Below are 57,671 nucleotides of genomic sequence, written 5' to 3'. Positions count from 1 at the left end.
CAGAACTTTCTGCCCTTCCCACAGGTTCTTTCTGTCTTCCTGCAGCGGGAAAAAGGAGCGTTTTGTTCGCACACCCAGCCTGCCCTGATCCCTGGCAACAGTACCTTCGAGAATATTCATGGGAGGATTGCCAATAAACTGAGCGACAAAAACATTGGCGGGCTTTTCATAGACTTCAACAGGTGTGCCCACCTGCTGGATAAGACCATCCTTGAGAATGACGATGCGGTCAGCCAGAGTCATGGCCTCAATCTGATCGTGAGTCACATAGATAGTGGTGGTGCTGAACTTCATATGGAGTTTTTTCAGCTCCATACGCATCTGGGTACGCAGCTGGGCATCCAGATTGGAAAGAGGTTCATCGAACAGGAAGACATCCGGCTGCCGTACTATGGCACGCCCCATGGCAACACGCTGGCGCTGCCCTCCGGAAAGTGCTTCCGGCTTGCGATCAAGATAGGGTTCCAGTTCGAGCATGGAAGCGGCCTTGCGCACCTTCTCGTTAATTTCTTTCTGGGGGCGCTTGGCCATATCCAGGCTAAAACCCATATTGTCATGCACAGTCATATGGGGATACAGCGCATAGTTCTGGAACACCATGGCAACATTGCGGCTTTTGGGATCAACTTCATTCACACAGCGATCACCAATATAAATCTCACCATCACTGATAGATTCAAGACCGGCAACCATGCGAAGGATTGTTGATTTGCCACAGCCGGAAGGGCCAACCAGCACAATAAATTCGTTGTCTGCTATTTCCAGATCAATACCGTGTACAACCCGAACATCACCAAAGCGTTTGACAACACTCTTTAATTCGACTTTCGCCATTGTGCTGGCACTACCTGTAACTTAACCGTCAACCAGTTGGGAGAGATAGAATGAAACTGGTTTGCTGATTTTTTTATAACGAAGAAAGTGCGAACGGCTTCACAATACCGTGAGTGCTCATATCAAGACATATCAAACACGATCAAACATTGTCTTGAGAGCATCATTAATTCTCTTTACCCCCAAAGAGAAAGCACCTGTCTGTTACAAGGCAGTGAGTGTGAATCGTACAGCACTACAATTATTCTTTACTTCACCGTCGTGAAGTTGATCTACTAGTACCATAAAACCCGAAAGCGCTCATTGCGATTATTGGAAAGAACACTGTTTTTTTAATTCAATGCCTAGATTTTTACCGGAAAATTACTCATTCCCAGTAAAGGCTCAATAAGACAAAAACAAACAGGTAATAAAAAGATTCAAACAAAGAGATACTCCAGCCACACAATTAAAATGAATTAGGAGTTCATATTTATTATGTGGCTGAAGAAATCAAAAAAAAACTTATCAGGAAGATAATTAAGCCGGTGCATCTTCCAGACTATGGAACTGGGATAAAACTTCATGCATAAGTTTAATTTTTATTAGTATCTGTTGAATTTTTGGGACCTGATTTTCGGATTCCATAATTGGCAGACTCTGCACCTCATCAGACAGTTCAACCAGATAAGGCAGGAAACGGTTTGCCCGTGCATTAAAGCCTGAGTCCTGTTGAAAGATGGCAGTGAAATTTCCTTTCTTGTCCTTCTGCAGGCTTTCCAGAATTTCGTCCGCTTTCTGGGACTTGGTATAAAGATCTTTCAGACTGGCAGTTAATTTGGTCTGAATATCCTGAATATTGATCTCTTGAGACATTGGGAACACTTATAGCTTGAAAACGATGCAATTATAGCCAGCTCAGCGGTGCCGCCACCAGCAGCATGTTTTACTATGTTAACGAAACCTGCGTAGGTGAATATTGTCAGCCTAATCCTGACTGCTATCACCAACATCTGGCGTTGAACTATTTCTGGTTAACGGTTTTTGAGCCTTTATAGTTTCTCCAGCGGCAATGGCCTGGCCGAAAACAAACCTTTGAAAAGGCTCGCCCACACATCCCCCGACCATAAAGAGGCCTCTTATACTATCTTCATAACCTTCATGAGTTGAGCAATTTATAACCTCGAGACCGAGCAGCTGCTTGTCAGTGAACTTTGTTTTTAACCATGAGAGATCAGGACGGCTGCCAATAAGAATGGCGACATGATGAAAACGAAAAGTCTCATTCTTTTTCTCTGGAGTTAACAGCTCACACTTCCCTTCGCTCATGGCCTGCAGCTGCCAGTCTTTCAGCTGGGTGTATTTGTTCTCATGTCCTGCAGGTTCCTCAATCACATTAACCAGCCCCTGATGCTCGGGACACTCCTTAAGCTCTTTAAGGGCAAAGAGCACTTTTGATGAACTGAGGGGAGAGTTTTTTGAAATATGTTTTTTACCATCCTCGATAGTTTTCCCATCCACGATATGCGTGACATGGCATTGCTGTTTCCAGGCATGAATAATCACATCGGCTGCAGATAAACCACTCCCTAGCACCAGAATCTTTTGGCCAGGCTTTATTTTTTCAAAGGCTTCACGGGTTGTATGACTGACGTGAGCAGCATCTTCACCGGGTACTCCCTTCCGGTTAATATGAGTGCTACCCACCGCACAGACCAGATTGCGACACTTCAGAATCTGCTCAGAGCCAGATTGATTTTGTAGACTCACCTTCACATTCCAGAGACCACCTTCCTTCCAGGCATCAATAACTCGATAGCCAGTATGCATTCGAGACTGATCAAGGGAAGAGGCATATGTCTCAAAATAAGGGCATAACTGGCTATTAATAATTTTCTTTCTACCCGGGCGGGTATCATCCCATTCATGAGGATTTCCCTTAGCGAACCAGGTATCCAGCGGATAGTCCGGAAATTCCATATAGGTATAAGGGCTGATGGTCATCTGATCACTGCGGTAGGTCTGCCAGCTTCCTCCCGGCGGCAGTTCACTGAAAAGATGCCAGTCTACGGCCTTGTCCGGATCATCACGCCATTTCAGGCAATGAACCTGCTCATCAGTGCCATTAAGAAAGCGAAAACTGTCAAACCAGTTGCCAGCCGGGGTTTTCCCTCGGCTGGTACTCAGCGATTCAGGAAACTCATCCCAATAGACGCGCCCCTCGAACTCCTGACAAGCCAGATGCTGCATATCCCCGCACTCTTTCTGACCATGGAAAAATTCCCGGCCGCTTAGAATTCTGGCAACCATCAGTGCAGTCGGACCACTTCCAACAATAATTGTGTTAATCGTTCGACCATTGAGAGAGGCTGATGGATGATCTTCATCGCACCCTTGCTGGGAATGTGTTTGCCGACCAGAGGCAGATACTGGAGTCAAAGGCTTGGCTCTCTTATAGGGAGGTATCGGGTAATGATTTCGATCAACAGAAAAACTTGTGGTTCATAACGGGTAACAGCCTGGTTATGCGTTTATTGAAAGAATGATGGAGGAAGGGAAAGATAGAGGGAGAAGCATCAGCTGATACTCCTCCACTTGCGACAAATTAGCCAAACAGATCAGGTTTGACCTTCAAACAACCCTGCAGGTAGAGATGGATATCGGTTTCAATAGCCTCTTTGGATGCTTCAGCATTTTTACCCCGTTCAATCATTCCCAGCAGGGACATCTCCTTATCCCGTAACTCAATCACCTCCCGACTTCCTGACGTAGCCGGATTCACTTTATAGAGAACCGGAGCCTGTTTCTTCGATACGTTGAGAGTGACTTTTGTCCATTTAATACCACTCATTGCTGTCTCCTGCCCCCCACCTGTCACTGAAATCATTACCCATAAAAACTGGTACGAAAGAACTACAGAAAGATTATAGGCATAAAAAACCTCGCCGAGGCGAGGTTTTCAGACAGCGCAACCTATCAGTCACGACCACTCAGGGCCGTCAGTAGGTTCAGCAGATGGATAAACAGCATATAGATATCCAGGTACAGGCTCACAGTTGCCATGATGTAGTTGGTTTCACCACCGTGAATAATCCGACTGGTATCAAACAGGATCAGGGCTGACGCCAGCAGTACCGCACCAGCGGAAATTGCCAGGCTTAAACCGGACATATCGACAAACAGACTCACCAGTGATGCGCCAACAAGAACCAGAAGCCCGACGAAGACAAAGCCACGCAGGAAACTGAAGTCCTTCTTGGAAACCATCACGTAGGCAGACAGGCCAAAGAAGATAAAGGCCGTGGAGCCCAGAGCCGTCATCAGGATTTCGCTGAGGGCCGGATTAGCCAGATAAACTGACAGCAGCGGTCCAAAGTTAAATCCAAAGAAGCCGGTGAAAGCGAACACCAGAGGCAGCGCCCAGATGCTGTTACGGGCCGCCTGTACGGCAAACAACAGACCAAGGCTGATTACCAGTGACAGAATGGGGCTCATAAAGCCCGCTCCGATAGACATAGACACCCAGGCCATGGCTGCACTGAACAGCAAGGTCATACCCAGAAGCATATATGTATTCTTGATAACCTTGTTTACGTTTATGCCCAAACCGCCTTGTACGGCCTGTTCACGGACATATGGTGAGGGTGATTGAGCCATAATGTACTCCCTGCAGGTAGTTTCCGAAGAATTAGTCTATGCCATAAGCATACTGCGCAAAATTCGCAAATCAAGCTATATGGCATTGACTACAAAGATTATTTCAGTATTATTCACCTCGTCTTCGGCGCACGGCACTGACGTTCAACGAAGATTTCGGAGGGATGACTGAGTGGTTGAAAGTACCGGTCTTGAAAACCGGCGTAGGTTAATAGCCTACCCAGGGTTCGAATCCCTGTCCCTCCGCCATTTTACGAAAGGCTCGAGACCGCAAGGTTTCGGGCCTTTTTCGTTTACGACAGATAACCCCTGCAATAATTCCATCTGACTTTGTAACCATGATCACCTCTTTGCTTTGATACGCAGAGAGACAGCTTTCAGTTTCACAATGATTCCTGTGATCAGCTCATGCTAGAATCCACGCCATCGCAATCCATGTCACAGTTATGAACTACACACTGGTTATTCATGGCGCTCCGGCTTCCAGCCAGTCATGCCAGACAGCCCTGAGTTTTGCCCGCGCGGCCCTGAACAGAGGTCATAAAATTGCGCGCGCCTTCTTTTTCCGGGATGCCGTCCATATCGGTTCCGGGTTGACTGTTGCCCCACAGGGGGAAGCTGACCTCCATAAAGCGTGGAAAGAGCTGGCTGAAGAGCATGAAATTGATCTGGTGATCTGTATATCAGCCGCTCTTAAGAGAGGGCTGGTCGATGAGCGGGAAGCCCGACGTTATGACAAGGTGTCACATAATATTGATGCTCCCTTCAATTTTTCCGGGCTTGGCCAGCTGATAGACGGTGCGGCAACGTCTGATCACGTCATAACTTTTGGGGATTAACCGGACCATGAAATTCTGCTTTATCAGCTCTCATGCGCCCTATGGCAGCACTCTGGCCCGTGATGGTATTGAAAGCCTGCTGGTCGCAGCCTCTTATGATATGAATGCCACTGTGCTGTTCATGGGAGATGGCGTCCTGCAGCTGGTTGCGGAGCAGGAACCCGGTGAACTTCCTCAGAAGAATACCGGAGCCATGCTTCAGGCCTTGGAGATGTACGGAATTGAGAATATTCTGGTCTGCCGTGAAGATATGCTGGTTTTTGGTCTTCAAGCTGAACAGCTGCTTCTTAAGGCAAAACAGGTTTCGCGTTCTGATATTCCTGGCATTATCCGTGAACAGGACCGGGTGTTAAATTTCTAACCTCCTCGATTTTCAAACAGCATGAGCAGAATACTTCACACAGTTAACAAATCCGCCAGCGCTCCGGCCCTTGATCTGGCAAAGTGTGCGCTGGCAGAAAATGATGCCCTTCTGTTTATCGAAAATGGTGTTAACGCCATTATTGAAAACAGCCTTAGCGCCAAAGCCCTGGAACCCCTGTCGCAAAACCACAGCCTGTATTGCCTGAAAGCTGATATCCAGGCCAGGGGGCTTAGCAGAATGGTACCGGAATGGGTACAGGTTATAGACTACGACGGTTTTGTACAGCTGACAGAACAACATACCAAGACACTAAGCTGGTTCTGATGAAAGACCTGATTGTGAACAACTCTTCCATCCCTCTGGATAACGATGGTTATCTGGTTAATCTGGGAGACTGGAACCAAGATGTGGCCAATGCCCTTGCTTTGGATGAGCAGATAGAACTCCGTAAAAATCACTGGGAAATCATCACACTTATCCGCAGGTTTTACGAAACCTTCGAGCTTGCTCCAAGTCAAAGACCCCTTGTAAAGTTTGTAAAAGAGCAATTAGGCGAAGAGAAAGGCCGCAGCATCTATCTGATGAAACTGTTTCCCGGCAGCCCGGCTAAAGTGATTGCCCGTATCGCAGGTCTGCCGCGCCCTACAAACTGCTTCTGACATTCCCGTAAAACGGACTCTTTTTACGAGAAAAAGACAGATTTCTCACCATTCGCCGGCATTAAAACATTGCAAGCGTTTCATCTACTTATTGCCGGTGAAGCGGCTGAACTCTATAGTTCGCGCCTCACCGAATCGACGACACCCGGCAGGAAAAAAGAATCATTTCATGAGCCCCGTCACATTTATTTATGGCCCGATGAAATCCGGCAAAACTGCGCGCCTGATTGGCGATTACTACGCGCTGTCAGAGGATCACTCTGTCCTTGTCGTTCGTCCGGCTATTGATACCCGCTCTCCGGACAACAAGGTAAAAAGCCGCAACGGTCGCGAGCTACCCTGCTTTGTTTTCGACTCGACTGAGACTCTGACCCAGATCGTTGAAAACGAGCAACCGGAACACCTGCTGGTCGATGAGGCCCAGTTTCTTCCCGAAGAAACTATCAACACCCTCATCCGGATGTCATTGAATGGCCTGAAAGTTCGTTTCTACGGCCTGCTGACAGATTATCGCGGTGAAACATTTGCCGCATCCGAAGCCATTACCCGCTTCGCCCAGAAACTGGATCCTGTATTTGCCGACTGCACCTGTGGCAAACCCGCCCAGTTCACAAAATTTACCGGCCAGACCAATGGACGCACCATTATTGTCGGCCACGATGAACACTATTTCCCTGTATGCACCGAGTGTTTCCTGGAGACCTGCGAATGATCAAAGACCAGACCAACCACTTTGTCGCTGTTGAAGCTAACATCGCCGCAGGTAAGTCCACCTTGCTTCCCCGCCTGGCCAAAGAAATGGGCTGGGAGCCTCTGAAAGAGCCGGTTGATGATGCCCGCTTTACCGAACTGCTGGAAGACTTCACCAAGCACCCTCACGATGCCAACCGTCGTATTCGCTTCCAGAAGTACATTACCGAGCGCCGTGCCGAGTTAGTGAAAGGTCTGGACTCCAGCAAGAACTACCTGATCGAGCGCTCCCTGTACTCTGACCTGATTTTTTCTCAGGCCAATTTCCTGTCCATGGAACGCCCTGACGCCATGTACATGGATTACTACTACGACATCAAGCGTCGTCTGACTGACTACCCACGTATCAGTACAGTCGTATACCTGCGCACCACACCTCAGGTTGCCTACGACCGCCTGATCAACCGCGCACGCGCTGCTGAAGATGGTACTCCACTGGAATACCTGAAGGATCTGCACAACTTCCACGAAGCCTGTCTGCCTCAAATCTGCCGTGAGATGGAGACTCCTTTGCTGACTCTGGAGTGGGATAACTTCGGCTGCGAGAAAGAAGTGGCTCGCCAGATTCTGAATATCATTGGTGAAGATACAAAAGAAGCGGCTTAACCGCTTCTTTTTAACGCCATGTTTCTGGTTCCGGCTCCGGCTGGAACCACCCAAGACTCCCTCTCAACTCAACGACCCCGCCAATAATAATCAGAGTCGGTGGCTTTACTTTCTCCTGCTGAATAATTCCTGGCATTGTTTCCAGAGTTCCTGTCCATACCCTTTGCTTTTGCGTTGTTCCCTGCTGAACCAGAGCAACCGGTGTCGTTTCTCCACGACCGTGACTGATCAGCTGCCGGCAAATCTCTTCCAGACCCATCAAACCCATATAGAAAACCAGAGTCTGCCGATCATCCTGCATCTCATGCCAGGGCAGATCAATCGAACCATCCTTAAGATGACCAGTGACAAACCGGACGGACTGAGCAAAGTTCCTGTGAGTCAGAGGAATTCCGGAATAACTCGCGCAGCCTGAAGCAGCTGTAATCCCGGGAACAACCTGGAAAGGAATACCTTCCGCAGCCAGGGTTTCAATCTCCTCTCCGCCTCGCCCGAAGATAAAGGGGTCTCCTCCTTTCAGACGCAAAACCCGCCGCCCTTCACGCGCAAAACATGCCAGCAGCTGGTTGATTTCTTCCTGTGGAAGGGCGTGTTTATCCCGTTTCTTGCCAACGTAAAGCCGATCTGCGTCACGGCGACAAAGCGCCAGCACTTCCGGCGAAACCAACCGGTCATAAAGAACCACATCAGCCTGCTGCATAAGGCGCAACGCCTTAAGGGTCAGCAGGTCAGGGTCACCAGGCCCACCACCAACAAGATAAACCTCACCCATCGACTGTTCGGAATGATCGGCCAGCTCGGCAGCCATCAAGGCCTGAGCCTTTTCCTGGTCACCGGCCATAGCCGCTTCAGCAGCAGCACCTGTCAAAGCCTTTTCCCAGAAGTAACGCCGATCATTAATGGAACTGAATTTTGTCTTGACCTGTTCCCGGAACAGACCAGCCAGCTGGGCCAGACGCCCATATCCCTGGGGAATCAAACCCTCAAGACGGGTGCGAAGGAGGCGTGCCAGAACCGGAGCTTTGCCGCCACTGGAAAGCGCGATAACAAAAGGAGAGCGATCAATAATGGCCGGCATAATGGCACTTCCCAGATCCGCGCCATCTACCACATTGGTGAAAAGGTTTAGTTTTTCCGTGTCACTCGCTACCTGTTTATTGATCTGGTCTGAGTCAGTAGCAGCTATAACCAACCGTGCCCCACCACAATCTTCGGCACGATATTCACGCCGAACAAGCTGGTGTTCCTCACTCTTCAGCATGTCACAGAGTTCAGATTTAATCTCCGGAGCAACCAGTCGGATATGAGCTCCGGCAGCCAGAAGAAGGGTCACTTTACGCTGGGCGACATCGTCCCCTCCAACAACAAGAACCCGTTGTTGCTTGAGATTTAAAAATAGAGGCAGGTAATCCATACAGAACCACTTATAGACCAGCGGGAAATCTTACCCGCTACAGAGTGGTCAATACTGTACTCGCCTCAATACACCAAGACCAGACTTGAAGAAACCATTTGATAACTTCAAAGCCTTTTTACGAAGAACTCATTGGTTCATTTTAAGCTGCTGACGGTTTAAATACTCCAGCCGCTGCTGTCGAATCACCTGAATATCGGGTATTGAATCAACACCCCCATCGACAACTCTTCCACCACTTATTTGAGTGGCATTATTGAACGCCTCATACTGTTGTTCTTCGTTTCTTTGCTTCTCCCTTTCTTCCTTGAAGCGGTTAAACTCATGCCCTTGGTGAAGATGAACAGGTGCATACTCATGACTGGTTGATGAATCTCTAACCATCACTGTCTGACCATTCTTGGTATTCACACTGGCTCTGGCCTTCATATCATTCAGGTCTATTGGGGAAGAGTCAGTATCTTCTTTCTTTTTGGGAGCGTTATAAGTGATACGACCACCCAAGGACTCCCCTCTGCCGGTAAATGGCTCCTGACTACCGGTAAGCAAAAGCTCTTGCTCGGTAGGCCAGTCTTTAGGGTGATCAAACTGCACGTCCATATCGACATTGAGTGATGACACAACCTTCTCGGGTGTCAGCTTGGTGACTTTCATCTTCCATTCATCATAACCATCAGAAACATAAATATTTTCGTTCTCGCTCAGGACCGTATATTTTCTTGGGAGCTCTTTATCCAATACTTCAGAAAGTTCACCATCGGAACGGTAAGGGCCACTCAATATTTTCAGATCAACCTTATTACCCGCTTTCAGCTCTACTGGCTGGATTGAAACCTGATCACCGGGTTTCAGATCCAGGGCCCGCAGCAAGTGGTTGGACATCATTATCTGATCTGCGGGGGCTGCTTCTTCCAGCATTGTTCCCCAGGCTTTTTTGCCTCCCGCTCCCGAAAACTCCAACTGGTAGGGAAGATTCACTCCATGTGCAGCCAGCTCACGAATACTCCCCTCCCCCAGGATCACCTTATCAGTATCTTTGATCCTCTCCCGATGATTGGCGACATCATCGGTCTCGGTAATTGTATAAGTCAGGCGCGGGCCTTTTCTGGTGATGCCCGCAGTAAAACCACCGGCAGCCACTCCTGCCTTGCCAGCCTGCAGCAAGTGATAACGTGAACTGGTCATCTGCTCATCACCGCCACTGCCAATTTCTGGCACCGGTCGCGGATCAATCATCAGGCTTCCGATATTAATCGCCATTTCTGCCAGCGCCGACCAATATCTGGGTACTTGGTAGATTGAGTGATGATTTCCGGTTAGATCTGCACCAGCAGAAACAAGTTTGAGCTTTCTGATATTGCCATTCTTGCTGTCAGCACCTTCCAGAATGACCGGATAAGAAGAAACAGGGTCAAGAATCACTGACCAGTGATCAGCTCCAGAACGCTCAACCGGCAAAACAGGCAATGGCGCAAGTGGTGTAACACCAGCAACCCGACCATTTCGTATGACCTTTAGAACATGATCGAGAAACCTGGGATGCAGCAAAGAAATGATTTTCTCAGGATGACGGGACAAGGTCAGCCAGCCTGTTTCAGCATCGCTTTCAGATAACTGCTCACCAAGCGTCATATGCACCCATTTACCACTGTCACCCCGCCAGCTGATCTTGGCACCATTACCCGACTTTCCCACGAAGGGAATCAGCTCAAGCCTACTGATATAATGTGCGGCCATTTCCTTGTGAAGCCCAAGAAGAGCCCTTGTCACACCATCGACACCTGAAACAATAGGTACAGGCTCAACAAGGGGATTACGAAGAATCACCAGGGCTGATCCACTGGTATTGATCTGGTGAAATAAAACCAGCCGCTGAGAGACATCCGGAAGTTTCAAATCAACAACAACTCTTTTGTCTTGGCCGGGAATCAGTTCCAGACTGTCCATAACCGAGGCAAAGGACCATCCTGTTCCAATAATGCCTGCGGCTATGCTGGCCCGATACAGCCATAGGCCTGCATTGGCTGTAAACCAGCCAGGAAGATTTTGATAAGCGGAGTTATCAAAAGAGCTTAGATATTTTGTACCAACCAGCACTGCAAGATTCGCGGCAAAGGAGTAAGGCGAAAAACCCTGAAGGAAAACTGTCTGATTGCCACTACCGAGCCACACCCCTTCAGAAGTTGACGAGAACACCTGAGCCCTGACTGAGGTCACAGTAAAAATCATCACCATTAGCAGTGCCAATGGAAGACCTGTTTTCACAGCTGGTTTCGCTATCATTTTGTTGTTCTGACTAATGCCTTGTTCCCCTTATCCATGTCCACTCCTTGTCGGAGGTGCAAGTTTAGACAAAACGTGCCAGAAAACCCGCCCGCAACCCAAACAACCTCTTCGAAAGTCGTCAGTTATCTGCCATTTCCATGCAAGCAACGCGCTAACAGCACCCCCAACTCTCTATTCCTTTGGGAATAATGACACCAAAACGGCCAAGCAGTAGGGCGGACACTACAGTTATGGGGTGGAGCCACAGGATTAAAGTCAGGAGAGATTATGGGGACGGTAAACGGCTCAGGGCCTATCCAGGTTGATACAGCTCTTAAACAACTAGAGGGCCTCAACAAGGATGATGAAGTTCGTATTGTTAAGGGCAAGAACGGCGAATTCCAGATAAAGACAGGTCAAGCCAAGGGACGCTTTAAGTTATTATCGATTCTGCCCGGGATTGCCAAGGTTATTACCCTGCGCCAGCAGACCAGGCTTGTTGATCAACTTCAAGTACTCAATCCCCAGACGAAAACCGCACTTAGCCAAAGGAAGGCCGCGACTGTTGAAGTTGCTCGTAACTTGTTACTTCAAGTCCAGCAGTCAACTCCAAATCAAACTGAGCCCACATCTCAAGCCTCAACACCTGCCACATCCGCCTCACCAAAGAGCGAACTCGATAAACTGTATTTATTAGCTAAAGGAGGAGACACTTCTGCCCGTTTACAAGATGCCCTGAGCCAGACTGAAGATCTACAGTTTGTCAAAACACTCGAAGAAGAACTTAATAAGATCAAATATCAAATTACAGCAGATCCAAAAAGCCAGAGTTCAAAAAATTATTCAGCTGTAAAAATCCGAGCTGCCCAGCTAACCGGCCTTGAACTGGCAAAGCAGGCCCGGAATAAACGAACAGCCAACACAGAAAAGACAATTGCGAAACAAATATCCCAGACAACCTTTTCCGCCAGAAAAGATTTAAACGGCCAGTTAAAGAATAAAGCATTATCTCAGGCACAGCTTTATCTCAAAGAGCATCCACTGGAGTTAAGCGCCGATGAATCAACAGTAGCCGATTTCCACCTGAAGAAATTTGAAGGCAAAGTTGAAAATCAGGATGAGTTCCGGGCTCGGTTCATTGAAGCACTCCGGGGGGGGCTGGGATATACAGATGACATATTTCATGCAGATGCTGCTGAAATAAGAGAAACTGGTGACCTCGACAAGTACGATCGGGGTATGCCTCACCTAATCAACCAGGTTCAAATTGGAGCCGATATTTCACGCACAGCTTTTTCCACGAATGCCAAACACTTTTCAGAGCTAAAAACCAAAGCAGAAGCCCTGAATATCAAGCATGTTGATATCCCCAAAAAGCTATCCCGATTTGGAAATATTGAATCACCCGCTGATACAAATGTTCCGATAACCCTTCAGGCCAGTGATGGTAATTATTATGATTATCCAGGCAAAATCCATGCGAACCGCGTAACAGTTGCTGGAAAGAAACGAGCAATAGCAACCCAATATCCGAAAAACAACAACAAATTAGATAAAAAAACCGACGATACAAGAGCCAATAGTCATGCCATGGGTGTTTTATGGCGTATGACTCTGCAACAGGGAACACAAGTTATTATTGATCTAACCCAGAAGATAGATGGCCACAAAGCTTACTACCCAACAGAGCCAGGGGATACTAAACACTACGATGGTATGGAAATCACACTGATCAATCAGGATGGCGCTCACTCAACCTATCAGGTTACAGATAGCCGAACAGGAGAAACAGGGGAAATTTCAAGGTATCACTACCAGGACTGGAAAGATAAAACCCCTCTTACACCGGATAAACTTTATCAACTTGCCAACTATATCAGCGACGATTCCATACAAAACCTGGCTATGCACTGTACTGCCGGAGTTGGCCGAACTGGAACAGCATTCGTGGCAGCAAACCTTCTTGACTTGATTCGCCGGGGTCAGGTGACTGAGGAAAACCTGGATGAAACGATTGACTCGCTGATTATGCAAATGCGGGAAGAAAGAGGCGAAAACGCAGTACAAACAGGTCCGCAGAGGAAATCTCTGCATGAGATGTTCCACTACATCAAAGAAAACAACCTTCCATAAGCCCACACCCACACCCAGATACTGATTACGAAAAAGCCTTGCTGCCATAAACAGCAAGGCTTTTAAATGCGAGCAGAAAATTATTCGATAATTTCCAGACCACCCATATAAGGCTTCAGAGCTTCAGGGATATGAATACGGCCCTGCTCATCCTGATAGTTCTCAATAACAGCAACCATCGCACGGCCAACAGCCAGACCGGAACCGTTCAGGGTGTGAACCAGTTCAGGCTTGCCGGTTTCCGGATTACGGAAACGGGCCTGCATACGGCGGGCCTGGAAATCCAGACAGTTGGAGACAGAAGAAATCTCACGATACTTCTGCTGCCCTGGCAGCCACACTTCCAGATCGTAGGTCTTGGTGGCACCAAAGCCCAGATCACCGCCACACAGCGTGACAACACGGTAAGGCAGTTCCAGCTTCTGCAGGACAGTTTCAGCATTGCCCACCATTTCATCCAGAGCGTCGAAAGAAGTATCCGGGTGAACGATACGCACCATTTCCACTTTCTCGAACTGGTGCTGACGGATCATACCGCGGGTATCACGACCATAGCTGCCCGCTTCACTGCGGAAGCATGGCGTCTGGCCGGTGAGTTTCAGAGGCAGCTCATCAGCTTCCAGAATGGAATCTGCCACCAGGTTGGTCAGAGTCACTTCAGACGTTGGAATCAGGTAATGAGGCTGTTCCTGTTCGGCAGCAGTGGTCTTGAACAGGTCTTCTTCAAACTTGGGCAGCTGACCGGTACCGAATAACGCCTTACCGTGTACCAGGTAAGGGGTGTAGCACTCTTCGTAGCCATGCTCCTGAGTCTGCAGGTCTAGCATAAACTGAGCCAGAGCACGGTGCAGACGGGCAATCTTGTTGCGCATCACTACGAAGCGGGCTCCAGACAGTTTGGCACCAGCTTCAAAGTCCAGACCCAGGTTCTCACCCAGCTCAACATGATCCTTGGCTTCAAAGCCAAACTCTTTTGGAGTGCCCCAGCGACGCAGCTCAACATTCTCTTCGTCACTGTCACCTTCAGGCACAGATTCGTGAGGGAGGTTGGGAATGCCGAACATCATGGCATCCAGATCACCCAGAATTGACTTTTCTTTGGCTTCGAATTCAGTCAGTTGTGCGTCAATAGCAGTCAGCTGCTCAGCAACCTGGGCCTTGGCATCGTCCACGGACATGCCCTGACCGATCAGCTGACCGACCTGCTTGGAAGCCCTTTTCTTCTCGGCACGCAGATCCTGAGCCTTGGCCTGTACCGACTTGCGCTCGGACTCCAGGGACTTGATCTGATCAACATCGAGAATGAATTTTTTCTTGCTCAGAAGTTCGGCAACCACTTCCGGGTTTTCGCGAACATATCTAGGGTCCAGCATGGATTGATACAACCTTGTAACAGTTAACTAAAAAGCCGGTTGGCGAGAACATAACCACCTGCAGTGGCCAGCAGACAACCGACAACACTGGTCAGCATATAGACTAACGCCTGAGCTACTTCTCCTTCCTGTATCAGCCGGAATCCGTCCAGTGAAAAGGTTGAGAACGTAGTCAGGGCTCCAAGTAAGCCAACAACAAGAAACTGGCGCCAGATCGAAGGCAACAGCGCATGTTCGACCAGCGCATAGTAAGAAATGCCAATAATAAAAGAACCAGCGATATTGGCAACCAGAGTTGGTACGTGAAATAGCCTCGGATTGCCTATTTCAGCGAAACCAAGATAAATAAAAGAACGTAACAGCGCACCAATTGCGCCACCTGCGGCAATAGCCAGCCACTGCATGGGAAAACCTGTGGGAAATAGTGACATTCAGAAAGATGACACCATCTTACCACATAAAACTTGACTCTCTTAGGCAGGCTCCATCATCTCAGCCAGTTCCACCTGCTCAATGGTCACTCCATTTTCCCTGCAGAACTGCGACAACTCTTCCTGAGGGTTGCGATCATACTGAATGCCATAAACGATTCGTTTGATACCCGCCGCCAGCAGATTCTTGGTGCACTGGTCACAGGGACTATGGGTCACATAGGCTGTTGCACCTTCAATGGCAGTGCCACAGCGAGCAGCCCATATCACAGCATTCAGCTCGGCATGAATTTCGTGGCGCAGTGACCAGTCATGATGCTCTTCATAATCTGCATCACAGCAGTTGGTATAACCCGATGGCGTTCCATTCACACCGGTTGAAAGAACCCGACCATCCTTAACCAGCAGACAACCTACCTGCAGACGCACACACTTGGAGAGTTTTGACAGCGAATGCGCCATCTCCATGTAAACGGTATCGCTCATAACGGAATTATTTATCTAGTTAGGTGATGATCAGTAATGTATCGCTTTGAACAGTTAGCCTGCAACCTGTACACCAGAAAAGAAAATTTAATCTTTTCTTCTCTGGTTAGATGAAGCTTTATCAAGAGAATCAAGCCATTGCAGCTTTTCTTTAATCTTTCTTTCTAAACCTCTGTCTGACGGATCGTAATATTTCTTTGGCTCCATAGTTGGCGGGAAGTAACACTCACCAGCGGCATAGGCATTGTCTTCATCATGGGCATAACGATAGCCTTCGTTGTACCCCAGATTCTTCATCAGCTTGGTAGGCGCATTGCGCAAATGTAGCGGCACTTCGTGAGACGGGTTATTGCGAACGTCCTCAAAGGCAGCGGCCATGGCCCGGTACACCGCGTTACTCTTCGGTGCGCTTGCGCAGTAAACCGTAGCATGTGCGATAGCCAGATAACCTTCCGGTGCCCCCAAACGCTCAAAGGCCTGCCAGGCATTCAGTGCCATTTCCAGCGCGCGGGGGTCAGCATTACCGATATCCTCACTGGCAATCGCCACCAGCCTGCGTACGATATAAAGTGGATCAGCACCACCATCAATAATGCGCGCCATCCAGTACAATGCACCATCTGGGCTGGAGCCACGAACCGATTTATGAAACGCAGAGATCTGGTCATACCAGGCTTCACCGTGATTATCGAAACGGCGCAGGTTTTCCACCAGCACACCTTCCATAATCTCGCGGGTAATCTCACCTTCTGAGGCCAGATCGGAAGCCACTTCAAGCAGGTTCAAAACACTGCGGGCATCGCCATCAGCGGCCTGAACAATTATATCCCGAACATCTTCTGAGACAGTAAATTTCTGCTCTCCCAGCCCACGCTCCTGATCAGAAAGCGCCGCATCAAGAACATTGCGTAATGCCTTGTTATCCAAAGATTTCAGGACATAGACCCGGGCACGGGACAACAATGCATTATTCAGTTCAAAACTGGGGTTCTCGGTTGTTGCCCCGATAAAGATGACCGTGCCATCTTCAATATGAGGCAGAAAAGCATCCTGCTGGGATTTATTGAACCGGTGTACCTCATCAACAAACAGAATGGTTCGACGCCCGGACTGGGCACGATCCATCTTGGCCCGCTCAACTGCAGCCCGAATATCTTTTACACCGGAAAGAACCGCAGACAGACTCTCAAAGCGGGCGTCGCAGACATTGGCGACAATACGCGCCAACGTGGTCTTGCCGACACCGGGAGGCCCCCAAAGAATCATGGAATGTGGCATACCCTGCTCAAGAGCTACGCGCAGAGGCTTCCCCTGGCCAAGAATATGCTCCTGACCAAGATAGTCATCCAGCGTTCTGGGGCGCATCCGGGCTGCCAGAGGTTCATAGGCAACGCCCGGCTGGGCAAACAGTGATTGTGTGGTCATGGTTTGGAGGTATTCGTGCCAGAGTTACCTTTCAGAGCTACCGAGGTCTGATCAATCACATCAACACCGGGTGGTACATACAGCTCAAACATTTTCTCTTTAACCGGCTCATTAACCTTCGGATTCAGGAAAGAGATACGTGTCCGGGAACCCAGAGTGTCCGTAAGCATCATCTCTCTCAGCGTCTTGTCATGAAAAGAGAGCTGCAGCTCTTCGAAGGAGTTATCCTGCCCTTTGGGTAACAGCGTAAAGAAGCGCTCTTTGCCACTCTGGGACAGTGTCACAGTAAAACCTTCCAGCATTTTTGCAGCATCACCACTCAGCAAAACAGCTGGAGTGGCACTGGTACGGGTATCAATATCCTGCAGGGTCAGCTGATCAAGATCTTTGTCGTAATAGCTGACGCGGGAACCATCAGACACCACTTCCTGGGGAAAAGGTGAAGTCACATTCCAGCGAAACAGGTTGGGGCGTTTCAGCACCATATCGCCTTTGCTTTCCTGCAGACGACGACCGCTGTCATCCAGCGTCTGCTGTTCAAAGCTGGCACTCAGGGTAGTGATACCGGACAGCAGCCCGGCCAACTCGCTGGCAGCTTCACGCTCCTTAAGCCCGGTCACCTGAACCTTGGCGGTACTGGTCTTAACAGGAGTCTTGGTTTCAGCATAAATGGAGCCACTGGATAGAGTCACCACACAGGCAACAGCACCAGCCAGCAATTTGAATTTTCTGTTATTCATAATGACCTGAATTCTTTTACACTTTTCATCACCGAGGAGCAGGGGGCGCTATAACTTCACGGTTACCGTTGGTTCCTGCTGGGCTTATAACTCCAGCTTTTTCCATCGCCTCAATGATATTGGCAGATCGGTTATATCCAATTTTCAGTTTGCGCTGAACCGAAGAGATCGATGCCCTGCGGGATTCGGTGACAAAGGCCACCGCCTCATCATAAAGTGGGTCTTGTTCATGATCCGTATCCGCAGAAAACTCACCGCCCTCATCCGAAGCACCACTTAAAACCTCTTCGATATAATTAGGCTCTCCCCGCTTCTTCCAGTCCGCAACCACGCGATGCACTTCATCATCACTGACAAAGGCACCATGCACACGGATGGGAAGACTGGTTCCCGGCGGCAGATAAAGCATATCGCCATGACCAAGAAGTTGCTCTGCCCCGCCCTGATCAAGAATGGTACGGGAGTCAATTTTGGAAGAGACCTGGAAGCTTATACGGGTTGGCACGTTGGCCTTGATCAGGCCAGTAATCACATCCACAGAGGGTCGCTGGGTAGCCAGAATCATATGAATGCCGGCGGCCCGCGCCTTTTGGGCAATACGGGCAATCAATTCTTCAACCTTTTTCCCGACAATCATCATCATGTCGGCAAATTCATCAATCACCACTACGATGAATGGCAGCATCTGCAGCTCCGGTGCTTCATCTTCTGCTGAGACCGGCTGGTACAGGGGATCACGCAGTGGCTGACCAGCTTTGACTGCATCGTTGACCTTACGGTTAAAGCCAGCGATATTCCTGACGCCCATAGCAGCCATCAGTTTATAGCGACGCTCCATCTCGGCCACACACCAGCGCAGGCCATTTGCTGCTTCCTTCATATCGGTCACAACCGGGCATAGCAGGTGGGGAATACCATCGTAAACCGACAGTTCCAGCATCTTGGGGTCTACCATAATCAGCCGGACTTCATCAGGTGAAGCCTTGTACAGCATGCTGAGAATCATGGCATTCACACCTACCGATTTACCGGAACCCGTAGTACCGGCCACCAGCAGGTGTGGCATCTTAGCCAGATTGGCAACGACCGGCTGCCCGCCAATATCGTGCCCCAGGGCGAGAGTCAGGGCCGCATCAGCACTGTCGAAAATCTTTGAGGAGATCAGCTCACTGAAATAGACAATTTCCCGATCCTCATTGGGTATCTCAATACCGACAACCGACTTACCTGGAATCACTTCAACAACCCGAACACTGATCACTGCCAGTGAGCGGGCCAGGTCTTTGGCCAGATTAGTAATCTTGCTGACCTTAACACCGGCAGCAGGCTGAATTTCAAAACGGGTAATCACCGGTCCGGGATGAACCGCAACAACCTCAGCATCGACAGAGAAATCTTTCAGCTTCAACTCCAGAAGGCGGGACATGCCCTCTAGGGACTCGGAAGAGTAACCCTTCTTCTGGCTGTGATCCGGTGTATCAAGCAGACCCAGCGGCGGCATTTCGCCACTGGGTAAATCATTAAGAAATAGATTCTGCTGTTTTTCCTTAACGACTTTTGGGCTGGGCTCGGGAGGTTTAGGCAGAGGTTCAATACGCGGCGGTTCACGACGCTGCTGCTTGACTTTCTCCTGGATAAGAACCTGCTCACGTTCTTTCCGTGCCTGTTCCACTGCCCTTTTCTCTTTCAGGGATTTCACCCAGAAGACCAAAGACTTGCAGCCATGAACAAACAGATCCCAACCCTTCAGAACCCAGGCTCCAATAGCATCCATCAGCGCGAACCATGACAGATCCGTCAGTAGAGTGATACCAAACAGCAGTAAAGCGCAGAAAACCAGGGTGGAGCCATGGAAGCTGAGCAGTGGCTCAACCACCTGCACAGTCTGCAGCCCAATGATGCCTCCACCGGAAGATGGCAGAAGGCCGGTATAACCAACATGCAGACTGACCAGCGCATCACCACAGATCAGGAACAACACCAGCCCGATCACACGCAGGGTAAAAATGGCACCATTCCAGGGCTCGGGTTCATGACGGTCACGAAACACCTGCCAGCCTTTGCCTAGCAGAAGAAAGGGAAACACAAAGGAAAGATAACCAAACAGGTTCAACAAAACATCAGAAAACCAGGCTCCGGCCCGTCCACCAAGGTTGCTGACTGAACCGGCTGTCCCGATATGGGTCCAGCCAGGATCTGTAGGACTGTAGCTGACAAGAGCCATCGCCAGAAAAATACCTAGCACAGTCAGCGCCAGCATCAGCCCTTCCCTGAGACGAAGATATACCTGCCTTTTCAGCACCTCCCCTGCACTCTGACTTTTGCCTTTCTTCACACTGCCTTCCGCGTCCGTGACTCTAAATAGTTATATTGTATGGTTTTTTGCAGGGAAAATGCAGTCATCCGTATTTCAAAAGTCAGATATAAGTATCCGGGCAGATCAGTTCAGGGTTGATACTTTCCTTTCGAGACTCCTGGCAAGAGCAACGAAATGCTTGCCATCCTTTAAATCTTCAATGAAACCGGCAGGAATCCCGGAAAGACCGTTAGCTGCTCCCGCCATGGCGCCGGTCAAGGCAGCACGGGCCATATTATTCCCACCACCATTGCTGGCAGCCAAAGTAGCATCTTCAAAGCTGTCAGGAAAACGATAAAACAGGTAATAGGCGGCAGGCACAATATGCATCAACTCGCAATCCATCCCGTAGACATGGCTGATATATTTGGGCTGTTCAATACGGACAAGGTCCTGCCGCTGTGCCACTTCGCCATACCCCGGAGTCAGGAACCGGTCATAACTACCGACCAGCTGATAGATCTCTTTGTTTCTGGCCAGTCCCTTGAGATAGATATTCAGATCCTGAACAGCGACTCCATTGATAAGCCCCTGAACCACCAGCGCATAAACAATCTGATTGCCCCGGGTTGAGTGGTCGTTATACATCACTTTCAGTAAACGATCGGCCTCTCTGGCCAGCTCAAGTGGTTCCCTATAGCTCGCGGCCAGCAGCACAGAAAACTGGGCTCCGTCGGAAACATCCTGACCGGTTGCCATTCCCGGGCTGTCCCATGCCAGGCCATCCCTGCGCTTTTTAATCAGGAGCTTTATCAGGCTTTCGGTATAACGGCCGGAATAAGATTCACCCGAAAGGTCTTTGAAAAACTTATCAAGCCGGGGCCAGAAATCTTCAGGATTGAATCGCCCCTGTTCAGCAAGGCTGGCTAGCAGAAGAGTATAAATCTGTCCGGTCTGGGATATATCCCCTGCCCTCAGGCCCTGCTCATAACGAAACTTGCTGACTTCAGCAAATTTATGATCGCTATCAGGCTTGGGATCAACATAGTGATCAATCCAGCTGCCATGATCTTTCTCCAAGGCAGCCATATCGTAGTACCAGTGAGTTCCAAGTCCGAGCGCATCACCAACCAGAAGCCCCATAATGGCTCCGGTTGCACGATCTTCGTGAGATAAAACAGATGTGTTTGTCATACCGCCGTCCAACGTACCTTTCTGTGCCTGCTGTGCCTGCTGCGTTTGCTGCACCTGCCACGTTTGCAGCGACTGCTGAGCCTGGCAGCCAGTGGCAAGCCCCCAGAAAACAAACAGAAACATGCTGCGTGCCAAAGCCTGCTGATTCATTACCATCATCTCCCATTCTTACACTCGGAATAAGAGACACCAGCCTAGTCGCTATTTCCCAGAGACTCTCAGCTTCAGCTATTCAGCCTGACGGGTATAAATAGCCTGCTTTAAAAGACCACCCTGGTCAAAAGCCACCCTGAGACTCAGTCTCAGGTTCAGACCAATAGCACAGATCATTGAGAGGAAAATAGCCATCATTATCGCGATCTGGTACTTGGCAGCGGTGAGTGGAAGCGCCCCACCCAGAATCTGGCCGGTCATCATACCAGGCAATGACACGATACCCAGGGTAGCCATTGAGCCAAGAATAGGCGTCAGGGATGAGCGAACAGCCTTGCGGAAGTAAGGTTGAGTGGCTTCTGCCACTGTTGCCCCTAGCAGAAGGTCGGAAAGATAGCGGGGTTCATTGGCACGGACCTGACTGTAAAACGTTTCCAGTGCACGGATATTTCCCTGCAGAACATTACCCAGTAGCATCCCTCCGACAGGAATAAGATAGCGGGCATCCATAAAGGGAACCGGCTTAACCAGAATCAACAGGAACAGCAGACAGACAGATATAATGGAAAGCATCAAACTGAACTGTGTCACCCAGAACAGCCGCATCACAGCCAGTCCCGAACCACGAAGAATACTGAAGTTGGCGACTGTCACCATAACCAACAGCCATGCCAGATTCAGCCAGAGATTATTCAGTTCAAACAGATACTTCAGGTAAAGACCAACCAGCAATAACTGCACAGTCATCCTGATAACACTGCCAATCGCGTTGTAACCAAGATCCAGCAGGTTCCACGAGTAAAGAACGATAACAGGTATAACGAGTAATACACTGAAGAAAAAGAGATTTATAAGATCAATATCAACCGTACCGGACATCTCTTTCCTCCTTCATAATCTGACCGTTATCCATAAAAATCACACGATCACAATGAGACAACCATACGGGATCATGGGATGTGGAAATAACTGTACGTCCGGTTGCCAATATCTCCTGAATAACAGCATCACGAGTCTCGGCATCAAGAGCCGAGGTTGGCTCATCAGCAATAATCATATCCGGCTTAAGAAGCAAGACCCGGATAATGGCCACCCGCTGTTGCTGCCCTCCAGAAAGCGAAGATGGTTTTCGCTCAAGAAGCTCTTCAGATAACGAGAACATCTGCATTAAACGTTGCATCTCATTCTCAGGAAATAGACGGGAGCGATGCGCGGCAAACTGGAAAGGCTGCTTAATAGCATCCAAAACTGAGACTCCCCCCAGCGCATTTTCCTGACCGATATACCCCGAACGTTTTCTGATCTTCTGGATTGTGGCGGCTGTGACCTTGTCACCTTCGAAGAGAAACTCGCCCTCCTTCCAGTGACAACCTCCCAGCAAGGTCTTCAGCAATGTACTTTTCCCGCAGCCGGAAGGACCACAGAGAGCAATCGATTCTCCCAGGGCAATATCCAGACTGATATTGTTCAGTACCGGAGTCCCCTCCCTCAAGACAGACAGTTTTCTCAGGCTAATCATTCGTGTAGCAACCTTGACGTTGAATGTGCCTATTCATAAGATTAACACCAATATCATATATCGATATCGGTTTACGATAATGCCATCCGAGAAAAAACACAAGATCATTAACAAGCTGCTCTCCGGGTTTGTGCAGATACATATCCTGCGACACGCCAGTCGGGGAGAGCTCTATGGTTCCTGGCTGATTGAACATCTGAAAACCCATGGCTACAACCTGAGCCCAGGGACTTTATACCCGATGCTAAAACGCATGGTGAATGACGATCTGCTAACCGCCAGCGAGCACAATATAGAGGGGCATATCCGCAAGATTTACCGGACTACCAGCCTTGGAGATGAAGCATTAAAAGAAGCGAACGATAAAATCAGGGAGTTGACCACACACCACCTGGACTAGGATTTTTTGCCCTGAAATATCACCACAACGAACTCCTTACCAGATTTCTCTTAAAAAACCGCGTAAAGATGCCCTTTACCAACCTTACATAATCCATACCCTGACAATTAATGCATAGGGCAGTCACCTATGCATTGATCATTGAGATAATTCAATAATCAATAATAGTAGGCACCATTTCAGCCTGGACAGCGGGCACATAAAATTTCTCTCCTTGTGTGCCAGGGTGGCTACCGTTGTCTGATTAATGCTGTGAAAACCGAGAAGTATTCATAGCCACTCCAGATAATTGGAGGGTAGTATGAAGTTGTTCAGCAAAATCTTTCTGACTGTTCTTGCCAGCCATTTCCTGCTCACACCAGCCCTTTCTGCTCCTGATACACAGGTTTGTGAACAGTGTCATGGCAAAAATGGCGTAAGCCATAACCCCGATGCCCCGACATTAGCAGGGCTACCGGCCATCAATATTGAAGATGCATTGTACGCCTTTGCCAATGGCCTGAGGCCGGAGTCCCAGTCACCAGATAATCAAGATGCTGGCCACAAACTCTCACAAGACAGCGCCGTTTTGCTGGCCAGCTACTTTGCGAAGCAGAAGTTTATACCGACACAACAGACTTTTAACCCCTCAAAGGTTTCACTGGGCAAAAGGATTTTTGATTTGAAATGTGAATCCTGCCATACCGACGCTGGCTCTATGGCGGATGATGAAACGTCCCTGCTTGCGGGTCAGCACACACCTTATCTTCGCAAACAGATTAATCACTTTATCAGCGGCGCCAGGAAGAACTCTTCTGGAACAAGAAAAGATACGTTAGATGGGCTCAAGGAAAAGCATATCAATGCCCTGCTTGATTACCTGGCCAGTCATCAGTAATGCAGTTGACCGAGACTAAGATGAAAGAGAAGTGGTCGCAATTTAAACAGATTCTCAGGAAAAGATGGTTAATCGGAATTTCTTTAGAAATGCTTTTGATCTTCTCTGTCGGAATTCTGGTAGTGCCGGCATTTCAATTCTCAATGGACGTTACAGGCAGCAACCAGTTTTGCTCTTCCTGCCATCTAAAAATGGATACTGTTGTTCAGGAGTATCAGGAGTCCATCCACTTCAGTAACAGAACCGGTATCAAGGCAACCTGTAGCGACTGCCATATCCCCAACGAATTTCTACCGGCAATGAAAGTGAAGTTCAGTGGCCTTATAGATACCTATCACTACCTGACCCAGGACTTCCCCAGGGAAGAGTTTGAGTCACGCCGGTGGGATCTGTTTGAAAAGTCCTTAGATTCATTTCGGGAACACAACTCTTCAACATGCAAAAACTGTCACAATATCAACAATATGAGCACACAAGCTCAGACAAAGCTGGCAGCACACAAGCACAACGATAAACAGCATTTAACTAAGACCTGTGTTGATTGCCATACCGGTTCAGCCCATAAATTACCCGAGCTGGATTTTCTTGACCTTGAGTAGAGGGGTAACTCCAAAAGCCTGAAAAATACTGTACAAAAACCATGAAACTGCGGAGATCCAAACAACCAGATTTCATGGTCAAAGCTGCGAAATAAAAACAATAAACAGGAAGTACAACCAATGAAAAGAGCCACAAATCTTAGAGCTATGGCTCACTCCGACAGCGCAGCCGGACACCTTTCAGCCAGAGTTATCCTGTCAGTTGCCTGGTGCACTATTCTTATCGCCGGAATGCCTGCTCTGGCGGCACCTCAGAAAGCCATCGAGCCAGAGCCCTTAAGCGAAGAAATCTTTATCAACTCTTTGCTGGAGGAAAAGTTCCGGTCTGCCAATTTCTCCAAACAAGGCGCTGACAAGTGCCTGACCTGCCATACCAAAGGAACACCTCTGGATGGTTCGGGCATTTTTAAAGGGGCACATGGTCGCCTTGATCTTGCTGACGGACCATTTCAGCAACTCGAATGCGAAAGCTGCCATGGCCCCATGGGCCGCCACCCTCGTCTGCTTCCCGATGACAAAGGGATAGAGCCGATGGTGCAGTTCGACCCGGACTCCCCTGTTACGGCTGAAAACCAGAACAGCATCTGCCTGAATTGCCACAGCAAGGATCACCAGCGCAGTGACTGGTTTGGCAGCGCCCATGAAAGCATGGGAGTGGGCTGTACATCGTGCCATACCCTGCACAAAGACAGTGACCTTGTTCTCAACGAACAGTCCCAGGATAAAGTCTGCACATCCTGTCACCAGGAGCGGCAGATGGATGCCCATAAGCGTTCCAACCATCCCCTGGGCGAAGGCCAGCTGGCCTGCAGCAGTTGCCATAATCCACATGGATCCCTTAACACTGCCATGCTGGCACAGGCAACGGTCAACGACACCTGCACGGAATGTCATACCGAAAAACGTGGACCTTTCCTGCTGGAGCATGCTCCTGTTGTTGAAAACTGTACGAACTGCCACCAGCCCCACAGTTCCAATGAGAAATTCCTGCTGACCCAGAGGCCACCCGTCCTGTGCCAAAACTGCCATGCCATGCACAGGGACATTGACTTTGATGATGGCCAGCCAATGGAGTTCAGATACCTGGCCGGGAAGTCCTGCCTGAATTGTCACGCCAAAGTTCACGGCAGCAACCGACTGGATAATTACGGATTCAGGCGTTAATCCGGTACTCCCGCAAGCCAGATATACAAAACGACAGATACTGGTTTGGAGAGCTTATTGCCATGGAAATACCTTTTCCATCACCTCAGGGTGACGAAAAAGGCACTTCCTGCTCATGGCTGCTTGTGGAGGGATAACAATGACAAGTTATGACAATAAAAAGACCTTACCTCTCACACTGCTTTCTGCCGCTATAGCCATCGCTGCCTCACAAGCCAATGCAGCCTTTGATCTAAGCCGCATGAACAGAGATCACATTGATACTGAAAAACGGCAGTGCAGCTCATGCCCGGATCCTCAGAAGCCTCAGACTTCCGTTTATGCCAGCATGGGTTATCTCACCAGGAATAATGCATCCCAGATTATTGCCGGCCAGGGAGACAAACAGGGCCTGCAGGGTAATGCCGGTTTTGATTACCGGGATTTCACCGGGACTTCAGATCTCATCATCACTGCATTGGGAGGAACAGGCAGAGAATATGCGAATGTTCAGATAAGGCAGGAGAATAATTACCAGGCAGAGCTCACCCACAATTCCCAAAATTATGTCAAAAACCACGAAATCACCATCATTCCACCAACCGGCTCGGGGGGTCAGCTTGGAGACTATGGCCGATTTGATGAAGAGGTTGTAAAGAGTATTACCGCACTGAAAGGTGAGAAAAAACTTACAAATAACCTGATTGGGTTCGCTGATTTCATCCAGAGAAAAAACAGCGGTAACGGAGTGGAGTCCGATCACTTTGCCGGTTTCACCCTACTGGGAGCTATTCCGAAAGAGATCGATAACACCACCCATGAACTGAGAACCGGGCTTCGCCATGCAACGGATACCAGTCACCTGCAGGCCTATTACAAGATTTCCCGTTTCGATAATGATGCCAATATCGGCCGGGAAGTTGCGGTTGGTCAGGGCAATGGCGTAGGAGGTGGCAATGGCAATGATCAGGGTCAGGCCACAAGAATGCCTGAACCGGACAGCACCCTGCATCAGGCAGTCACTTCAGGCAGCTACCGAATCAGTTCCAATGATATAGTCCAGGGCAGCCTGTCATATGGACTACTGGGACAGGATGGTAATCTGGTTGGAGGACAAATTGCCAATAACGGCGATACCCGGCTGGAAGGTTATATCCATACCGCAAGAAGCCGTCTCCGCTGGCTGCATCGAATCAGTCCAAAATGGCGTTTCAAGGCCGCGTTTAATTACGATAACCGCAAGAATGCCACCGACCCGTTGCAGAAGACCGGGGACAACAACGCTGTCTACTCTACCCGTCTCTTTTCTTACCGTATCCAGGATTTCCAGGCAGGTGTTAATGGTCAGCTTGGCCAACTTCGTATTGAAGCCGGGGCCGGCAATAAGGTGAAATGGCGCTCCGATCAGAATCGGAAGAAAACTGAGGAAAAATCAGCCTGGATCAAAAGCCGTCAGCGCATTTCAAACAGCTTACTGGCAACGATGTCATATAAACACCTGGATCGAGGTGGTTCAGACTTTGAGAATAAGAACATTGCCATAGAACCCTATCTGGCTGATATGAAGCAGGATAAAGTCACCTTCGGGTTATCCTACGGCGGTTTTGAAAGAGCAGGTCTGGGAGGCCAGGTATACACATCCAGAGACAATTACAATAAAGGCCAGTCTGGTCTTGATCGATTGGAAAGAAGTGGGATGACTTTAAATGGCAACTACCGTTTAGATGATAATCAAACCCTCTATGTCGCTACAACCTTGGAACGCAATGAATTTGAGCAATCAATTAAGTTCAATACCAATACAACCCAGATTATTGACCAGAAAGTCGATATGTTGGGTATTACGCTCGGATTCGAATGGGAGAGAATTCTGGATAGTAAATTTGACCTGGATTTAAGCTACAACTGGCTTAAAAGCATTGATAATTACCATCAGAAGAATGCTACCAACCCAATTCCTGATATACGTTATCGCTCAGATAATTTCGAGGTGAACGGAAAATACAAGTACAGTGATCAGCTGACAGTTCTTGGATTAATTGGATATCAGCATATTAATGAAGATGACTGGCAGCTTGATAATACTCTTTGGACTGGTAATAAAACTCTAGGGGATGATGGCTACCGTATAGCTGTGGGATTCTCTTATAAATTCTTATAACCTTATCAATTAAGCTCAAAACTGGAATCGTTTGATTCAAAAATCTTTGTAATAAGCTGAATCAAACGATTCATAGAAATTAATAACCATGCATTTTTAAAAACTACAAAACCAATAAGATTCTCACCAAAAATCATTCAACAAATTATGAATCCAATGATAGAACTACCGCAAAATTAATATTTCTTGCAAAACAAGCGCCTACAAATCATACATACAATACAATTACATTCTGCACAGTTTTCGCTTAACTTTTCTTTACTTTTCTGCTCTTTATTACCGGCCCAGCAAATTTGAATATTGCAATATGGGAATCAGGGTTCGACTCAATTCCCATAGATAATAATAAAGAAGTGGATAGCCACATGAGAAATAGAAACCGGGATCTGTTCGATTTTAAAAAGTGCAGGTACTTCCTGGTACCTGGAATAATAATACTCTCAGGAGCGCTTCTTAACTCAGGATGTCGTAACTCCGGGGGCGGAGGTGGTGACAACACCCAGGAATCAACACCAAACCCAGTCGACGATTTTGATTACTCTGTAAAACACACATTCAGTACCAAGGATATAACCGGGGGCTTTAACGGCATTACCTTTGAAGCTGACCCCAGTATTTTATGTGATATGGCAGGATCTGATACAACATGTACAGATATAAAGCCAATCACATTGGGAAAAAACCAGGACACACTGTATCCCATTGATAGTGAGTTTGGTTTTCTTGTTTCTGATTTTGTGGGAGCCGCACAGAAATCTAGGGGATCAGATGTAACAGCCGATTATGCTGAAGGATGGGCTGCAGATATTGTCAGTGCCGAGTTTGGACCTGGTCTGATGGTAGCGAACGCCAAAACTGATGTTTTCCAGGCACCAAAACTGACCGGAACCTGGTGTGCAGGTATGGGCGGCAAGCTGGTGAAATGCTCTACCGAACACTATGTCACCATGGAGCAGATTCTTGCCTGCCATCAGACAGTTCCCTACTCCCAGGATATTATCGATTCAGGTGAGCAGAAAAACCTTGTTGATCCGGCTAATGGCCAGATCCTGAGAAATTGCTCACTGGATCGTCTGGATGATGTCCTGAAAATCAGGGAAAACGGTCAGGACACAGAAACGATTCTAACCAGCGTAGAACCTGGCGATCAAATGGAGGCCAATGAATCCAGTGTTCGCAAGGATATTGCTGTCAGTAAATCCTACAGCATCACACTGAAAGATGATGGCAAACCTCTTTATCGCTGGGGTAATGCTGTTAAACGGCCTAATGATATTCGTCTTTATGTCCGCATGGCTCTGCCGGATGAATGGAAAGAGCCTGGTGCTGAATTCAAAGTAACAAAGGCTTATCTGGCTATCCAGCACCAGATTACCAACAACCCCAATGACCAGTTACGCCCGGAAGATATGGAGAACGAAGGAGCAACCGGACGCCTGCCCACCTATAGCGCTGCAGGCAGCACCTGGACTTCATCCAGAGATTGCTACAAGGGTGATGGTGAATTTATTCCTGCAGGAACAATGTTCAAAAATGGCAACGCCACAAATGCCACAAATGCCACAAATGCCAACGGATTCTCGGAAGACCTTAAGGAAGGCTACACAGTGGCATGGTATACATCAATCAACAGAGACCCATTCGATAAAGTCGTGGATGACAGTGGCAACCAGATTATGGGACCACGCTGGCGGCTTAAATCCAACAAGTTCGGGCAAGACCTTCCCTCTTTCGAAGTTCCCAAAGAGGAATGTTCCAAACCTCCCTACCAGAACAACGACAAAAAATATGAAGTCGGTGTTGATACCGTCACAGTTATAGACCTTCTTAACTGGGAAAATGGAGAACCCTCTCCACTTACAAGCAGTCTTGCCTGGGTTGATGCCACTAAGAATACCGTTAATGAAATTTCTCCTGATCATCCAGGCGTTTCAATCAATGGTCTGCCTTTGACCAATGATTTTGACCTGGCCGTTTACGTTAAGGGTGATGCCAAAGGTACCCGCCTGTACCACGCGACACTCGTCCTCGACTACGACAAAATGTAACGGAGAAACCCCATGAGAACCAAGATTTCAAAACTTATAACAGCTTGCGGCTGCGCGATACTGGGGATTTCTGCCACAGCGGCGACCGCTGCTCTTATTCCTTTCCAAACAATCCACACCTTCAGCATTGATGATATCCAGGGTGGTGATAATACCGGCAACACCTATGGAGGTTATGTTGGTGCGGATGGCGAAGTTGCAGGCGATAAATCAATACTCTGCGGCCTGGAGAGCAGCCCTGCATGCCCCGATGATGGATCACAGCCTCAGGTAGAAAAGGATGGCTCCACCCTGTATCCCATTGACGCAGCATTTGGTTATGTTGTCTCAGACTTTGTTGGTGCAGAAGTTCGGCAGAAAGGTGTAACAGCTGAGATTCCCGGCCTCACTATTTCACCTCAATACAGCGAGGGTTTTGCCGGCAACATAAATGATGAAAATGGCGCAGGACTAGCAGTCAGCAATACAGCAACTTCCCTGTTCAAGGTACATGATCCATACGGCACCTGGTGCAGGGGTGTAGCCGGCAGCCCTGTGAAATGCTCATCAGAGCATTATGTGGTGATGGAACATGTTCTCTCTTGTTACCAGTCAAACCCCTATATCGGTATTGATGATGGGATTGACCAGAGAGATTTGACCGACCCAGAGACAGGAGAAGTTATTGATAGCTGTTCCAATCACTCTTTGGATAACACTCTGAAGATCGTTGAGAATTTTGTTGTATCTGAACTACCACTGACATCCGTTGAACCGGGTGATCAGATGGAAGCCAATGAATCCACGGTCAGAGACGATATAGCTGTTGGCAGAGATTACTCGATAACCCTGAAGGACGATGGCAAACCTCTATATCGTTGGGGTAACGCCGTCAAACGCCCAACAGATATCCGCATCTATGCGCAAATGGATCTGCCACCAGAATGGACTGATGAAGCAGCGCCTGAAGAAGGATATACCGTCACCAGTGCCAAGCTGACTGTCAAACACACCATCACTAACAACCCGAACGACCAGATCCGTCCGGAAGATATGGAAAATGAGGGAGCCACCGGTCGTCTACCTGCTTACGATATTGTTGGGGAAAGGTGGATTTCCAAAACAAACTGCTACACCGGAAACGGGGAGGATATTCAGGCAGGAACACTGTTTAAGGATTCCGCTTATGCAGGAAAAACCCACTTCCCTGTCGATCTGAATGCTTTTTCGGAGGATCTAAAGGAAGGATTTACCAATGCCTGGTACACCACCATTCATAGAGATCCGTTTGAAGAAATGTATGGAAAGGATTCAGAAGGCAACCAGATTAAGTTATCTGGCCCACGCTGGCGTCTGAAAGCCAATAAGTTTGGTCAGGATCTGCCTTCTCTGGAAATCCCGTCGGCAGAGAACGAGTGCACACAACCTCCTTATAAAAAAGGTGGCAAAAAATATGAAGTTGGAGACTTTGCAATAACCACTATCGACCTGCTGGATTTCGATGCAGCAGCAGAAGGAGTATCCCCACTGAGAAACAGCCGTGGCTGGATTGACGCTGTCTATAACGAAGTTAATGAGTTCCCTGCAGGTGTAACTCCTACACCTGTTGGAATATCAATTAATAATCTTCCGCTGACACCGAAATTTGACCTTGCTATCTATGTCAAGGGCGATAAGAGGGCTGTCAAGATATACAACGCCACCCTCGACATCGAATGGGATAAACCCAGTGATGAAGAATAAATATTTCAGGATGAGCACAAGCATTTGCTGTGGCCTTTTGGCCGCAGCAATTGCTGTCGGTTTCTCTGTTGGCACAGCCTCATCCAGCAACACTGTTACGCCACAGGGGCACGGTGGGCATAAACCCAAAGAGCAACGCAACAGGGGCTTGCAAAACCTTCCTGTAGAGACGCGGTTTATACATGCTGCCGTCATCGGGGATATCAAGGCCCTGGAAAGCTATCTGATCGAAGGAGTCGATAAAAACTTTCGCGACCCCTGGTCACGAACAGCCCTCTATATGGCAGTTGATGCCAAGCAGACCAGCACAACTGAAGTACTTCTTAAACATAAGGTGAATGTCCATCTCGCTGATGATGGTGGCCAGACACCTCTGCATCTGGCCGTTAAGCATGGCGACCTGATTCTGGTACAAATGTTGATTGATGCCGGTGCCAATGTTGATGCACAGGATGAAAACGGGCTGACACCGCTCGTATCAGCAATGAACCACGGTCGAACCGATATTGCCAGGGAGCTGATCAAAGCAGGGACAGATATTCATCAGATCGATAAATATGGGCGCGACCTGCTCCAGGTTGCCGCTTTCAATGGTGAAAATGAACTGCTTGCACCTCTGTCTCAACGGGGTGTTAAAGTCGAGGCAAGGGATAAAACCGGCAAAACCGCACTTCATATGGCAGCCATGCAAAATAACCTGAACACGGTGCAATGGCTGATTCAACAGGGACTGGAAATTGACGCAAGAGATAACCAGAAATTTACACCACTGATGTATGCTATACAGGGCAAATATAACCATACCGCTAAATACCTGATAAACCAGGGTGCTGCAGTCAATACCCGTAATATTGGTCTGGTTACCCCTCTTATGATGGCTTCAGGAAATGGTAACCTTGCGATTGTCGACCTCCTGCTGACACAAAAAGCGGATCCAACCATGGCGAACAAGCCAGGCTGGAATGCTCTCTTTTATGCTGTATCAAATAATCATGAGGCTGTTGTAAATCGACTTACTGAGACTGGTATCAATCTGGACTGGCAGGACAGCTATGGCGCAACCGCCCTGCTCCTTGCTTCTGGAAACCAGAAAACGACCATGGCACAGACTCTTATCAGAAAAGGAGCAAAAATAACACTAGCCGATAAAAACGACTTTACCCCACTAATGGCCAGTGCCCTCTCTGGTGATCTGGTACTGATTGATGAATTCATATCAAAACAACCTGACCTGATTCATGCAAGGGATCATCTGGGTCGTACTGCACTCCACTGGGCCGTAAAAGGCAAGAAGCTGGATAGTGTTGGGATGCTTTTAGAACTGGGAGCCAACATCAATGCGGTTGACTCCAATCAGCACAGTGCCCTGATGCTGGCAGCTGTTCTAAATCAAGCTGAAATATTAGACTTTCTGCTAAAGAATGGAGCTGACACCAATCTGCAAGACAAAGAGGGCAAAACTGTAAGTGACTGAGCCAAAGAAAAGGGCTTCAGTAAAATCGTCAGTCTGCTTCTTCAATAGGAAAAGGGTGCAGCAACAATTAATGCTGCCCCCATTAAACGGGACGCACTACCCCGCCTGCTGCCTACCTGCGTAGCAGCTACTGCTTCACTCATTGGAAATTCCCCGGATCAGGAGGCGCTGTCGAAAAGCCTGTTCAGAAGCGCCCTATCTTCATCATTAAGATTTTTTAAGTTGTTAGAACCGCGGGTAATGGTGGCAATGCTGACCCCCAGCCGAGCAGCCATTTCTCTCTGGGACTCTTCTCCGGCAAGGAGGCTGGCAATAATCTCCACCCTGCCAGCCATGGCAGAGCGTTCATCATGCGTCATAAGAATTTCCAGCAGACGCGATCGTTCTTCGGAATTTCCAACCTGCTCAATAAGATCAAGAAAGAACTGCCAGCCTGAAGAAGTCATTGATTACACCATTACATTGTAATAGCTGGACAGTACATGAAAAATCCCAATCTGTAACATTCGTAAAAATGCGTAGTGGTAGTTTTTGTTCAGATTTTAATCGGTACTGATGCGTGCTGATGCCTGATTCTCCAGTCACCATCACATCTCTTTAAAATGAATGTTGACCGCAAAGGCCGCATGGTAAAATTTTTAGCTGAATTTCTGGCTGATGCTGTCATCTCACCATGAGCTGACAGGCATACTAAATCACCACAGGCGAACGCAATTGGATCATAATATGACAAGAAAATTGAATATTTTTCAAAAACTTTTCCATACCATGTCTGCAAATCATTTTGAGAGTTGATTTCCTCACCCTTGCAAATGCCCCACACGATAAAATCACCTTCCGGGGCAAACTGTTCGATCAAGCCTGTCACATCCCCCTTGTTCATATAGCTTGAGCGCAGGTTCAACCATTTCACCAGTGAATCAAACTCAGCATCAACAAGCCTCTCATGGGCATTCCCCTGTTCTGCTGCCTGATAGGGAAATTCCAACGGTCCATCCGTATCACCTAACGGAATACTCCAGTGACCGTGACGAATTTTCCAGCTCTCCTGAATCCACTCCAAAAACCAGGATGCCCGCCCTGCATATTTGCGGGTCGTTCCATCAAAGTGGTGTTCGGTAAAATCAACTTTGGTCAGCAGGCAGACACCTGGCTTCTCTCCGATGATCTTAACCGGGTGCTGACGGCTTTCAGCACGTTTAATACGTTTATTTCGTTCATGAACATGGTGTTCGAGAACCTTTCTGGATGGATAGGTATCCCTGACTTCCACACCCCACCCACTGATCTCACCCGGGGCATTCAGGGCAAGAATACGATTTACATCACGATCCCGACAGAACTGGTCAAACTCAGCGATAAAGGTCTCAAGCGATGACATACAGAAATCCATCACAGAATAAAAACTGGGACAGAGATTAGTACAATTGCGCTAAACAGGAGGTTTCAGTCAGGCTCTTAATCAGTAACCCAACCAATAGTAACGGCCATAGTCAGCAAGGAGTTCATCGCCTTTGCGAACAGGCCTTTGGGTAACAACAAAAACATAGGGCCATCCCTGATAAACAACCATCAGGAAAAACGCATTATCTTGATAGGCAGGATCATCAGGCCGATAGGTGGTGTTGGCATTTATGCAAACAGTGATATTGCCATAGCCATATCCACACAGATCCAGCCTCATTGTCTCCATGGAACAGTCAACCGTATAACGCCCGACATTGACTCCGTGCAGCCCGTGCTCTTCCTGAAGATCCCGTCCATAACAGTACTTGCCAACATAAGGCCCGACAACAGTAAAGGCATCCAGGTTTCGTGCTGCTACCGCCCCTCTCTGTCCATGCAATCCCTTTCTCGGATCATCGTTGGTAATGATCACCTGCTTCAGGTTTCTATCAAGTGCCTTTGCCCGTTCTGTTGCCGACATGGCCAGCCAGCTCTCGACAATCCCTGACCAGTTAGCTGATGACTTCAGGGATTTTTGCTTTCCCGTCAACACAATATCAGGTGGAAACTGGACAACAGTGTCAGCCTGCCCCTTATGTAACCTCTGGAACAGCCATTCAGCCTCCTTGCCCAGCTGCCTTAACTCAGCTCGATTATCCCAGTATCGCGTCAAAACCTGCACAACAGAGGCTTTCCGCCTGTGTTTCTTTTCTTGGTTCTTTTCCGGGGTATGGAGGATGCTGTAATCAGGTGGCATCGATATGGGTACGACCGGTATGCCATGAAGAGCAATTCGACGATTCCAGTCAGACTCATCGGTATCAATGATCTGACGACCGACTTTTTCTATCGCTCTGGGGCCATCTTCCTGCTCGGGTACCGGATCGATATGGGGAATAACCGGTCTATCACCCGATATTCCCTCTGATGGAAGTCGTGGTGTGCCTGCCATGGCGCGCCTCTCTAACATTCCCTTACATAATCATATTAACTGTATATCGAAACAGCTGTGCTGTTTCTCTATACTGTTGTGATTCGGATTTATCTGTAACAACTGCAAAAAGGAAGGCCAGATGTCTTTTCTAAAGGGAAAACGTGTTCTTATTGTTGGTGTAGCCAGCAAGCTGTCAATCGCAGCCGGCATTGCCGAAGCCATGCACCGCGAAGGTGCCGAACTCGCCTTTACCTATCAGAATGAAAAGCTCAAGGGCCGGGTAGAAAAGTTTGCCGAAGGCTGGGGCTCATCCGCTGAAATGTGCTTCCCCTGTGATGTTGCTGACGATGCACAGGTAGAAGCTGTCTTTACAGAGCTGGGCAAGAAGTGGGATGGTCTGGACTGTATCGTGCACTCTGTGGGCTTTGCTCCCGGTGACCAGCTGTCCGGTGACTTCACCGATGCCACCACCCGTGACGGTTTCCGTATCGCTCACGATATCAGCTCCTACAGCTTTATTGCCCTGGCCAAGGCTGGCCGTGAAATGATGAAAGGCCGTAACGGTTCTCTGCTGACCCTGTCTTACCTGGGTGCAGAACGCACCATGCCTAACTACAACGTAATGGGTCTGGCCAAGGCCAGCCTGGAAGCCAGCGTACGCTACCTGGCCAACAGCCTGGGTCAAGATGGCATTCGTGTAAACGGTATCTCTGCCGGTCCAATCAAAACTCTGGCAGCCAGCGGTATCGGCAACTTCCGCAAGATGCTGGCCTACAATGCCAATCGTGCTCCTCTGGGCCGTAACATTACCCAGCTGGAAGTAGGTAATGTCGCCGCCTTTATGTGTTCTGATCTGGCAAGCGGCATGACAGGCGAGATTACCTATGTTGATGGTGGCTTTAACATCACCGCCATGGGTTCTCTGGAAGAAGCAAACGCCTGATCGCTGTCTTTTTCAGAGCTAAAAAAACCGCTCATTGAGTAATGCCACTCGCTTAAGGGCGAGTGGCTCTTTTCTTAGCGGGATATTTCACTATTTTTCTCATAACCACCCTTGGATATGTTCTCTTGCGTCTCAGGCAATATCAATCGCTTTCCCTGCGACCTCAAATTGGCAAGTTTTTTGCTTATCGTTCCAGGTGATCGCCCAGAACGCCATAGGAACTCATCCAGTATCAGGGTAAAAGCGCCCAGAAAACTCTTGCCATACCAAAACATCTTGCTCAGCAGGAAAGCGGCGAGTACAAACACTTGGCTCGATCTGTTTGCGTGACAGCCTCTTTTATCCACTCGTGCGGGATGTTTCGATAAAAGGCATCAAAGGATTCTGGGAGGGGAAACTCTGCTGCTACTTGCAGCTCTTTGGCGAATTCAGACACAAAAAAACGGACTTGAAAGAGACTTCAAGTCCGATTGTCTTTGTCTTTGACTCTAACCGCAAGCCCTTAAGCGAATGGCATTAGACTGTGAAGACCAGTTTTGAGGGCAATCCAGCGCGGATCTCATCGTGGAGCGGGATGCGAGAGCTTTCCACAGAAGACTCCGAACACATTAGCGCAAACCAACCCCGTTATCGAAATAATCATTGCAACAACGGGGCGGACCATACATTTTTTATGGAAGGCTTACAAACCGGGGTTATTCCCCGGTATTGATTGTGTTTTCTTCCTTCTTCTCAGCGGCAGCTGGCTGAACTGCTTCCTGCTCTGAAACGGCCTTTTCTTCCACTTTGGGTTCTGCAACCTTGGCAACCGGAGCTGCTTCCACAACTGGAGCAGGCTCAGAAGCTACTGGTGCGGATTGAGCAGCTGCGGGTGCGGCCTTTTCCTGCTGACGGCGACGAATCTCGCGAGGGTCGTTGGCAGCACGGGTGCGACGGCGGCGGCGCGGTGCTGGTGCTTCCTTCTCTGCGGGCTTCTCGGCAGGTTGGGCCTGTTGAGTCTTCTCTGCTTCAGCTTTCACTGGCTCAACTGGTTTAGCTTCAACTTTTTCCTCAACCTTTTTAGGTGTTGGTTCCGCCTTGGCTTCCTGCTGAGCGGCGGGAGTGGGCTCCTGCTTGATTTCAGGCTTGGTTTCTACTTCGACTTTAACCTGGGCTTTCTCAGCCTGAACCTTCTCGGACAGATTAATGGCTGAAGCAGTTTCTGTAGTCACGGCATGAGGAGCAACAGCTTCTACAAGAGATTTCTGTTCTTGCTGTGGTTGCTGTGGTTGCTGAGGTGCTACAACAGCAACAGGCTCAGGGGCGACAGCTGGCTGGACTGCTGGGGCTTCAACAGCTACAGGTTTGTCAGCTTTTTCAGCCTTTGGCTTACGCTGAGGTCTTTCCTGTTTAACAGGCTTCTCAACTGGCTGCTGCGCCTGAGGTGCTTCGGCAGGAGCTTGTGGCTGCTGTTGAGCTTCAGTCTGTTGAACCTGTTCCTGTGCAACCCGGTCACGCTGTGAAGGGCGGTTGTTACGACGGCGGCCCTGCATATTGCGCGGACGACGGCGCTTCTCTTCCTGGACTTCTGTTTCCTGGGTCTTTTGCGGACGGTTCAGGGCCTCGCTGGAAGCGGCTTCCTTAACCGGCTGCTCATCATTACGACGACGGCGGGTATCAGTGCGTTCACGGCGTTGTTCCGGCTGCTGACGCTCCACACGCTGCTCATTACGACGCTGGCGGCGGTCATTGCGCGCCTGGCGCTCGTCCTGCTGCTTTTCGCTGCGCTCGCGACGCTGATCACGGCTGCCGCGATCATCTTTACGGCGATCATTGCGGCGGCGGTTATCCTTCCGCTCACCACTCTGACGCTCACGCTGCTGCTTGCTGACTTTTGCCGGAGCGGCAGTTTCTTCTTCTGGGGCAGAGAACAGGCTGCCGAAGGTACGTGCGATAGCTTTCAGCAGGCCGCCTGACTCGCTGGTATTGGCAGCGGCCTTAGCCTGTGGCTTGCTCGCCGGGGCTGGCTTGCTTGGGCTGATATGGCGAACGGCTGCTTCAGTCGGCTTCTGTACAGCCTTGTCCTGCAGGTATTCCTGCTGAGGTGCGCTGTCAGCAGTCTCGGTAGAGATCTCAATGCTACTGGCAGGGCTTTCGCCAACATGGTCATCACGCAGACGCTGCACTTCGAAGTGAGGGGTGTCCAGGTGTGGGTTGGGAATCACCAGAACACGGACATTGCTGCGCTTCTCGATACGGGCAACAACTTCACGCTTCTCATTCAGCAGGAAGGTGCCGACGGCAACAGGAACCTGGGCGCGGATTTCAGAAGTGCGCTCTTTCAAGGCTTCTTCTTCTACCAGTCGCAGAATGGACAGAGACAGAGAGTGAATATCACGAATTGTGCCCTGACCGTTACAGCGTGGGCAAACAATACCACTGGTCTCTTCCAGGGATGGACGCAGGCGCTGACGAGACATTTCCAACAGGCCAAAGCGGGAGATGCGACCCAGCTGGACACGGGCACGGTCCATCTGCAGGGCTTCGCGCATCTTGTTTTCGACATCACGCTGGTTCTTGTTGGAACTCATATCGATAAAGTCGATAACAATCAGGCCGCCGATATCACGCAGACGCAGCTGGCGGGCAATCTCTTCAGCTGCTTCCAGGTTGGTGTTACGTGCGGTTTCCTCGATATCGCCTCCGCGGGTTGCACGAGCGGAGTTGATATCGATGGAAACCAGGGCTTCAGTCGGATCGATAACAATAGATCCGCCGGAAGGCAGTTTGACTTCTCGCTGGAAGGCTGTCTCGATCTGGCTTTCAATCTGGAAGCGGTTGAACAGAGGAACGGTATCAGTGTATTGCTTGATACGGTTTGAGTACTGGGGCATGACCTGATTGATAAACTCCAAAGCTTCTTTGTGAACCTTGGGGTTGTCGATCAGAACTTCACCGATATCCTGGCGCAGGTAATCGCGGATGGCCCGAATGGTGACGTTGCTTTCCTGGTATATCAGGAAAGGAGCAGAGCGGTTTTCTGCCGCATCCTTGATGGAACTCCAGACCTTGAGCAGGTAGTCCAGATCCCACTGCAGCTCTTCTGCACTACGGCCCAGACCGGCAGTACGGACGATAACACCCATTTCAGTAGGGATGTCCAGCTGTGCCAGAGCTTCACGCAGCTGGGTACGCTCTTCGCCTTCAATGCGACGGGAAATGCCGCCGGCACGTGGGTTGTTGGGCATCAGAACCAGATAGCGTCCGGCGAGGCTGACCAGAGTGGTCAGAGCTGCCCCTTTGTTGCCACGTTCTTCCTTATCGACCTGAATGATAACTTCCTGCCCTTCACGGATAACATCCTTGATGCTGGGACGACCACCACCAGAGTTACCGGTAAAGTATTCGCGGGAGATTTCTTTCAGGGGAAGGAAACCGTGACGTTCGGAACCGAAGTCTACAAAAGCGGCTTCGAGACTGGGCTCGACGCGGGTAATTTTGCCTTTGTAGATATTTGCCTTCTTCTGTTCCCTGGCTCCTGACTCGATATCGAGGTCATAGAGACGCTGGCCATCGACCAGAGCAACACGCAGTTCTTCCTGCTGTGTTGCGTTGATGAGCATTCTTTTCATGCAAATCCGATATATGTCTTAGGCCGTCCTCTCCACGTTTGGCTGTCTCCTATTATTCATTCTTGTTATCAGCCTGCATCCAGCAGGGTGTTGCACCAGTCATAGCCCTTTGTTCTGTCTCAGAGCTATGCCAGGGCATAATCTCGCCACATGGCGAACCAGGTTCAGGTCTTACCTGTTGCCGAGAATACTGCTCCCTTATATTGATCTTCAGGGAAATTGCTCAGCAGGAATCGAGTGCCTGAATCCTTGACTATCGAACACTAATAGGAGCGCCCAACTGTAAAGGTCGGCGCTGGTTAACTCGAAGCGCTTGGCGGGCATAATGTGGCCCTTGCGCACTCATAATATGCCTTACGGGGAAAATAACCCTTGCAGGCCTGCCGTTAAGGGCACGTGGGTTGGACAGCCGTTTCGGCGATTTTCTCCCTAACCACACTGCCACGTTACGGGTTTACTATCACTTTTTACTTTAACTGCTTGAATTTAATGAATTCCAAGACAGTACCGGAAATATATCAGCAATCTTGTGGAGCAGCAAACCGGCTTGTCTCTAGACCGTTTATCAGAAAGGCAATGAAACCCCGGATACGTAGAAATCCATACCCTCGTTTGCGGAGTGAAGGTTGGTATTTGAGTAGTGAAACAGACCAAAGGTGATTTCGAAAGACTGAGATGTGTTGACCCGGGTACCGACGATCGCCCGGATTTCAAACTGGTTATGACCACCTATATTAATAGCTGTCGACTTTTTCTTCTGGATATCCTTCTCTGACTGGTAACTAATCCCCACTCCCAGATCCAGAGAGGACGAGAAAGTTGCTTCGGGCTTGTACTGCAATCTAAGAACTGGAGAAAAAGAAGCCGCCCAGGCAGCAATTCCCGCCGAATACACGCCTTAAGCCGTATAATGCATGCTAAAGGCACTCATATCTCTTCCGTTCAAGCCTTCGCTGACCAAGGTCAACTACTATGCCGTCTGCTGACTTCTGTATGACGATCAGGTCACCTTACGATGACCTCAGTCTGAAATATCAGACACCACACAGACCTCCCGGGGTAAGTTACACCGCCTTCACTGCACAACTGCCGGATCTACTGCCTGAGTGCCCGGATGAGTAAAGGACTTTGTCATCATTGGCTGACTCGTCCCCACGCAGGCAGCCTCATATCCGGTTTCTGTTCGTCAGCTCACAGTTTTGCCACACTGCCTTCAGCCTACGCCTCACGATACAAACCTTGTGCTTCGCCCTCATCTGGCTGGACAGAGGACTTTCACCCCCAAGCTGTGCAACATGCCCGGCACACCAAAAGAGCCACTCGCTCTTAAGCGAGTGGCATTAAGTTGGAGTAACTGGCTTTTTCTGACTTCAGATTCTGTTATTAAACCCGTTCAATAACAGTCGCAATACCCTGACCAAGACCAATACACATGGTAGCAAGACCAAAATTGGCATCCTGCTGTTCCATGGTATTCAGCAGAGTTCCGGTAATACGGGCACCGGAGCAACCCAATGGATGCCCAAGAGCGATGGCACCACCATTCAGGTTGACCTTGTCTTCCATGCGATCAAGGATCTTCAGCTCTTTCATCACTGCAAGAGACTGGGCAGCAAACGCTTCGTTAAGCTCAAAAACATCAATATCATCAATGCTTAAACCGGCACGCTTAAGAACCTTCTGCGTCGCAGGAACAGGACCACGTCCCATAACAGCAGCTTCGCAACCGGCTACAGCCATACTGTGCACACGGGCGCGGATATTCAGGCCAAGTGCCTGGGCTCGCTCGGCAGACATCACCAGCATCGCTGCCGCACCATCTGACAGCGCGGAAGACGTTCCAGCAGTCACAGTACCATTCTTGGGATCAAACACCGGACGAAGACCCTGCAAGCCTTCAAGGGATGTTTCCGGACGAATCACTTCATCAATCTTGCACATCACCTTGAAACCATTGGCGTCATGGCCTTCGATGGGAACAATTTCATTGTTCCAGCGGCCCTGCTGGGTAGCTTCCCAGGCTTTCTGGTGAGAACGCACACCAAACTCATCCTGCATCTGACGGTTGATACCGTTCAGTTGTCCGAGCATTTCGGCAGTCAGGCCCATCATATTAGAAGCCTTGGCGTAATGCTTGGACCCCTCCGGGTTCAGGTCAATGCCATGGTCCATTTTCACATGGCCCATATGCTCAACACCGCCCACTACAAACACATCACCGTTGCCAGTCTGGATACCCATCGCCGCTGTATGCAGCGCCTGCATGGAGGAACCACACAGACGGTTGACAGTCTGCGCTGCCACATCTCGAGGCAGGTCGGTCATCATGGCGATATTACGGGCGATATTCATGCCCTGCTCTTTGGTCTGGTTGACGCAGCCCCAGATTACGTCCTCGGTTTCCCGGATATTCCAGTTGGGGTTCCGGGCCATCAAGGCATTGATCAGTTCGGAAGAGAGCTTCTCCGCACGAACGTTGCGGTACATGCCGTTTTTGGAACGTCCCATCGGGGTACGTACTGCATCGACAATCACCGCGTCTCTTGGATTCAGACTCATTTCTTAGCTCCTGAATTCTTTATCCGTTAATTCCTAATGGCTTCTTATTAGCTAAAGGCTTCTTATCTGCCTCAAGACTTAGTAAAAGGTCTTGCCTTCAGCGGCCATCTTGCGCAGGTTTTCAGTCGGTGCGTACAGCGGACCAAGGTCAGCATACTTGTCGCACAGATCCACAAAGTTCTGCAGTCCCATCTCTTCGATATAACGGATCGCACCACCCCGGAATGGAGGGAAGCCCACACCAAAGATCAGGCCCATATCGGCATCTGCCGGGGTCTCGACAATCTTGTCTTCCAGGCAGCGCACCACTTCCAGGCACATCGGAATCATCATCCGGGCAATAATATCGTCAGCTTCAAATTCCTTTTTCTCGCCACAAACAGGCGCGATCAGTTCATAAGTGCCTTCATCAACAACTTTCTTGGGCTTGCCACGCTTATCGGTTTCGTACTTGTAGAAGCCAATATTGTTCTTCTGGCCATAACGCTCGTTTTCGAACATCACATCCAGGGCACTCTTGAAGTCACGCTTCATACGGTCAGGGAAACCTTCAGCCATAACACCTTCTGCATGCACGCCGGTATCTATACCAACAACATCCATCAGGTAAGCCGGGCCCATTGGCCAGCCAAACCGTTCCATAACCTTATCGACCTGCTGGAAGTCAGCACCATCACGCAGCAGTGCCGCAAAGCCGCCGAAGTATGGGAACAGCACGCGGTTTACCAGGAATCCAGGGCAGTCATTGACAACCACCGGAGTCTTGCCCATCTGCTTGGCGTATTTCACGGTCGTAGCGATGGCCTTTTCACTGGACTTTTCACCACGGATCACTTCCACCAGCGGCATCATATGTACCGGGTTAAAGAAGTGCATACCGCAGAAATCTTCCGGACGCTCAAGAGCTTCTGCCAGTGTGGTGATGGAAATAGTAGAGGTGTTGGAAGTCAAAACAGTTCCAGGCTTCACCTGCTTCTCAACTTCTGCCAGCACCGCATGCTTGACCTTGACGTTCTCAACGACCGCTTCAACCACCACATCAACGGTTTCAAAATCACCGTAGGACAGGGTTGGCTTCACAGCGTTAAGTACATCACCCATCTTGGCGGCGTCCATACGCTTGCGATCGACCCGCTTGGTCAGCAGTTTCTTGGCTTCATTCAGGCCCAGGTCGATACCGGCCTGATTAATATCTTTCATAATAATGGGCGTGCCTTTCAGGGCTGACTGGTAGGCAATACCACCACCCATAATACCGGCACCCAGTACCGCCGCCTGCTCGACCTTGCCAGCTTTCTTCTCAAAGCCCTTGGCAGTCTTCTTAAGCGCCTGGTCATTAAGGAACAGACCAACCAGATTCTGGGCCACACTGGTTTTGGCCATCTTGGCAAAACCCTTGGCTTCGATACGGATCGCATCATCACGCTTCTTGCCAGCATGCTTCTGAATGGTCTTGATCGCAGTGACAGGTGCGGGATAGTGAGGCCCGGCCTTACCGGCGACAAAGCCGATAGCCGAGTTAAAGGCCATCATCTGTTCCATCATATTGAGCTTGATGGGGTTCAGTTTCTCGGCGCGCTTGGTCTTATAATCCAGCTCACCGCCTCCGGCACGCTTAATGACATCAATCGCCGCTTCAAACAGTTTCTCAGGTTCAACCACCGCGTCAACAGCACCTACTTTCAGCGCTGCATCTGGACGGTTCTCAGAACCCATACAGATCCATTCGATGGCATTATCACAGCCAACCACACGGCTTAAACGAACAGTACCGCCAAAACCGGGGAAGATACCCAGTTTTACCTCAGGCAGACCAACCTTGGCCTTGGTCGACATAATCCGGTAGTCAGCAGCCAGACACATCTCGAAACCACCACCCAGGGCAATTCCGTTAATAGCGACTGCAGTTGGAACATCAAGATCTTCGAATGCGCTGAAGATAGCATTGGTGGCAACAGTGCCTTCCACCAGCTCTTCTTCAGGCAAAGCAAACATCTCGGTAAATTCGGTAATATCAGCACCAACGATAAACACATCCTTGGAACTGGTGACCACTACTCCCTTCACAGCACTGTTGCCCTGCAGGGCTTCAGTGGCCTGTTTCAGCTCTTGAAGAGTGGCTCGGTTGAACTTGTTGACAGACTCCCCCTGCAGGTTGAAGTCGAGCTGAGCGATACCATCGTCCAAAGCCTTGACGGTGATGGCCTGGCCTTCATAGATCATCAACTTTCTCCACGCTATTTGGATACTGGGCCCGTTTATAAAACTCTGCCGTTGCAACCCTATGCTTTGGTTGCAGCGACAGATAACATTCTTGTTGTTCACCAGCATCAGCTCTTTTCAAAGCTGTAATCCCTGGATTTTTATTCTCTTATACCTGATCCAACTTATTTCATACGTTTGTTTGAATCAGGCAGCGACACCATCGGGCAAAAGCGCAACAAAGTCAAGCTAAATACGTACACAAGAACTGGGCGCGAAGGTATTTACACCTAACAAAAGCAATGGAAAGTATGATGCTTACTGTATGACTTCTTTTAATCACATCACCAGCAGAGACCAGTACCGAATCTTTCGAGGAACAGATCTCGTACTCCCTGTATATAGTTATTGAATGGTTAACAGGAGTGAGTATGCGCACCAAAGTCCAATTTGAAAGTCATGGCCACAACCTTGCGGGCTTGCTGGAAACACCTGACTCACAAGTTCGCAGTTATGCCCTGTTTGCCCACTGCTTTACCTGTGGCAAGGATATGGCTGCGGCTTCACGTATTGCCCGCGCCCTGACTCAACATGGTATTGCCGTTCTGAGATTTGACTTTACCGGTCTGGGCAACAGTGATGGCGATTTTGCCAACACCAACTTCTCATCGAATATACAAGACTTGCTGGCAGCGGCCGAATATCTACGCAGTAAATACCAGGCTCCCACTTTACTGATAGGTCATAGCCTTGGTGGCGCTGCCGTTCTTGGAGTGGCAGAGAAAGTTCCAGAAGCCAGAGCTGTTGTCACCATTGGTGCTCCACATCATGCTGAACATGTAGCCCATAACTTTACCACCTCCAGAAATGAGATTGAGCAGAAAGGTGAAGCGCAGGTTGACCTGGCTGGCAGAAAGTTTGTGATCAAGAAGCAATTTCTGGAGGATATTGAAAACCAGCAGCGAGATATTCGTAATATGAAGAAAGCACTTCTGGTCATGCACTCTCCAATTGATACCACTGTAGAAATTTCTGAAGCAGAAAAGATATATAAGGAAGCCCGGCACCCCAAGAGCTTTATCTGCCTGGACAGTGCTGATCACCTGCTGACCCGAAAGGAGGATGCCGAGTATGCGGCATCCCTGATTGCCAGCTGGGCCGAAAGATATATCAGCTAGCGGTAAAGCTGCTCCAACTCAGGCGTCAGAACATATTCACCATTGCTCGCCCTTTCAATAACAACCTTCCAGAGACCGCAGTACAGTTGATTTCCCCATATACATGGGGGAACGACTCACCTCTTTTCTTTATCAATCATGTAGGGATCAGCCCTGAAGGACGAAGAACTCGCGCAGCTTCAGATTCCAGATCCGCCAGCTCAACAAAACAAGAAAAATTATGTGCTAGGTCATACACTCTATAGCATTTTGTTTTAGACTGTCCCTGAGTTCACTCAAGTTGCACGGTGGAGGGAGCCGAGCAACCAGGTGGACTAACGGGAAAAAATAGTAACTAGCCCTAAGGAAACCAAAATGAGCCTCTACAAGCATATCCTTGTGGCCGTAGATCTGACCGACGAAGCAGATGTTGTGCTCGATAAGGCGCGTGAGATCGCCGAGGCCAATAGTGCAAAACTCACTCTTGTTCATGTTGTTGAACCCCTTAGCGTTGCCTATGGCAGCGATATTCCCCTTGACCTGACCACCCTGCAGGATGAAATCACCCAGCAGGCCCGTGATCGTATTCACCGCCTGGCTGAAAAGATCCATGTTGATAATGGTGAGCAGCATGTTGTGTATGGTCGCCCAGAGCGTGAAGTGCACAGGATTGTTGAAGAATCGGATGTCGATCTTGTTATTGTTGGAAGTCACGGTCGGCATGGCCTTGCACTGATTCTAGGATCAACCTCAACCAGCATTCTTCACGGTGCCACCTGTGATGTTCTTGCTGTCAGGGTTGGCAAACACAGCTAAAACTGACCAGGGCTAGCGGGCATGCTTAACAGGCGCAGGGCATGCCCATTCACCATTCTGGTTTACCTATTACATCCAGTACCTGAAGCTCATCGAATAATTATCTCAATCTCACTGTTCAGTCAGACTTGAACTGGCTTTTCCTTTTGCGCACGCCTTATTGAAAGAAACTGTTTAAAGGGTACCCATTCATATCCATTGGCAATTTCATTTCTACCGTAATTTGTAGAATAATCGCCGCTTTTTCAGAGCTGATGGCTGATTTCCGCACCCACTTCACAACTGCCTGTACTGTCAGCGGCATTTTTGCAACAACTGCTCTGTATACCGGAGAGATCACCCTAATCGACACAGTTCTGATCTGGGGAACTGGAACGTTTGGAGGACTGCTTCCGGATATTGATTCAGATAACTCAATCACTCTGACCATAACATCAACGTTGCTGGCCGCAATTATCGCCATTGGTCTCGGAGGCTATCTGGCCAGCAGGGTGCCTCTTGCGCACAACCTGGCTTTGATTACAGCTGTTTTATGGTTTTTCAGAGGCGCTGTTATTCCGTTCTTCGCCCGCATAACCGTACACAGGGGAAACTGGCACTCCCTGTCTGCAGCATTTCTGTTTGCATTCTGTATAACCAACTGCAGTTATCACTTCTTTGAAAAAACAGCCTCTTTCTCTTTCCTTCTTGGTCTGAATGGTGGGATCGGATTCATAACCCATTTATTTCTTGATGAAATATTTGCCATTAATCTTGCCAGCCTCAAATTGAAGAGATCATTTGGCACCGCTCTAAAGCTCTGGGATTTTTCAAGTCCCTGTCTATCAACACTTCTGCTGGCACTCTGTGCTGTTCAAATCTACTACCTGCCTGGTTTTCAGCCACTTGAATCGATTATCAGTAAGCTTCTCGAAACGACAAAAATGGGGCTTGGTTAGGGATCCAAAAATTCCCCAGGTTGATTGATATATTGACAGAAAGACTGAACTGGTCCTTTTTTAATAAAAACAACAGGAGAATAAATATGAAACCGGATCAGGAGAAATACCCTGCCTTATTACGACTGATACACTGGATTATGGCTGTGTGTATTATTGGCATGATTGCATCAGGCTGGTATATGGCTGGCCTGGACTCAGATGCTCCCGGCAAGTACGATCTCTACCCTTGGCATAAATCCTTTGGGGTTCTTTTACTGGGCTTAATTGTTATCCGAATTATCAGCCGCCTGCTCAGTGCTCTGCCAACCATGCAGGAAAGCATCCCCCTGCATGAACGTCGCCTGGCAAAGCTGGCCCATATCAGTCTCTATATTTTTATGGTTATGGTTCCATTAAGCGGTTTCATTATGTCTGATGCAGGAGGACACGATATTCTGTTCTTCAGTATTTTGCTGCCTGACCTTTTGGAAACAGATAAAGCTTTGAGCGGACTGGCCCACGATATTCATTACTATGCAGGCTATATTCTTCTGGCAGTAGTTGTACTCCACGTTCTGGGAGCACTTAAGCACCGTTTTATGGATAAGCCGGAAAATGATGTGCTCAATAAAATGCTGTGATTCAGTGTATTCATGGGTTTGATGTGATGTTGAAAAAGATTTTCCTGAATCAACATCACATCATTTTCATGAATCCTTACAGCATATCTTCCAACTCGGCCCAGCGATCCATCTTCTGTTCCAGAAGCTCATTCAGCTCTGTTAAGCGGGCAAGTTTGGTCTGAACTGTTTCCTGATCCTGCTGATAGAAACTGTTAGCACCTGTTTCTTCCTCAAGATCAGCCAGTTCCTGTTCCAGCTTTTCAATCTCACCCGGAAGAGCATCCAATTCGCGCTGCAGTTTGTAACTGAGTTTCTTCTTGGCAGCTGGTTTTGGAGTATCTTTGGAAGCTTCTACTTTAGGTTTGCTCTTGGCTTTATCAACCTTTCCGGCGTCGCCGCTTTCGGCCAGCTTATCTATGCTGCCGCCCTGACGCAGCCAGTCATCAAAACCTCCAACATACTCCCGTACCACACCATTTCCTTCGAACACTAGTGAGGAACCGACAACATTATCGAGGAAATCCCGGTCGTGGCTCACCAGAAGAACAGTGCCCTTGAAGTCCACCAGAATACTTTCCAGTAACTCCAATGTTTCTACATCAAGGTCGTTGGTTGGTTCGTCAAGCACCAGAATATTGGCAGGCTTACTGAATAGACGAGCCAGAAGCAGACGATTGCGCTCTCCTCCAGAAAGGGCTTTAACCGGAACACGGGTACGCTGGGGAGAAAACAGAAAATCTTCGAGATAACTGATAACATGGCGATCACGGCCATTAATGGAAATTTTCTCCCGGCCTTCAGCGACATTATCAATTACTGTTTTTTCCAGATCGAGCTGATCACGCATCTGGTCAAAGTAAGCCACTTCCAGTTTGGTACCCAGCTTAACCTTGCCATTCTGTGGAATCAGATCACCCAACAGGATTTTAAGAAGAGTAGATTTACCCACACCATTGGCACCGATCAGACCGACCTTGTCACCCCGCACCAGGGTGAAATCAAGCTCCTTCATCAGCAGGCCTTCTTTATAGCCATGGGTCAGGCCGGTCGCTTCAACCACCAGCTTGCCGGACTTATCAGCTGCTTCCAGTTTGAACTTGGCATTGCCCTGCAGATTACGCCGTTCAAGGCGCTCTGAACGCAGCGCTTTCAGCGCCCGAACCCGGCCTTCATTACGGGTCCGGCGAGCCTTGATTCCCTGACGTATCCACACTTCTTCCTGGGCCAGTTTTTTATCAAACTGGGCATTATGCTCCTGCTCGACTTCAAGAGCATGGGCTTTACGCTCCAGGTAAGTGTTGTAGTTACAGTCCCAGCTGGTCAGATGACCACGGTCCAGCTCCAGAATTCGGGTTGCAAGAGATTTCAGGAAAGCCCTGTCGTGGGTAATAAACAGCAGTGCACCACGGAAATCCTTAAGCTGCTTCTCCAGCCAGGCAATCGTGACAATATCCAGATGGTTGGTAGGCTCATCCAGCAGCAGAATATCCGGGTTACAAACCAGTGCCCTGGCCAGCTCCACCCTTCTACGCCAACCACCGGAGAGTTCTCCCATGGTTTTATCTGCCGGAAGCTGCAGCCGTTCCAGAGTTTGCTCAACTCTTTGCTGAAGTTTCCAGCCATCCTGAGCTTCAAGGGCATGCTGCACCTGTTCGAAACGCTTCATATCAGCATCGGTTTCGATGTTATGGGATAACGTATGCCACTCGGCCAGCAGTTTACCGACCAGATCCAGACCACTGGCAACGACATCATAAACCAGCTGATCATCCGCCAGAGGCAAATTCTGATTGAGCATGCCAACCCTTACGCCATCATCCTTGCGGATAACACCATCATCGGGTTGAATCTGGCCGGATGCCAACTTCATCAGGGTGGATTTTCCGGCACCATTACGCCCAATCAGACAGACCCGCTCTCCGGGCTCAATCTGAAAACTGGCATAGTCCAGCAATGGCTGGTCGCCATAAGCTACCGATACATCATCAAAACGTAACAGGGTCATCGCACTGAAATCTTGAGAAAAAACCAGACAAGCATACCGGTTTGTGGGATTCAGGCAAATATCTCGGATACGGATTTCTCTACCTGATTTAACTGAAATAACAAAGGCTTTGTTCAACCCTGACAGAAAGAGAAACGCCAGGGAAATAATTTCCCTGGCGTTTCAAAATATGCTCAAACTATTAGTTAGTGGCGAAGATTGCCGATAAAGCAGGCATTTACATCACGATCGTCGGTAAAGAACAGCATGGTCATTGCCTGATCGTAAAGAGATTCGTTCTCTTTGTTTACAACATCCATGGTCAGCAGCTTGAATGCTGCACTGTAGTAAACGTACTTGGCTTCATCAGTTGTCAGGAAGGCAGTTACGTTATCGCTACCGGTTCTTTCGATGTATTCAGCAAACAGCTTGTCCAGTTGCTTTCTTTCTGCGAAAGGAGCAGGAATAGACTTCAGGTTCCTGGCGCGGGAGTTGGCTTCCTCACCTTTGTAAGGCAGCTTGAGACGTTCGATGTTCTTACCGAAACCTGGGTCAGCCTGGCCGTAAAGAGTTCTGTCGACTTTCAGGAATGCCATCATGCCGCTGCACATCATGCATGGCTCGAGGGTGGTGTAGATGGTGGTCTTATCCAGATATCTGGTTTTGCCATCACCACGGCATTCACCGTTCAGGCAGTCCTGCATCAGGCGAACTTCTGCGTGCTGGGTCTTGTCATCACAGGCTCTGGTTGTGTTTCTCTGAACACCTACGATTTTGTTGGCTGCTTCATCATAAAGAACTGCACCGATGTTGTAGCCACGGTCTTTTCCAGTGTACTCCGACTGCCAGTCCTTGAGCACCATGGAGTATGAAAGCAACATCAGGATATTGTCTCTTTCATACTCAACAGTTGGAGCTGCTGCAAATAAATTTGTCGTAAATATGAGTGCCAGTAATGCGACAAACTTCCTCATATTCCTTCTTTCCTTAATTCTGAAAATATAAATCGACAGACCTGAAAAACGCAGAGATTTTTCCACACTGCTATCAACCAGACCTGTCACCCCCAAATCAATCTGAGTGTTTTGCTCCAATAAATCGGAATCTCCCTCTTACCAGAGCAATATGAAATTTTTAAAAGACACTGCGAGAGCCCTGTTAAGCTTTTCGCAAGCTGTTAAATGCTTTTAATCATTTCAACATATCAACGAGTCGACATGAGAAAAGTTAAATTAAATTAAATTAAATTAAATAATTCATACGACAATGTCAGATTGAAATTATTCTGTCATGAAGCGCATGTGAGTGATACAAGGCAAAAACACCTAGTTATTTCCACCTACAAGAAGAGAAGAGTTATTTATTAATAGATTGGTAAGTTTTTATTTCACTTAATGCTTTCATAGTAAAGATCAGGTAATTATTACTTCTTCAATTAAACTGAATTTATTATTTTCTTTAATTAACAAAAATAGAGCCAATCAAACTTTGATTGGTTTTTGTACAAATTGTGATGTTGGAAAAAATTTGATAATACGTATGGTAAGCTGTATTACTTTGATAAAGATAAACGGCTAGCCTTGTTGCATAGCAAGTTATTCCTTCAACAAAATCAGAGTAGAGCTTATGGCTAAGGAAACCACAGTCCGGGCACGCATCAGCGAAGAGCTTAAACAGGATGCCGAGGATATTTTGCGCCAGCTCGGGCTCAACACCTCACAGGCAATCAATCTTTTCTTTAGCCAGGTGGTCTTGCGTAAAGGCCTGCCTTTTGATGTCTGCCTGCCCGATGAGGAAACAAGGGATCATTACTGATCCCTTACCAGTCTTTCCAAATGCTTTCAGCCTTGAGAACGCTCACCCTATTGGAATACAGGCCCAAAATGGCTTTATCGATTTTATTCAACTTTGAATAGGCTTCCGAACCTTTAAGTAGCGGCACATCTAAATCTGCATTTCCTTTCAGGTATTGATACTTGAAAGACACAAAGGGAACCGCTGGTGCACAGATAATCTGTTTAAACCCTTTCCATATGGATGAGGCTTCCGCTTTCAGTTCACGAACCTCACGTTCTTGTGAGGTTGGTGGTACAAATGCCTCTTTTACTGTTCTGAATATTTTTCCGGCAATTTCCCTTGCACCGTCAACAGATATTACCTGTACAGTACGATTCTTCCACTGAGACATTTTTGCAGCCTTAATGGGAGTCTCAATATCCGTGACAGCCTGAACAAACATCTTTCCGTTAATTCTCATAGTTCTCTCCCTGCTAAACGATATTCATAATATTTATAACTATCAGCCTAATAAGGGATTGAGAAACCACCATGCGACATTAGTCGAAAATAATATAATTAATTTATTTTTCAATGAGTTATATAAACAAAATTATTCTACCAATATTTTTTCTAACAGGAATGTCAGCATTTTCAGCATAAAAAACTCCACCTTCAAGGAATTATTCCTCCGAACTTGCACCTAACAAGATAATTCCATCACAAATGTAATAACGAGGATTCTGGAATCATGTACACAATGCCGAACCAAACAGATAGAACAAGCACACCACAGCCTGTCGTTCAGAGTCACCATCATGGTGATTCACCCTCATGCCATATCTGTAAAAGCGATATGGATATACCAGACTACATAAATCCTGGATCAGATGATGTCATGGGAGGTATGACGGCTGATGGCCGCCATGTACGACTTTCCTGTGGTCATGCTTACTGCAAAGATTGCACAGAAGGCTTGCTTGGCCATGGGACTCATGATTGTCCAGTCTGCAGGCACCACATTAGTAAAAGAGAGCTTGAGAACATCAACCAAGGCCTCGGAACCAATTTCCAACCAAGAACAGCCCGTGATGTTATGAATGATGTTGTCAGCAATGACCGGAGAAATGGTCGCAATGATGAGATCTCACGGGAAAACCGTGATCTCTGGGGATGTGATGTTGTCCATACGGAAAATGAACGTAATCCAGGAAGAACACGGAGAGAGACTCCAGCTCTCCAAACTGCTTTCCTCGATGATCTTCTTGATGAGTTTGTATCACTTGGTCTTCTCAGCAACTCCTTCGCAACTTTTACAACAAGACCAGAACCAGCCACTTCCAGCGAACTTGAGGACTGGTTTGATGATATGATGGATGAATCAGATCTTGATTTCTCAGCACCTGAGCCTGAAGTGACGTATACAAGACGGGAGCCAGAGTATTGCTGTTTCTTCAATCAGCCTGAACCATTCTTCAGATCCTGGAATTTGAGCAATACCTTTGATCCCTGGGTTGAACTGGATGACTTTTTTACGGCTCCAATACCGGTTTACTCAGCTCCCTGCCGCAGCTTTCTATCACCATTTACAACGTTCTTTCCTTTCCAGACATCACTTTTTGTATTCTAAAAAAATCCCCTGCAGTTAACTGCAGGGGATTTATATTTTACCATCCAATAACTCAGTCAATTTTTTCAGGTATCAGCCTTGCTGAATAGCCGGTAAAAGTTGGCAGATGTTGCTTCGGCAAACTCATCTACAGCCACACCTTTAAGTTCTGCAAGAAAGCGCCCTACATCAGCAACATATTTAGGCTCATTAGACTTCCCTCTGTGTGGAACGGGCGCCAGATAGGGAGAATCCGTTTCTATCAGAATACGGTCCATCGGAACATAACGAGCCACTTCCCGCAGGGATTCTGCATTCCTGAAAGTAACAATTCCTGAAAAAGAGATATAAAAATCCAAATCCAGAGCGGCTTTGGCAAAATCCAGAGTTTCCGTAAAGCAATGAATCACGCCAGCACTGTCCCGATCAGCATGCTGTTCAAGCAGCTGTAATGTATCCTGCCCTGCATCACGAGTATGAATAATAACAGGCAGTTTTGTCTGGGATGCCGCCTGCAGATGGGTGATAAACCGTTCAGTCATCTGCTGTTTGCGATCCTGGGCATAATAGTAATCAAGTCCGGTCTCGCCTATCGCCACAACCTTTTCATGGGAAGAGAGTTTAATCAGCTCATCAACTGTGGTTTCACGGGCCTTATCTTCCAGCGGATGAACTCCAACTGAAGCCCAGACATTATCATGGGCCGCGGTTTCCAGAACAGAGGGAAAAGTTTCCATATCCACACTGACACTCAGCATGGAATCAACACCAGCTTCTCTGGCTGCAGCAATGGCTGCGGAAAGATCGCTACCATAGGGTTCCAGATCTATACGGTCCAGATGGCAATGGGAATCAACAAACATATAGTCACATCGTATTGGTCGGACGGTCCGACTGCAGAAGGCCACCAAGGTGAGCCTCAATTTTTACTCGAATGGAGCCATCCTGGTCAGTGAACTGGACACCAATACCCGGTTCACCGTTTCCCTGGGCTCCGGCAGGAGTCACCCAGACCACCCGTCCCGCGACAGGCAGAACACCCGGCTCATCCATAAGAGTCAACCGCAGAAAGACTTCATCTCCGATATCATATTTTTTCATGGAGGGGACAAACAATCCGCCTCCCTTAAGAAAAGGCATATAAGAGGAATAAAGAACGCCTTTGTCCTTGATAGTAACAGTGAGAATACTGCCCTTCGGCGACCCTCCAGCCATAGCAACTCCTCCGTGAGTTCCTTAACACTTAGATATTATTGTCGGCAACTTATACCGTAAGCGCGAGCCAGCGGTTCATAACCGTCTCCAGAAGCAGCTGACGACTGAGGTTAACCTGAGACAGGGTCAGCGAGCGCTGCTCCAGCAACCAGGCATAATACTCAAGCAGACGCTTCTCACCGGCCCTGTCAGCCACATAGCGGAACATCTTGGCCATATCCTGAGTCATCAGGCATTCAGGATCTTCTGTCGCCCGATATCGCACCATCTCCTGAAGCCACAGCGACAGCCACTCAAGCACAACAGTGATATCGAAACTGAGCCAGTCAAGGGCCACCTCGGCAGGTGTTACCTTGCCCCGGGTCAAGCCTGCCAGACTGGACTTCATGGTGTCCCGCTGCTCAAGAAAGTCTTCCTGATCGTACCTGAGAGCCGTCATCGGCTCACCGGCAGCCAGTTGCAGCAGAGTATCAGCCTGTTCGCTGTTACTGATACGTGAAGAGAGCCAGTCCAAAGCCTGGGCATAGTCAGGACGGGAGAACAGAACCTGCTGGCAGCGGCTGCGGATAGTCGGAAGCAGACCACTGACCTGCTGGCTGACCAGCATCAGCAGGGTATCCCGGCCAGGCTCTTCAAGGCATTTCAGCAAAGCGTTGGCAGAGCTGATATTCATGCTCTCTGCCGGACACAGGACAACCGCCCGAAAACCACCCTGCTGGGGTGTTTTCTCGGTAAACTCGATCATCTTGCGCACCTGATCCACCTTGATCTGCTTGCCGCGCTCTTCCGGCTCGATCAGCAGAAAGTCAGGGTGCGTACCTGCCATATTCAGCTGACAGCTGCGACATTGACCACAGGAGTGGCGATCAACGGGGCTCTGGCACAGCACGTATTGAGCGAAGGCAACGGCAAAATCCCGTTTACCAACACCAGTCTGACCTCGAAACAACAAAGCGTGGGGCAGCAGGTCATCCTGCAGCCGTTTAGCCAGTTGCTGCCAGTTTTCACCGTGCCATTGCGCAGGCTGAAGCAGCCGGGAATCAGTCATGGGCTATTCGTTCCTGAAGCGCATCCTTAATGGCTTCCTGCACCCACTCCAGCGCCTGGGAAGCATCCACTATGACAAACCTCTCAGGCTCACCGGCTGCGCGATTGAGATATCCCTGGCGAACTCTGACAAAGAAATCTTTCTCTTCCTGCTCAATACGGTCAAGCTCACCGCGCTTGCTGGCACGAGCCATACCGATATCGACGGAAAGATCCAGAAGCAGGGTCATATCAGGGCGCAGTTCCTGTTGCACAAGGGTTTCCAGGGTACAGAGAGCATTATGATCGAGCCCGCGACCAGCGCCCTGGTAAGCAAAGGATGCATCGGTAAAGCGGTCACAGAGAACCACCTTGCCAGCTTCCAGCGCCGGGCGGATCACCGCATTGATATGCTGAGCCCTGGCCGCAAACATCAGCAGCAGTTCAGTCATATCTGCAACTTTCTCATCTCCCGGTGTCAGCAGAAGATCCCGGATACGCTCTGCCAGAGGCGTGCCACCTGGCTCACGGGTACGGATATAATCCAGCCCCTGTTGCTGCAGCCAGCTCTCGATAAACTCAATATTGGTGGTTTTTCCAGCACCTTCCCCACCTTCAACGGTCAGAAAAAATCCCGGATAGCGATCCTGCTTCACCATAACCAGTCCTGTACTTAGTCCCGATCATCAGCAGCCAGTGGTGTGCTGCGATAATCTTCTCGACGATTCAATTGATACTTGCGCACAGCCCTGTTGTGCTGGGCAAGTGTATCGGAAAACACATGGGTTCCGTCACCTCGGGCGACAAAATAGAGCGAGCTGCCCGGTTTGGGGTTCAAAGCAGCATGAATGGCTTCTCTGCCAACCAGGGCAATAGGTGTTGGGGGCAAACCCCGAATGCGATAGGTGTTATAAGGCGTTCGCTCTCGAAGATCCCTGCGGCCAATCTTGCCCTGGTAGCGATCACCCATACCATAGATAACAGTTGGATCACTCTGAAGGCGCATCCCTTTCTGCAGACGTCGAACAAAGACACCGGCAATTTCCGGGCGCTCTTCTGCAACAGCCGTTTCACGCTCAAGAATGGAGGCCATAATCAAGGCTTCATAGGGTGTCTGATAAGGCAGGTTCTTCTGGCGCTTCTCCCATTCCTCCTTAAGCACCTCATTCAGCTGCTCATGGGCACGTTTCAGAATAGAGAGATCAGTATCACCTGCCTGATAGTAATAGGTATCTGAAAAGAACAGCCCTTCTGCTGTAGGGGCTTTCACTGTAAGAAGCGCCTTTAGCTCAGCATCTTCAAGAGCTTC

53 protein-coding genes and 1 tRNA gene (2 of these 54 only partly in view) are annotated in these 57,671 nt (G+C 48.8%); 23 read left to right on the top strand and 31 right to left on the bottom strand.

Going from position 1 to position 57,671, the window contains the following annotated elements; all coding sequences use genetic code 11:
- From M3P05_RS02460 to M3P05_RS02440, 5 genes are all read right to left on the bottom strand, one after another.
- On the bottom strand, positions 1-834 hold the 5' portion of the coding sequence (locus M3P05_RS02460) for an ABC transporter ATP-binding protein (RefSeq protein WP_249697642.1). Its footprint begins 348 nt before the window's first position; the window shows 834 of its 1,182 coding nt (coding positions 1-834); the start codon lies at positions 832-834; the stop codon falls past the left edge of the window.
- A gap of 519 nt (positions 835-1,353) precedes the next feature.
- Entirely contained in the window at positions 1,354-1,689 is a 336-nt protein-coding gene (locus M3P05_RS02455; RefSeq protein WP_249697641.1) for a hypothetical protein, read from the bottom strand.
- A 111-nt stretch (positions 1,690-1,800) separates the two neighbouring features.
- A complete protein-coding gene (locus M3P05_RS02450) occupies positions 1,801-3,252 on the bottom strand; it encodes an NAD(P)-binding domain-containing protein (protein WP_249697640.1) in 1,452 nt (483 codons plus the stop codon).
- A 166-nt stretch (positions 3,253-3,418) separates the two neighbouring features.
- Entirely contained in the window at positions 3,419-3,664 is a 246-nt protein-coding gene (locus M3P05_RS02445; RefSeq protein ID WP_249697639.1) for a hypothetical protein, read from the bottom strand.
- A gap of 125 nt (positions 3,665-3,789) precedes the next feature.
- A complete protein-coding gene (locus M3P05_RS02440) occupies positions 3,790-4,470 on the bottom strand; it encodes a Bax inhibitor-1/YccA family protein (RefSeq protein ID WP_249697638.1) in 681 nt (226 codons plus the stop codon).
- A gap of 158 nt (positions 4,471-4,628) precedes the next feature.
- On the opposite strand from M3P05_RS02440, the gene M3P05_RS02435 reads away from it, so the two are divergent.
- From M3P05_RS02435 to M3P05_RS02405, 7 genes are all read left to right on the top strand, one after another.
- Positions 4,629-4,719: transfer RNA gene (locus tag M3P05_RS02435), tRNA-Ser, on the top strand.
- Between the two features lie 197 nt (positions 4,720-4,916).
- Positions 4,917-5,309, top strand: a complete 393-nt coding sequence (gene tusD / locus M3P05_RS02430) for a sulfurtransferase complex subunit TusD (RefSeq protein ID WP_249697637.1) — start codon at positions 4,917-4,919, stop codon at positions 5,307-5,309.
- Between the two features lie 7 nt (positions 5,310-5,316).
- Positions 5,317-5,670: a sulfurtransferase complex subunit TusC gene (gene tusC / locus M3P05_RS02425; RefSeq protein WP_249697636.1), complete on the top strand. Its 354-nt coding sequence runs from the start codon at positions 5,317-5,319 to the stop codon at positions 5,668-5,670.
- Between the two features lie 21 nt (positions 5,671-5,691).
- Positions 5,692-5,997, top strand: a complete 306-nt coding sequence (gene tusB / locus M3P05_RS02420; protein ID WP_249697635.1) for a sulfurtransferase complex subunit TusB — start codon at positions 5,692-5,694, stop codon at positions 5,995-5,997.
- On the top strand, positions 5,997-6,332 hold the full coding sequence (locus M3P05_RS02415; protein WP_249697634.1) for a TusE/DsrC/DsvC family sulfur relay protein: 336 nt from the start codon (positions 5,997-5,999) through the stop codon (positions 6,330-6,332). The genes tusB and M3P05_RS02415 overlap by 1 nt, the downstream gene beginning before the upstream one ends.
- A gap of 169 nt (positions 6,333-6,501) precedes the next feature.
- On the top strand, positions 6,502-7,044 hold the full coding sequence (locus M3P05_RS02410; protein WP_249697633.1) for a thymidine kinase: 543 nt from the start codon (positions 6,502-6,504) through the stop codon (positions 7,042-7,044).
- Entirely contained in the window at positions 7,041-7,688 is a 648-nt protein-coding gene (locus M3P05_RS02405; RefSeq protein WP_249697632.1) for a deoxynucleoside kinase, read from the top strand. The genes M3P05_RS02410 and M3P05_RS02405 overlap by 4 nt, the downstream gene beginning before the upstream one ends.
- 10 nt (positions 7,689-7,698) lie before the next feature.
- Here the strand turns inward: M3P05_RS02405 and cysG are convergent, their stop codons facing one another.
- Positions 7,699-9,102 carry a siroheme synthase CysG gene (gene cysG, locus M3P05_RS02400; RefSeq protein WP_249697631.1) on the bottom strand — a complete coding sequence of 468 codons (1,404 nt, stop codon included), beginning with the start codon at positions 9,100-9,102 and terminating at the stop codon, positions 7,699-7,701.
- Between the two features lie 129 nt (positions 9,103-9,231).
- A complete protein-coding gene (locus M3P05_RS02395; RefSeq protein ID WP_249697630.1) occupies positions 9,232-11,385 on the bottom strand; it encodes a ubiquitin fusion degradation UFD1 family protein in 2,154 nt (717 codons plus the stop codon).
- Between the two features lie 270 nt (positions 11,386-11,655).
- Between M3P05_RS02395 and M3P05_RS02390 the strand changes: the two genes are divergently transcribed.
- On the top strand, positions 11,656-13,500 hold the full coding sequence (locus tag M3P05_RS02390) for a protein-tyrosine phosphatase family protein (RefSeq protein WP_249697629.1): 1,845 nt from the start codon (positions 11,656-11,658) through the stop codon (positions 13,498-13,500).
- Between the two features lie 80 nt (positions 13,501-13,580).
- Here M3P05_RS02390 and serS read toward each other — a convergent pair whose 3' ends face one another.
- The 9 genes from serS to M3P05_RS02345 form a co-directional block, all read right to left on the bottom strand.
- The gene (gene serS / locus M3P05_RS02385; RefSeq protein ID WP_249697628.1) at positions 13,581-14,873 is read right to left on the bottom strand and encodes a serine--tRNA ligase; all 1,293 of its coding nucleotides are present in this window, start codon (positions 14,871-14,873) and stop codon (positions 13,581-13,583) included.
- A gap of 23 nt (positions 14,874-14,896) precedes the next feature.
- On the bottom strand, positions 14,897-15,277 hold the full coding sequence (gene crcB / locus M3P05_RS02380) for a fluoride efflux transporter CrcB (protein ID WP_249697627.1): 381 nt from the start codon (positions 15,275-15,277) through the stop codon (positions 14,897-14,899).
- A 69-nt stretch (positions 15,278-15,346) separates the two neighbouring features.
- Positions 15,347-15,790: a deaminase gene (locus M3P05_RS02375; protein ID WP_249697626.1), complete on the bottom strand. Its 444-nt coding sequence runs from the start codon at positions 15,788-15,790 to the stop codon at positions 15,347-15,349.
- Between the two features lie 87 nt (positions 15,791-15,877).
- Positions 15,878-17,215, bottom strand: coding sequence for a replication-associated recombination protein A (locus M3P05_RS02370; RefSeq protein WP_249697625.1), 1,338 nt, complete (start codon positions 17,213-17,215; stop codon positions 15,878-15,880).
- Positions 17,212-17,955 (bottom strand): outer membrane lipoprotein chaperone LolA, encoded by a 744-nt coding sequence (gene lolA, locus M3P05_RS02365; protein WP_249697624.1) that lies wholly within the window; start codon positions 17,953-17,955, stop codon positions 17,212-17,214. The genes M3P05_RS02370 and lolA overlap by 4 nt, the downstream gene beginning before the upstream one ends.
- 28 nt (positions 17,956-17,983) lie before the next feature.
- Positions 17,984-20,290 carry a DNA translocase FtsK gene (locus tag M3P05_RS02360; RefSeq protein ID WP_332841992.1) on the bottom strand — a complete coding sequence of 769 codons (2,307 nt, stop codon included), beginning with the start codon at positions 20,288-20,290 and terminating at the stop codon, positions 17,984-17,986.
- A 105-nt stretch (positions 20,291-20,395) separates the two neighbouring features.
- Positions 20,396-21,595: an ADP-ribosylglycohydrolase family protein gene (locus M3P05_RS02355; RefSeq protein WP_249697623.1), complete on the bottom strand. Its 1,200-nt coding sequence runs from the start codon at positions 21,593-21,595 to the stop codon at positions 20,396-20,398.
- A gap of 78 nt (positions 21,596-21,673) precedes the next feature.
- Complete coding sequence (locus tag M3P05_RS02350; RefSeq protein ID WP_249697622.1) at positions 21,674-22,477, bottom strand: ABC transporter permease; 804 nt, start codon at positions 22,475-22,477, stop codon at positions 21,674-21,676.
- A complete protein-coding gene (locus M3P05_RS02345) occupies positions 22,461-23,117 on the bottom strand; it encodes an ABC transporter ATP-binding protein (RefSeq protein ID WP_249697621.1) in 657 nt (218 codons plus the stop codon). Before M3P05_RS02345 ends, M3P05_RS02350 begins: the two co-directional genes overlap by 17 nt.
- A 79-nt stretch (positions 23,118-23,196) precedes the next feature.
- On the opposite strand from M3P05_RS02345, the gene M3P05_RS02340 reads away from it, so the two are divergent.
- The 8 genes from M3P05_RS02340 to M3P05_RS02305 all read left to right on the top strand — a co-directional run bounded on the left by M3P05_RS02340 (position 23,197) and on the right by M3P05_RS02305 (position 33,541).
- Positions 23,197-23,517 carry a PadR family transcriptional regulator gene (locus M3P05_RS02340; RefSeq protein ID WP_249697620.1) on the top strand — a complete coding sequence of 107 codons (321 nt, stop codon included), beginning with the start codon at positions 23,197-23,199 and terminating at the stop codon, positions 23,515-23,517.
- A 301-nt stretch (positions 23,518-23,818) separates the two neighbouring features.
- Positions 23,819-24,394, top strand: a complete 576-nt coding sequence (locus M3P05_RS02335; RefSeq protein ID WP_249697619.1) for a c-type cytochrome — start codon at positions 23,819-23,821, stop codon at positions 24,392-24,394.
- A gap of 89 nt (positions 24,395-24,483) precedes the next feature.
- Positions 24,484-24,993, top strand: a complete 510-nt coding sequence (locus tag M3P05_RS02330) for a NapC/NirT family cytochrome c (protein WP_249697618.1) — start codon at positions 24,484-24,486, stop codon at positions 24,991-24,993.
- A gap of 120 nt (positions 24,994-25,113) precedes the next feature.
- Positions 25,114-26,157, top strand: coding sequence for a DmsE family decaheme c-type cytochrome (locus M3P05_RS02325; protein ID WP_249697617.1), 1,044 nt, complete (start codon positions 25,114-25,116; stop codon positions 26,155-26,157).
- Positions 26,158-26,296: 139 nt separating this feature from the next.
- A complete protein-coding gene (locus tag M3P05_RS02320) occupies positions 26,297-28,297 on the top strand; it encodes an MtrB/PioB family outer membrane beta-barrel protein (protein WP_249697616.1) in 2,001 nt (666 codons plus the stop codon).
- Positions 28,298-28,662: 365 nt separating this feature from the next.
- Positions 28,663-30,345 (top strand): hypothetical protein, encoded by a 1,683-nt coding sequence (locus M3P05_RS02315; RefSeq protein WP_249697615.1) that lies wholly within the window; start codon positions 28,663-28,665, stop codon positions 30,343-30,345.
- Between the two features lie 12 nt (positions 30,346-30,357).
- Entirely contained in the window at positions 30,358-32,067 is a 1,710-nt protein-coding gene (locus M3P05_RS02310; RefSeq protein ID WP_249697614.1) for a hypothetical protein, read from the top strand.
- A 10-nt stretch (positions 32,068-32,077) separates the two neighbouring features.
- Positions 32,078-33,541 (top strand): ankyrin repeat domain-containing protein, encoded by a 1,464-nt coding sequence (locus M3P05_RS02305; protein ID WP_249697613.1) that lies wholly within the window; start codon positions 32,078-32,080, stop codon positions 33,539-33,541.
- A gap of 158 nt (positions 33,542-33,699) precedes the next feature.
- On the opposite strand, the gene trpR is transcribed toward M3P05_RS02305, so the two are convergent.
- The 3 genes from trpR to M3P05_RS02290 form a co-directional block, all read right to left on the bottom strand.
- Positions 33,700-33,987 carry a trp operon repressor gene (trpR, locus tag M3P05_RS02300; RefSeq protein WP_249697612.1) on the bottom strand — a complete coding sequence of 96 codons (288 nt, stop codon included), beginning with the start codon at positions 33,985-33,987 and terminating at the stop codon, positions 33,700-33,702.
- 89 nt (positions 33,988-34,076) lie between these two features.
- Positions 34,077-34,922, bottom strand: coding sequence for a nuclear transport factor 2 family protein (locus M3P05_RS02295; RefSeq protein ID WP_249697611.1), 846 nt, complete (start codon positions 34,920-34,922; stop codon positions 34,077-34,079).
- 81 nt (positions 34,923-35,003) lie between these two features.
- Positions 35,004-35,939 (bottom strand): SET domain-containing protein-lysine N-methyltransferase, encoded by a 936-nt coding sequence (locus tag M3P05_RS02290; RefSeq protein WP_249697610.1) that lies wholly within the window; start codon positions 35,937-35,939, stop codon positions 35,004-35,006.
- A gap of 121 nt (positions 35,940-36,060) precedes the next feature.
- Here M3P05_RS02290 and M3P05_RS02285 point away from each other — a divergent pair, with 121 nt between their 5' ends.
- Positions 36,061-36,864 (top strand): enoyl-ACP reductase FabI, encoded by an 804-nt coding sequence (locus M3P05_RS02285; protein WP_249697609.1) that lies wholly within the window; start codon positions 36,061-36,063, stop codon positions 36,862-36,864.
- A 695-nt stretch (positions 36,865-37,559) separates the two neighbouring features.
- On the opposite strand, the gene rne is transcribed toward M3P05_RS02285, so the two are convergent.
- From rne to fadB, 4 genes are all read right to left on the bottom strand, one after another.
- The gene (rne, locus tag M3P05_RS02280; RefSeq protein ID WP_408635849.1) at positions 37,560-40,475 is read right to left on the bottom strand and encodes a ribonuclease E; all 2,916 of its coding nucleotides are present in this window, start codon (positions 40,473-40,475) and stop codon (positions 37,560-37,562) included.
- 565 nt (positions 40,476-41,040) lie between these two features.
- Positions 41,041-41,370: an acyloxyacyl hydrolase gene (locus tag M3P05_RS02275; RefSeq protein WP_249697607.1), complete on the bottom strand. Its 330-nt coding sequence runs from the start codon at positions 41,368-41,370 to the stop codon at positions 41,041-41,043.
- Between the two features lie 488 nt (positions 41,371-41,858).
- Positions 41,859-43,034 (bottom strand): acetyl-CoA C-acyltransferase FadA, encoded by a 1,176-nt coding sequence (gene fadA, locus M3P05_RS02270; protein ID WP_249697606.1) that lies wholly within the window; start codon positions 43,032-43,034, stop codon positions 41,859-41,861.
- 78 nt (positions 43,035-43,112) lie between these two features.
- Positions 43,113-45,257: a fatty acid oxidation complex subunit alpha FadB gene (fadB, locus tag M3P05_RS02265; RefSeq protein WP_249697605.1), complete on the bottom strand. Its 2,145-nt coding sequence runs from the start codon at positions 45,255-45,257 to the stop codon at positions 43,113-43,115.
- A 410-nt stretch (positions 45,258-45,667) separates the two neighbouring features.
- Between fadB and M3P05_RS02260 the strand changes: the two genes are divergently transcribed.
- From M3P05_RS02260 to M3P05_RS02245, 4 genes are all read left to right on the top strand, one after another.
- On the top strand, positions 45,668-46,414 hold the full coding sequence (locus M3P05_RS02260; RefSeq protein WP_249697604.1) for an alpha/beta hydrolase family protein: 747 nt from the start codon (positions 45,668-45,670) through the stop codon (positions 46,412-46,414).
- A gap of 354 nt (positions 46,415-46,768) precedes the next feature.
- Entirely contained in the window at positions 46,769-47,209 is a 441-nt protein-coding gene (locus M3P05_RS02255; protein ID WP_249697603.1) for a universal stress protein, read from the top strand.
- A 254-nt stretch (positions 47,210-47,463) separates the two neighbouring features.
- Entirely contained in the window at positions 47,464-48,147 is a 684-nt protein-coding gene (locus M3P05_RS02250) for a metal-dependent hydrolase (protein WP_249697602.1), read from the top strand.
- An 86-nt stretch (positions 48,148-48,233) separates the two neighbouring features.
- Entirely contained in the window at positions 48,234-48,770 is a 537-nt protein-coding gene (locus tag M3P05_RS02245; RefSeq protein ID WP_249697601.1) for a cytochrome b, read from the top strand.
- A gap of 76 nt (positions 48,771-48,846) precedes the next feature.
- Here the strand turns inward: M3P05_RS02245 and M3P05_RS02240 are convergent, their stop codons facing one another.
- Entirely contained in the window at positions 48,847-50,757 is a 1,911-nt protein-coding gene (locus M3P05_RS02240; protein WP_249697600.1) for an ATP-binding cassette domain-containing protein, read from the bottom strand.
- A 185-nt stretch (positions 50,758-50,942) separates the two neighbouring features.
- Positions 50,943-51,830, bottom strand: a complete 888-nt coding sequence (locus M3P05_RS02235; RefSeq protein WP_249697599.1) for a nucleoside deaminase — start codon at positions 51,828-51,830, stop codon at positions 50,943-50,945.
- Positions 51,831-52,362: 532 nt separating this feature from the next.
- On the opposite strand from M3P05_RS02235, the gene M3P05_RS02230 reads away from it, so the two are divergent.
- On the top strand, positions 52,363-52,551 hold the full coding sequence (locus M3P05_RS02230; RefSeq protein ID WP_249697598.1) for a type II toxin-antitoxin system RelB/DinJ family antitoxin: 189 nt from the start codon (positions 52,363-52,365) through the stop codon (positions 52,549-52,551).
- 4 nt (positions 52,552-52,555) lie between these two features.
- Here M3P05_RS02230 and M3P05_RS02225 read toward each other — a convergent pair whose 3' ends face one another.
- On the bottom strand, positions 52,556-52,993 hold the full coding sequence (locus M3P05_RS02225; RefSeq protein ID WP_249697597.1) for a hypothetical protein: 438 nt from the start codon (positions 52,991-52,993) through the stop codon (positions 52,556-52,558).
- A gap of 279 nt (positions 52,994-53,272) precedes the next feature.
- Between M3P05_RS02225 and M3P05_RS02220 the strand changes: the two genes are divergently transcribed.
- Entirely contained in the window at positions 53,273-54,142 is an 870-nt protein-coding gene (locus M3P05_RS02220; RefSeq protein WP_249697596.1) for an RING finger protein, read from the top strand.
- Positions 54,143-54,207: 65 nt separating this feature from the next.
- Here the strand turns inward: M3P05_RS02220 and M3P05_RS02215 are convergent, their stop codons facing one another.
- The 5 genes in view from M3P05_RS02215 to mltG are tightly spaced (at most 49 nt apart) and all read right to left on the bottom strand, a layout consistent with a single transcriptional unit that may run on beyond the window.
- Positions 54,208-54,984, bottom strand: coding sequence for a TatD family hydrolase (locus M3P05_RS02215; RefSeq protein WP_249697595.1), 777 nt, complete (start codon positions 54,982-54,984; stop codon positions 54,208-54,210).
- A gap of 4 nt (positions 54,985-54,988) precedes the next feature.
- The gene (locus M3P05_RS02210) at positions 54,989-55,336 is read right to left on the bottom strand and encodes a PilZ domain-containing protein (RefSeq protein WP_249697594.1); all 348 of its coding nucleotides are present in this window, start codon (positions 55,334-55,336) and stop codon (positions 54,989-54,991) included.
- Positions 55,337-55,385: 49 nt separating this feature from the next.
- Positions 55,386-56,384 (bottom strand): DNA polymerase III subunit delta', encoded by a 999-nt coding sequence (locus M3P05_RS02205; RefSeq protein ID WP_249697593.1) that lies wholly within the window; start codon positions 56,382-56,384, stop codon positions 55,386-55,388.
- Positions 56,377-57,021 (bottom strand): dTMP kinase, encoded by a 645-nt coding sequence (tmk, locus tag M3P05_RS02200; RefSeq protein ID WP_249697592.1) that lies wholly within the window; start codon positions 57,019-57,021, stop codon positions 56,377-56,379. The genes M3P05_RS02205 and tmk overlap by 8 nt, the downstream gene beginning before the upstream one ends.
- Before the next feature lie 14 nt (positions 57,022-57,035).
- On the bottom strand, positions 57,036-57,671 hold the 3' portion of the coding sequence (gene mltG / locus M3P05_RS02195) for an endolytic transglycosylase MltG (protein WP_249697591.1). It continues 411 nt past the right edge of the window; 636 of the gene's 1,047 nt are visible here — the last part of the coding sequence; its start codon lies beyond the right edge, outside the window — the gene reads right to left on this strand; the stop codon is at positions 57,036-57,038.

This window comes from Parendozoicomonas callyspongiae (assembly GCF_023502345.1).
Lineage (GTDB): Bacteria > Pseudomonadota > Gammaproteobacteria > Pseudomonadales > Endozoicomonadaceae > Sansalvadorimonas > Sansalvadorimonas callyspongiae.
The sequence above is the reverse complement of the archived record's forward strand: the minus strand, read 5'-3'. Positions and strand labels throughout refer to the sequence as shown.

Coding starts and splice junctions, on each gene's coding strand:
- M3P05_RS02455 (WP_249697641.1), bottom strand. CDS start 1,689: ATGTCTCAAGAGATCAATATTCAGGATATTCAGACCAAATTAACTGCC.
- M3P05_RS02445 (WP_249697639.1), bottom strand. CDS start 3,664: ATGAGTGGTATTAAATGGACAAAAGTCACTCTCAACGTATCGAAGAAA.
- M3P05_RS02440 (WP_249697638.1), bottom strand. CDS start 4,470: ATGGCTCAATCACCCTCACCATATGTCCGTGAACAGGCCGTACAAGGC.
- tusD (WP_249697637.1), top strand. CDS start 4,917: ATGAACTACACACTGGTTATTCATGGCGCTCCGGCTTCCAGCCAGTCA.
- tusC (WP_249697636.1), top strand. CDS start 5,317: ATGAAATTCTGCTTTATCAGCTCTCATGCGCCCTATGGCAGCACTCTG.
- tusB (WP_249697635.1), top strand. CDS start 5,692: ATGAGCAGAATACTTCACACAGTTAACAAATCCGCCAGCGCTCCGGCC.
- M3P05_RS02415 (WP_249697634.1), top strand. CDS start 5,997: ATGAAAGACCTGATTGTGAACAACTCTTCCATCCCTCTGGATAACGAT.
- M3P05_RS02410 (WP_249697633.1), top strand. CDS start 6,502: ATGAGCCCCGTCACATTTATTTATGGCCCGATGAAATCCGGCAAAACT.
- M3P05_RS02405 (WP_249697632.1), top strand. CDS start 7,041: ATGATCAAAGACCAGACCAACCACTTTGTCGCTGTTGAAGCTAACATC.
- cysG (WP_249697631.1), bottom strand. CDS start 9,102: ATGGATTACCTGCCTCTATTTTTAAATCTCAAGCAACAACGGGTTCTT.
- M3P05_RS02395 (WP_249697630.1), bottom strand. CDS start 11,385: ATGATAGCGAAACCAGCTGTGAAAACAGGTCTTCCATTGGCACTGCTA.
- M3P05_RS02390 (WP_249697629.1), top strand. CDS start 11,656: ATGGGGACGGTAAACGGCTCAGGGCCTATCCAGGTTGATACAGCTCTT.
- serS (WP_249697628.1), bottom strand. CDS start 14,873: ATGCTGGACCCTAGATATGTTCGCGAAAACCCGGAAGTGGTTGCCGAA.
- crcB (WP_249697627.1), bottom strand. CDS start 15,277: ATGCAGTGGCTGGCTATTGCCGCAGGTGGCGCAATTGGTGCGCTGTTA.
- M3P05_RS02375 (WP_249697626.1), bottom strand. CDS start 15,790: ATGAGCGATACCGTTTACATGGAGATGGCGCATTCGCTGTCAAAACTC.
- M3P05_RS02370 (WP_249697625.1), bottom strand. CDS start 17,215: ATGACCACACAATCACTGTTTGCCCAGCCGGGCGTTGCCTATGAACCT.
- lolA (WP_249697624.1), bottom strand. CDS start 17,955: ATGAATAACAGAAAATTCAAATTGCTGGCTGGTGCTGTTGCCTGTGTG.
- M3P05_RS02355 (WP_249697623.1), bottom strand. CDS start 21,595: ATGAATCAGCAGGCTTTGGCACGCAGCATGTTTCTGTTTGTTTTCTGG.
- M3P05_RS02350 (WP_249697622.1), bottom strand. CDS start 22,477: ATGTCCGGTACGGTTGATATTGATCTTATAAATCTCTTTTTCTTCAGT.
- M3P05_RS02345 (WP_249697621.1), bottom strand. CDS start 23,117: ATGATTAGCCTGAGAAAACTGTCTGTCTTGAGGGAGGGGACTCCGGTA.
- M3P05_RS02340 (WP_249697620.1), top strand. CDS start 23,197: ATGCCATCCGAGAAAAAACACAAGATCATTAACAAGCTGCTCTCCGGG.
- M3P05_RS02335 (WP_249697619.1), top strand. CDS start 23,819: ATGAAGTTGTTCAGCAAAATCTTTCTGACTGTTCTTGCCAGCCATTTC.
- M3P05_RS02330 (WP_249697618.1), top strand. CDS start 24,484: ATGCTTTTGATCTTCTCTGTCGGAATTCTGGTAGTGCCGGCATTTCAA.
- M3P05_RS02325 (WP_249697617.1), top strand. CDS start 25,114: ATGAAAAGAGCCACAAATCTTAGAGCTATGGCTCACTCCGACAGCGCA.
- M3P05_RS02320 (WP_249697616.1), top strand. CDS start 26,297: ATGACAAGTTATGACAATAAAAAGACCTTACCTCTCACACTGCTTTCT.
- M3P05_RS02315 (WP_249697615.1), top strand. CDS start 28,663: ATGAGAAATAGAAACCGGGATCTGTTCGATTTTAAAAAGTGCAGGTAC.
- M3P05_RS02310 (WP_249697614.1), top strand. CDS start 30,358: ATGAGAACCAAGATTTCAAAACTTATAACAGCTTGCGGCTGCGCGATA.
- M3P05_RS02305 (WP_249697613.1), top strand. CDS start 32,078: ATGAGCACAAGCATTTGCTGTGGCCTTTTGGCCGCAGCAATTGCTGTC.
- trpR (WP_249697612.1), bottom strand. CDS start 33,987: ATGACTTCTTCAGGCTGGCAGTTCTTTCTTGATCTTATTGAGCAGGTT.
- M3P05_RS02295 (WP_249697611.1), bottom strand. CDS start 34,922: ATGTCATCGCTTGAGACCTTTATCGCTGAGTTTGACCAGTTCTGTCGG.
- M3P05_RS02290 (WP_249697610.1), bottom strand. CDS start 35,939: ATGGCAGGCACACCACGACTTCCATCAGAGGGAATATCGGGTGATAGA.
- M3P05_RS02285 (WP_249697609.1), top strand. CDS start 36,061: ATGTCTTTTCTAAAGGGAAAACGTGTTCTTATTGTTGGTGTAGCCAGC.
- rne (WP_408635849.1), bottom strand. CDS start 40,475: ATGAAAAGAATGCTCATCAACGCAACACAGCAGGAAGAACTGCGTGTT.
- fadA (WP_249697606.1), bottom strand. CDS start 43,034: ATGAGTCTGAATCCAAGAGACGCGGTGATTGTCGATGCAGTACGTACC.
- fadB (WP_249697605.1), bottom strand. CDS start 45,257: ATGATCTATGAAGGCCAGGCCATCACCGTCAAGGCTTTGGACGATGGT.
- M3P05_RS02260 (WP_249697604.1), top strand. CDS start 45,668: ATGCGCACCAAAGTCCAATTTGAAAGTCATGGCCACAACCTTGCGGGC.
- M3P05_RS02255 (WP_249697603.1), top strand. CDS start 46,769: ATGAGCCTCTACAAGCATATCCTTGTGGCCGTAGATCTGACCGACGAA.
- M3P05_RS02250 (WP_249697602.1), top strand. CDS start 47,464: ATGGCTGATTTCCGCACCCACTTCACAACTGCCTGTACTGTCAGCGGC.
- M3P05_RS02245 (WP_249697601.1), top strand. CDS start 48,234: ATGAAACCGGATCAGGAGAAATACCCTGCCTTATTACGACTGATACAC.
- M3P05_RS02240 (WP_249697600.1), bottom strand. CDS start 50,757: ATGACCCTGTTACGTTTTGATGATGTATCGGTAGCTTATGGCGACCAG.
- M3P05_RS02230 (WP_249697598.1), top strand. CDS start 52,363: ATGGCTAAGGAAACCACAGTCCGGGCACGCATCAGCGAAGAGCTTAAA.
- M3P05_RS02225 (WP_249697597.1), bottom strand. CDS start 52,993: ATGAGAATTAACGGAAAGATGTTTGTTCAGGCTGTCACGGATATTGAG.
- M3P05_RS02220 (WP_249697596.1), top strand. CDS start 53,273: ATGCCGAACCAAACAGATAGAACAAGCACACCACAGCCTGTCGTTCAG.
- M3P05_RS02215 (WP_249697595.1), bottom strand. CDS start 54,984: ATGTTTGTTGATTCCCATTGCCATCTGGACCGTATAGATCTGGAACCC.
- M3P05_RS02210 (WP_249697594.1), bottom strand. CDS start 55,336: ATGGCTGGAGGGTCGCCGAAGGGCAGTATTCTCACTGTTACTATCAAG.
- M3P05_RS02205 (WP_249697593.1), bottom strand. CDS start 56,384: ATGACTGATTCCCGGCTGCTTCAGCCTGCGCAATGGCACGGTGAAAAC.
- tmk (WP_249697592.1), bottom strand. CDS start 57,021: ATGGTGAAGCAGGATCGCTATCCGGGATTTTTTCTGACCGTTGAAGGT.